This window comes from Corynebacterium sp. CCUG 65737 (genome assembly GCF_024454115.1).
Lineage (GTDB): Bacteria > Actinomycetota > Actinomycetes > Mycobacteriales > Mycobacteriaceae > Corynebacterium > Corynebacterium genitalium.
Window position 1 is genome coordinate 114,819 of sequence record NZ_JAGPZB010000004.1, and the last position, 56,067, is coordinate 170,885.

Here is a 56,067-nt window from a genome sequence, read left to right on the forward strand (position 1 = left end):
GCGCGCCCACCGGATGAGGTCGCGGTAAAGCCCTAGCTCGTAGCGGCCCGCCCGCACCGCGGGGTGCTTTGCGGCGAGTGTCCGGAGCTTATGCGCCGTAGTCATCGGCCAGCTCCTTCAAGGTAGCGCGTTGCCGTGCGTCGAGGCCGGTGTCGCCCAGATCGATAGGCAGGTCCCCGGGGATGAGGGTTTCGGCGATCCCGCGCATGACGGTGCGCGGGAGAAGAGCTTTGAGCTTATCGACGTCGCCGTCGCCCCACGCCGCCGCAAACTTCAGCGTCGCGCTTCTGCACTGGTCGTCGGCGAGATTCGCGCGTAGCTGCTTCCACGTGTCAGGGGTCGCCACACCTGTCATCGCCATGAGGTCGAAAGTCTCGATCTCTCCGCGCGCGTAATCGGTGTCGCCCAACAAAGTAATGATCCCGCGCCGCAGGTCAGCCGGCAGCCCGAGCGGGGCCTCCTGCAGCGCGGCTAGGCGCTGGCGCTGCAGGGTCAGCCGTTCTATACGTGCGTCGATGAGCTCAATTGACCGGTCGACGGCGTCGGGGTGGTTGATGTGGGAGGTAGGGACGCCAGCGTCGATAAGCGCGCGGGCGCGGATGACCGCCGCGAGATCGCGCAGTGAGTAGTCGCGGTAGTTGCCTGCGGTGCGCGGTGGCTCGGGCACCGCTCCAGTTTCGTGCAGGTGGCGCACCGCCCGCACAGAGCAGCCGGCGGCGCGGGCGACATCAGAGATCCTCATGGCACCAGTCTGAACTATGACGCCGCGTGAGGGTCAAGCGTTAGTTTCGGAAACCGTGGACCGGTGCGGGAATGAAACCGCCCCGTTCCACAAACGGCGCGCAACTGACCTGGTTGACGGGGATGACTGGAGCGTAGCCCAACAGCCCGCCGAAGTTGACCTCGTCGCCAGGCTGAGTGCCGGGGACGGGGATGAGGCGTGCTGCGGTCGTCTTGTGGTTCATCACGCCAATGGCCGCTTCGTCGGCGATCATGCCGGCAATGCTGGCGGCTGAGGTGTCGCCCGGAATCGCGACCATGTCGAAACCGACCGAGCAGATCGACGTCATCGCCTCCAGCTTGTCCATCGTGATCGAACCCGCGCGCACAGCGTCGATCATCCCTTGATCTTCGGAAACGGGGATGAAGGAACCGGAAAGCCCACCGACGCGCGAGCACGCCATCATGCCGCCCTTCTTCACCGCATCGTTGAGCAGCGCCAGAGCGGCGGTCGTGCCGTGCGTGCCCACTTGGGACAACCCCATGTGCTCGAGGATGTGCGCGACGGAATCGCCGACCTCCGCGGTGGGGGCGAGCGACAGGTCGACGATGCCGAACGGCACCCCGAGCCGTTCTGCGGCGAGCGAGCCCACGAGCTGGCCCGCGCGGGTGATCTTGAAGGCTGCCTTCTTGATCTCTTCGGCGACCTCGTTCAGGCTTGCACCCGCGAGCGGGGTAATGGCGTAGTCGACCACACCCGGGCCAGACACGCCGACGGAGACGACTGTGTCCGGCTCCTCGATGCCGTGGAAGGCACCGGCCATAAACGGGTTGTCACCGACGGCGTTAGCAAAGACGACGAGCTTCGCGCACGCGATGGAGGATTCCTCCGCAGTACGGGCGGCAGCGTCTTTGACCACCTCACCCATGGTCTTCACGGCATCCATGTTGATGCCGGCGCGCGAGGAGGCGACGTTGACAGATCCGCACACGAAGCTGGTCTCCGACAATGCCTCCGGGATAGAGCGGATGAGGCGCTCGTCGGCCTCGGTCGCACCTTTCTCCACGAGAGCGGAGTAGCCGCCGATGAAGTTCACCCCGAGTTCGTTCGCGGCGCGGTCGAGAGCGCGGGCGATGTCAGCGGGGTTGCCGTCGACACCCGCGGCAACGAGCGCAATAGGGGAGACGGACACGCGCTTGTTCACGATCGGGATGCCCAACTCGCGTTCGATGCCCTCGCAGACCTCGACGAGACGGGAGGCGCGTTGAGTGACGCGGTCATAGACTGCGTCTGCAGTGGCTTCCATCGTGCCGCGCGTGCAGCCGATGAGCGAGATGCCCATGGTCACGGTGCGGATGTCGAGGCGGTAATCCTCGATCATCGAGATCACGTCGACGATGCTCGAAGCCTTGAAATTGAGCTGGTTTGCCATGCCCGCTTAGACCTCGTTCATGACGGTGAACAGTGCCTCGGACTGGACGCGGATGTCCACGCCGAGACTCTTGCCCAGTTCACCCATCGTGTCTTGGAGTCCGGCGAGGTCGAACCCCTCGCCGGGTAGTTCCGCGCGCATGATCATAGTGAAAAAGTCGTCCATGATGGTCTGGGAGACGTCGACGATGTTGAGGTCGTGCTCCGCGGCTACCTGCGCAACGCCGGCAATGATGCCGACGCGGTCTGGTCCAGTGGTGGTGATGATTGCGTACATGCGCCCCATCCTACGACTCGCGGGTAAATCGGCAGGAGCCAGCATTCACGGTTACGGTGGGGTGCATGAGCACTGAAGAAAGCGCAGACAAAGCAAGCAAGTTCGTCCTCGTTCTCGGCGCGGGCGGCAACGTGTCCAAGCACACCGTTCCGCTGCTGACCGAGTCGGGGCACAAGGTCGCAGCACTCGTGCGCAATCCGGAGCACGCACCGTCGCTTATCGACGCTGGCGCCACCGTCATCATTCAAGATCTCACCACGCTGGACGAGGAAGGATGGGCGCGCCTGATCACTCCATTCGACACCGTTGTGTGGTCCGCAGGTGCCGGCGGCGGTAGCGCTGAGCGCACGTACGCGGTGGACCGCGATGCAGCGATGAAAGCAATTGACGCCCTGGAGGAACTGGGCGAATACACACCGCACTTCATCATGGTGTCCTACGCCGGTGCCGCCGAGGCCACGACTGAGGACGACGGCGGCTCGTGGTACGCGTACGTGGAATCGAAGAAGGCCGTGGATCAGCGCCTGCTCGCGTCCAACCTCACCCACACGATTTTGGGGCCGACGCTTCTCACGGATGAGCCGTCGAAGGGCGTGACGGTGTTGACCGATGCACGCAACGCGGATTCCAAGACGTCGCGTGAGCTCGTCGCCCAGGTCATCGTGGAGGCCGTCGACCGTGGTGAGATGTCGCCGAACCCCTTCGAATTCGAAGACGGCACCGAGCCGGTCAGTTCCGTCTAATCCGTCTAGCTCGCTGCCTGCCCGGCGAGGCAGAACTGCGCGAAGCGCTTCACGATCTCGTTCGCCGTTTCCGTATCCACGCTGGGTAGTGCCGCGATGATGTCGTCGTAGGCCTCTTGCGGGAAGTAGCCGTAGTCGTAGTAGAAGTCCATGCGGGTCTTCATCGCCGCAGCGTCCATTTCAGCGTGGAACTGGGTGGCCCATACGCGGTCTCGGTAGCGGACGATTTGAACGGGGCACGAGGGGCCGTCGGCAAGCAGAGTCAGCTCTGGGTGTGTGCTGTGCGGCTCGGCGTTCTCGGTGTGGCCAGTCAGAGCAGTGAACAACTTTGGTAGGTCGCGCAGCAGAGGGTCTTCGTCGGCGGCGGGAAGCAGGTTCACGATCGTCGGGCCCGAGGCCTCTGGGTGCGAGTGCGTCACGTTCCCGCCGAGGTGGTGGGTGAGCCAGCTCAGGCCGTAGCAGACGAAGAAGACGGGAATGTCTCCTTCGACGACCTCTCCGAGCAGGGTGTGCACGTGTTGCTGCCAGGCATCGTACGTGTCGTTGGTGATGTTGAGCGAACTGCCACCCACAAAAATCCCCTGAATGCCGTCCAAGCTGCCCAGCTCGGCGTGCTCGTCGCTAATTGTGCGCAGCTCTACGTCGTCGGTGGTGAGTCCAGTGGCACGGAGCGTGTCGTGGTATTCCGCGTGGGACACCGCCGGGCCGACAGGGCCGTTGCGCAGGGAAAGGAAGAGAAGCATAGCGGGTAAGTCTAAACCGCATGCGTGAAGGCCCGCACATCCGGGGGAAGGAATCCCAAGGCGCCGATAAGCAGAAATGCGAAAGGGGCCGGGAAACCCCGGCCCCAATCAGCTACAGACGGTTAGCTCTTGACCATCTGGCGCAGCACGTACTGCAGAATGCCGCCGTGGCGGTAGTACTCAGCCTCACCCGGGGTGTCAACACGGACCTTCGCGTCGAACTCGACGGTCTCGCCGCCGTCCTTGGTGGCGGTGACGTGGACAGTCTCCGGGATGGTGTCGCCCTCGTTGAAGGCGGTGATACCGGTGATGTCGAAGGTCTCCGTGCCGTCCAGGCCGAGGGACTCGTGGGACTCGCCCTCCGGGAACTGCAGCGGCAGCACGCCCATACCGATCAGGTTGGAGCGGTGGATGCGCTCGAAGGACTCGGTGATGACAGCCTTCACGCCCAGCAGGTTGGTGCCCTTGGCAGCCCAGTCACGGGAGGAACCGGTGCCGTACTCCTTACCGGCCAGAACAACCAGCGGGATGTCCTGCTCGGCGTAGTTCTGAGCGGCGTCGTAGATGAACGCCTGCGGGTTGCCTTCCTGGGTGAAGTCCAGGGTGTAGCCGCCGGCATCCTCAACGAGCTGGTTGCGCAGGCGGATGTTGGCGAAGGTGCCGCGAACCATGACCTCGTGGTTACCACGGCGGGAACCGAAGGAGTTGTAGTCGTGGCGCTCCACACCGTTGTCGTCCAGGTAGTTCGCAGCCGGAGTGCCCGGCTTGATCGACGAGGCGGGGGAGATGTGGTCGGTGGTCACGGAGTCGCCCAGCTTGGCCAGGACGCGTGCGCCGCTGATGTCGCCAACATCGTTGGGCTCCTCCGGCATGCCGTCAAAGTACGGTGCCTTGCGAATGTAGGTGGAGTCCTCGTCCCATGCGAAGGTCTTGCCCTCCGGAACGTCGAGGTTCTGCCACTGCTCGTCGCCCTTGAAGACGTCGGCGTAGTCAGCCTCGTACATTTCGCGGGAGATGGTCTCGGCGATGACGCCCTCGATCTCCTCCGGGGACGGCCAGACGTCCTTGAGGAAGATGTCGTTGCCGTCGGCGTCCTGGCCGAGCGGCTGGGACTCGAAGTCGAAGTCCATGGTGCCGGCGATGGCGTAGGCGATGACCAGCAGCGGGGACGCGAGGTAGTTCATCTTCACGTCCGGGGAGATGCGGCCTTCGAAGTTACGGTTACCGGACAGCACAGCGGTGGCGGTCAGGTCGTACTCGTTGATGGCCTCGGAGATCTCGTTCGGCAGTGGGCCGGAGTTACCGATGCAGGATGCGCAGCCGAAGCCGGAGAGGTAGAAACCGACAGCCTCGAGGTCCTTCCACAGGTCGGCGCGCTCGTAGTAACCGTTGACCACCTGGGAGCCCGGAGCCATGATGGTCTTGACCCACGGCTTAGCCTTCAGGCCCTTCTCGGCGGCCTTGCGGGCGAGCATGGCAGCACCGACCATGACGGACGGGTTGGAGGTGTTGGTGCAGGAGGTGATCGCGGCAATCGCGACCATGCCGTGGTCGAGGGTGTACTCGCCGCCCTGCGGGGACTCCACGATGACCGGCTTGGAAGCGCGGCCCTCTGCACCGTCAGCAGCGGACTCGCCGTTAGCCGGCCAGGACTGGTTGTACTCGACGGTGTCGACCTTCTCTGCGCGGACCGGCTCTGCCTGGCCCTCGCCTGCGGTGTTGTAGTCCGGCAGCTGGGTGCGGAAGGTGGTCTTGGACTCTTCCAGGAGGATGCGGTCCTGCGGGCGCTTCGGGCCAGCGATGGACGGCTTGACGGTGGATAGGTCCAGCTCGAGGTACTCGGAGTACTCTGCTTCCGGAGCGTCCTGCTCGAGCCACATGCCCTGTGCCTTGGCGTACGCCTCGACGCGGTCGATGGTCTCCTTGTCGCGGCCGGTGAGCTCGAGGTAGTTGATGGTCTCCTCGTCGATCGGGAAGATCGCGCAGGTGGAGCCGAACTCCGGCGACATGTTACCGATGGTCGCGCGGTTAGCCAGCGGGATCTCCTTGACACCGTTGCCGTAGAACTCGACGAACTTCTGGACCACGCCGTGCTCGCGGAGCATCTCGGTAACGGTCAGAACGACGTCGGTTGCGGTCACGCCAACCGGGATCTCACCGGTGAGCTTGAAGCCGACAACGCGCGGGATGAGCATGGACACCGGCTGGCCCAGCATGGCTGCCTCAGCCTCGATGCCGCCAACGCCCCAGCCGAGGATGCCCAGGCCGTTTTCCATGGTGGTGTGGGAGTCGGTACCGATGCAGGTGTCCGGGTAGGCAACGCCGTCGTTATCGAAGACGACGCGGGAGAGGTACTCGATGTTGACCTGGTGGACAATACCGGTTCCCGGGGGAACGACGCGGAAGTTGGAGAAGTTCTCTGCACCCCAGCGCAGGAACTGGTAGCGCTCTTCGTTGCGCTCGTACTCGATCTCGACGTTTTTGTCGATGGCGCTCTCGGAACCGAAGGCCTCGATGATCACGGAGTGGTCGATGACCATTTCCGCCGGGTTGAGCGGGTTGACCTGGTCCGGGTTGCCGCCGAGAGAAGAAACGGCCTCGCGCATGGTGGCGAGGTCGACGACACAAGGGACACCGGTGAAGTCCTGCATGAGGACGCGGGCCGGGGTGAACTGGATCTCGATGGACGGCTCTGCCGACGGGTCCCAGTTAGCAATGGCGTTGATGTGCTCCTCGGTGACGTTCTTGCCGTCTTCGGTGCGCAGCAGGTTCTCTCCCAGCACCTTCAGGGAGTAGGGGAGTTTCTCCATGCCTTCGACTGCGTCGAGGGCGTAGTAGTCATAGGACTTGCCGCCTACCTCGAGAGTCTTCTTGGCGTTGAAAGAGTTCTTGCTTTCAGACACGTGAGCTCCGTTTCTCGTTGTCGAACTGTGAAATTCTGGGTGTTGTGACCCATTCGGGTCCCTACCGGACAATGTTAGGGCACACACCAGATATAAGGGGTAATTCTAGGCACACTTGAAAGTTCTGTAAGCCTTTTAGTTACCCCGTTTGGGTATTTGCGCGTCGTCACGCTTATCGACGCTTCCCACCGCTACCCTTGACAACCATGCCGCACCCCGAAGCTGACCTCGATGCGCTGTCCGCCCAACTGCGCGACGGACGGGTCGCTTTCGGCACGGACAATCCGGCGAACGAGTCCCTGGCCGCGGATCTCACCCGAGCAATGGGCAATATCGACGCGGCGGGTGCGGCGGATGTGGGCGACATCGGCGTCGTGGTGTTGGAGACGACACCAGAGCGACCGGGGGACCTGCGGGACATCGCGCAGGATCTCCAGAATGTCACTGGATTGGACACGGTCGTGGTGCGCACGCCCAATTCGGCGGCTGCAGTGAGTAATTCTCTTTCACGCGCCGAGATTGAAAGCGGGCAATTGGCCATGGTGGGCGAGCCCGACTACGCCGTTGGTCTGGAGGCATTCGCCGCTGAAGCCGACGGGTTCGCGCCTCCGTGGGTTGTTGTCTTTCTCGTTCTGGCGGCCATCGTGGCGGTAGTTGTGCTCATGACGTTCTTCTCGGTGGTGCGACAGCGACGATAGTGGGCACCGTTAGTCAAGTTATCTGGCTTGTCTAGCAAAGCGTCCCGGCGTGTCTAATTCTTTCTTTTGAGGCGTGTGTTAACGGTTGTGGCGCGAACGTGACCGACGTCACATAAATAGTTTCCGCGGCTAAAACCGCAGGGTGTGCAGAAGTAACAGTCATGAGATTCGCCTTGACCAGTGTGAAAATTGGTAAAGGTTGTGCAACAGACTAATTAAGTGACTTATGGTTTCCATGTCAGCTCGTGGGCTGATCGCAGTTACATCAAACGCATACGTAACAGATCCGGAAACGGAAACTCGATTCGGGCATGTGGGGAAGCACGCCAAGGATTGGAGTTGACGGAAGCGCCAGGAAGAAGTCCCGGCGCTCCCGTGAGCTCTCTCTTGTTACGCCATGCAGCGCCGATGGGCCGCGTTCATTCCCGCGGGTTCGCATCCGTGACCATTCAATCGTCCGCACGTCAGACTTGACTGTCTGGCCCAGTGTGCCGCGCGTGGCTATCCGACTAAGTTCGGCGCGACCGCCCGCTGCACGGTGGGTTGTGCGGTGAGAGGAATACCTCCGTGGGATTCACCGTTCGTTCCGCGCAGGCGTCGTGGACTCGTTTCCGTTTCCGGAGCGTCGTCCCGGCCGCAGCATGCGCAGTTACCCTGTCCATCGCCAGCTCGTCGACGACCGCTGTCGCTCAGGACACGCCCGTGCCCTCGATTATCTCTGAGATCTCTCAAGGCGAGGCCGAGATCGATCGACTCAATCTGGAGATCGGCGGTCTCGCTGAGTCAGTCAACCAAGCGCTGGTTGATCTCCACGATGCTCAATCGCTTGCTGAGCAGGCCCGCCGCGGTGCTTCTGCGGCACGCGACCGTCTCAACGAGACCCAGGTCGATGTTGAGCGCGCACAGTCGGAGCTGGACGAAATCTCCCGTTCCGCCTACCGGTCTAGTAATGGCGGCGGCGCACGTGTTCAGGCCAACGGTGATGCACGTAAGGACTCCCTTGACCGTCAGACGTATCTGCGGAAGGAATCTGAGGGCAAGCGAGCGACGCTCGAGGAGCTGCAGCGGACGCGTACCCAAGCGGCGAACGAGGAATCGACGCTGCGTCAAGCCAGCAAGCTTGCCGAAGAGCGTGAGCGCGCAGCAACCACTGCGGAGTCCGAGGCTCGACAAACTTTGCAGAACTCGCTGTCTTCTCTGAACGAGCAGCTTGGGCTTCGCGATGACGCGCACGAGAATCTCTCGACTGCGCGGGAAGCGTTGGGCGAGCTGCGTCCGGAAGCTGCGTCTGAGACCGCGGCCCCTCAGGGAGCGAACGAGAGTGAAATTCCGTCCGGCTCTGCTACACCCGTTGAGGAAACGGAACAAGCCGCGGAGACTCTCGAGTCGGCAGAGGCGTCCGAGACCGCTGACGGCGAAACTTCAGTGACCCCGGATGCGGAGAGTACAGAAACGCCGGAGCCGGCTGCTGCGGAAACCCCGGTGGAGGAAACCCCGGTGGAGGAAACCCCGGTGGAGGAGAGCTCCGAAACTGGGGAGAGTGACGCTAACGTATCCGAGACTGCTGAAATTGAAGTGCCTGCTGAGGCTTCCGTGACTGTGGAGGAAGCGCCTGCCGGCCCGAGTCGCCCGGTCCTGGGTGACTTGTCCAACCCGGATTCGGTAGCAGCGGCTGTCGACGCTTTCGCTCAGGCTGTTGGGGAAGCACAGCCTGACCACGGTGTGTTCGACGATCCTTACTCGGAGGGTGACCGCGAGATCGCGTCGACGTCGTCAAGCGAAGAGGCGGACAACGCTGTCGCTGCAGCAGATGAAGAGAACGGAACCTCGGTCGCCGAGGTGCTGCCTGAGGTCATGGACGCTGCGCAGGCGACTGAGGAGATCCGTGGCGCAGAGCAGCCGGCGGCTGCGACGGCCCGTGAGGACCAGATCGAGGCTGTGATTGCGCGCGGTGAATCGCAGATTGGCACTCCGTATGTGTGGGGCGGCGGCGACGCCAACGGCCCGACCACCGGTATCCCCGACGGTGTGAGCGCGCACACGGGGCAGGCGGGTTATGACTGCTCCGGTCTGGTGCTCTACGCCTACTCGGGTGCTGGGGTCGATCTGCCGCACTACACCGGCTACCAGTACCAGCGCGGCGAGAAGATCCCTGCCGCCGAAGCTGAGCGCGGTGACCTGCTGTTCTGGGGCGACGGCGGCAACCAGCACGTGGCCATCTACCTCGGTGACGGCATGATGCTCGAGGCACCGCAGAACGGCTCGAACGTGCAGAAGTCCCCGGTTCGCCACAGCGGTATGGCTCCTTACGCGGTCCGTCTGATCTAGCCCGGGCCCACCCCCACGTGATCTAGACTGGGGTCTATGTCCCTGAGTGATTTTGATGCCCTCCTCGTCCTTTCCTTCGGTGGCCCCGAAGGGGAGGACGAGGTTATTCCTTTTCTCGAGAATGTCACCAAAGGCCGCGGCATTCCCCGCGAGCGCCTCGCTGAGGTCGGTGAGCACTACTTCAACTTCGGTGGTGTGAGCCCGATCAACGAGCAGAACCGCACGATCATCTCCAATATTGAGGCGGAGATTGAGCGGCGAGGCGAAACCCTTCCTGTCTACTTCGGCAACCGCAACTGGCGCCCGTTCGCATTGGAAGCGGCCGATGAGATCAAGGCGGACGGCCACCGTAATGTCGCTGTCTTCGCCACCTCGGCCTGGGGTGGGTACTCGGCGTGCCGCCAGTATGACGAAGACATCGTGAAGCTGCGCGAGTCCCACGGCGACATTGAGTTCACGAAGTTGTGGCAGTTCTACGGTCACCCGACCTTCGTCTCGCTCATGGCCGACCATGTCCGCCAGGCGTGGGAGGCCGCAGACCAGGCCACCACGCGCGTGCTGTTCACTGCGCACTCTGTTCCCAACGCGGCTGATGACGCTTCCGGTGGCCCGACCGACGCCAACCTGTACTCGCGCCAGGTCGAGGAGGCGTCCCGGCTGATCGCTGAGGCTGCCGGCCTGCCGTCTTACGAGGTCGTGTGGCAGTCCCGCTCCGGTAACCCGGCTACGCCGTGGCTGGAGCCGGACGTGGTCGACCGCACCGAAGAGCTGCATGATGAAGACAGCTCGATCAAGCACATCATTTGCGTGCCGGTGGGCTTCATCACTGACCACATGGAGGTCATCTGGGATCTCGACACTGAGCTCAAAGAAGCTTGCGATGAGCGCGGCATCACCTTGACTCGTACGCCGACGGTCGGACTCGAGCCGGAATTCGCCAACCTCGTCCTCAATCTCGTGGAAAACACCGCCGCCGGGACTGAACCGAAGACGCTGTCCACGATCACGGTTCAGGGCTGCACGCTCAATGGCGCGCCGTGTAAGGAAGGCTGCTGCACCCCGCAGCGTCCCCAGCCGCAGAGCTAAGCCCGCGTTAGTCGCCGCGCTGGTAGTCGAGCACAGCGTCGGCGACACCGGCCATGCGCGCCGTGCGGATGTGGCGCCACAGGGCGAACAGGTGCGGGTCAAATGAATGGTCGCCTAGCGTATCGACGACCGTCTCCACCACCGCCGCAACCGCATCCGCCCGGGCGAACAGTTTGGCCGCACGCGGCGGGGTTCGCATGGGCAACCCCGGGGTGTCGTAGAAGTCTGCCAGTGTCCCCACCGTCAAACGCGGGTTGGGCAGATCTGACCAGATACCCCCGGCCGCCTCGATGAGGACCGCAGCTTCGTTCGTGGCGCGGGAGAGAAGCGCATCCGCCTCGCCGGGGGAGAGCCAGGCCGGTTCAGGCAGGCGCTCGTGCTCCTCGAACCAGCGCCACTGCGTGCCGTTATCGCCATATTCGGGAATCAGGATGTGGTTCGCCCCTGCGTGGCCGCGGATGACCACCGCACCGGCTTCACCAAGGGCCGCTGCCGCTGGCGAACCGGCGGGCAACTCCGGCGGTTGGCCAGGTCCGGATAGGATGAGGCGGACTGCTGGCCCTTCTGTATCCAGGTCGGCTTCGGAACGGATCTCCCGCAACAGGTGGGCCAGCGGTTGGCCGGCATAGTGGTGGTCCCCACCGAGGTCCGTCAGCGCCGACACGAGCGCGTCAGTGGACTCGTGCCCATAGAGCCACGCAGCCAACCAGACAGCTGCGTTCTGGAGTGGAGAATAGACTTCGGTGCGGGCATTCACGCCGGAGAAGTATAGCGTGGGGCCCCGATCAGACAGAATGGATCGGCTACACTCTTGGCCACTATGAGCCCATCCCATGATCCTTATGGCGGCGATATTTTCGCTGGCCACGACCGTAAAAACCCGCGGACGTTCCGCACCGTGGAGGCAACTCCGGACGTTATCGCGGAGGTCTTCGGCGACCCGGACGAGTTCGTCGGGGCCGTCGTTGGACTCGAGCGGACCTACGACGGGGATTTCGTCCGCCTCGAAGACCGCCGGGGCACCCAGCGGTTGTTCAAAATGCTGCCCGGAGCGTTTCTGGTGGAGGGGGAGAGGGTGACGTTGGGCAGGCCCGTCGTCAAGCAGGAGCCGCGCAAGTCGAATTCTGGCTCACGCCGCGTGGACAACGTGCAAGCGAAGGTGGCTATGCCGTCGCGCATTTGGGTTGAGGGCGTGCACGATGCCGCGATTGTGGAAAAGGTGTGGGGGCACGACCTGCGGGTTGAAGGTGTCGTGGTCGAGTTCCTGGAGGGACTGGATAATCTCCCGCAGCGGCTCGAGGAATTCCAGCCCGGCCCCGGCCGGCGCATCGGTGTGTTGGCGGATCACCTCATCGAGGGGTCGAAGGAGTCCCGGCTCGTCGCGAATGTCGGGCCGCACGTGCTGGTCACCGGTCATCCCTACGTGGATATCTGGGCTGCGGTGAAACCGGAGAAGCTCGGCATGCGCGCATGGCCGGACGTGCCTAAAAGCGAAGACTGGAAGACCGGCATTTGCCGGCGGTTGGGATGGTCCGACCCGCGCGAAGGGTGGAATCGCGTGTACAACGCGGTGGAGACCTTCCGCGACATTGACCACACCTTGATCGGTGCGGTGGAGAGACTCGTCGACTTTGTAACTAACCCGGAGCTGAGCAAAGAAGACCTGTAGTCTTTTGAGCGTGGGAACAGTTATTTGGCTTATCGGCACACTTGTTCTCGCCGGTCTTGAACTTGCGGCCGGTGAGTTCACTTTCCTCATGCTCGCCGGAGGTGCTGCGGTTACCGCGGGGGCGTCGCTGTTTGGATTGCCGGTGTGGGCTGAGATTGTCATTTTCGGGCTGTCATCGGCAGCGTTGATTCTGTTCCTCAGGCCCTGGCTGCACCGTCGGTATTCGAAGCCGCGCGCGCTCGACACGTCTCCGAAAGCGCTGGTCGGATCGAAAGCGCACGTGCTGGAAGACATCACTCCGTCGAGCGGCCAAGTGCGTCTCGACGGTTCCATCTGGTCTGCCCGGGCCATTGACCCCGCCCATGTCATCGCGGCGGGTGAACACGTCATTGTTGCTGATATCGACGGGCCAACGGCCGTCGTCTGGAAGGAATAGCCATGCCGTTGACGATCTTTCTCATCGTCCTTTTCCTTTTCATCATCTTCGTCATCTTCCGCTCTATCGCGTTGATCCCGCAGGGCGAAGCTGCCGTCATCGAAAGGTTGGGAACCTACACCCGCACCGTGTCGGGCGGAATCACGCTCTTGGTCCCGTTTGTGGACCGGGTGCGTGAGCGCGTCGATACGCGTGAGCGCGTTGTGTCCTTCCCTCCGCAGGCCGTGATCACCCAGGACAACCTGACCGTGGCGATTGACACGGTAGTGACGTTCCAGATCAACGACCCCGCCCGCGCGATCTACGGCGTGGACAACTACATCGTCGGTGTGGAGCAGATTTCCACCGCAACCCTGCGCGACGTTGTCGGCGGTATGACGCTGGAAGAGACCCTGACCTCGCGCGAGACGATTAACCGCCGCCTGCGTGGTGAGCTCGACGCAGCGACTGCGAAGTGGGGCCTGCGCATTAGCCGAGTGGAGCTCAAGGCGATTGATCCGCCGCCGTCCATCCAGCAGTCCATGGAGATGCAGATGAAGGCGGACCGTGAAAAGCGCGCGATGATCCTCACCTCCGAGGGTCGCCGCGAGTCCGACATTAAGACTGCAGAAGGTGAGAAGCAGGCACGCATCCTCGCCGCGGAGGGTGAGAAGCACGCCGCGATTCTCGCAGCCGAGGCCGAGCGCCAGGCCACCATCCTGCGTGCTGAGGGTGAGCGCGCCGCGAAGTACCTCAATGCGCAGGGTGAGGCCCGCGCAATTCAGAAGGTCAACGCCGCGATCAAGACCTCTGGCGTTACTCCCGAGCTGCTCGCGTTCCAGTACCTGGACAAGCTGCCGCAGATTGCCGAGGGCAAGGGCTCGTCGATGTGGATGATTCCGTCGCAGTTCGGCGACGCGCTGGAGCAGTTTGCGAAGGCCTATGCGAAGAAGGACGACGACGGGGTCTTCCGCTACGAGGCGGCGCTTGTCGACGAAGAGACCAAGGACCTCGCCGGCCGCGAAAACACCGACCAATGGTTCGAGACCGCCCAGGACCCGGAGATCGCCCGTGCCGTGGCAGAAGCCCGCGCTGTGGCCAATAAGCCGGTGGACTCTCCGCTCGACGAGCAGGAAGAGCGCGAAAAGCCGGCGATCAGCTCGCGAGTGAAGCGTAACGACGACCCGGCTGGCCCGTCTGGTGACGGTGCTTCCCGCCCGGTGGCGATGCCAGGGGAGCCCCAACAGCAAGAGTTCCCGCAGGTAGCCTACGAGCAGCCGCTGACCGGTCAGCCCGGTCAACCCGGTTTTCCGGGCCACCAATAGTTAGCTGCAACTAGCTGGCAGCGCGGCTGATCAGGTTCACGGCGAGCTGCCACCCAGCCTGCTCGGCCTGCCAGCCGGCGGCCTGGAGCCGCTGGCTCATCGCCTGTTTAGAGATGCCGAGCTCCTCGGCTGCCTCGTTCTGATTCAGTCCTGAGCGCACTAGGGAGGTTGCTTCGCGGCCCTCAAGGGTGCGCTTCGCAAGGACGTGGCTCAAGAGCGCAAAAGCGGCTGCGATGTCGTCAGCACCGGTTGCGTCGGCGGATCCGGCTTCCACTACTACGCTGACAGTTCCCGGACGGTTGCCCACCGCGTCCGTTGCGGCATAGACAGCAGGGCTTACTGCGGATGATTCCGCGGTGATCCCCAGTCCGATCGCCCAGTCGCCGTCGGATAGAAGTGCCATAATCAGCATGCAAGCGGCTTCGGCGCCATCCACGTGTGCGCGGATGTCCTCCACACCGACGACATCGAAGCTGCCGACACCATCGAGGGTGGACAGTGCCTCGGCGGAGCGCTTGACCAATTGGGCGCGGCGGGTGTCGCGGCCACGGTAGCGGGCGTGGACAGCAATCATGCGGTCTATTCTACCCGCTAAAGCTAGTGGTCTAGGGTAGGGGATTGACGGGTGGGGAGTCGGGCGTCGATAAGCAAACCGGCGAAGCCGGCAACCGCAAGCACCGCCATGATCGCGATGAAAACAGGGTTCGCCTCACCGGTAAGTGTGTCACCGAAGATGGTGACCAGGATCGTGCCCGGTGCGGAGCCGATGAGCGTGGCCACTGTGAACGGAACCACGCGCACACGGGTGAGTGCGGCGGTGTAGTTGAGGATGGAGAACGGGATTCCTGCGATCATCCGGAGGCTGAGGATAGCTAGCCATCCTCGTTCCTCTAACCGTTGATTGATGGCCAGAACCGACGGGTGCGTCAGCCGGGCTTCAATCCAGTCGCGGAGCAGAAAGCGCACAATGAGCAGCGAGATCGTGCCGGCCACTGTGGTCGCTGTGAGCGCGAGAAGGATGCCCTGCACGGTTCCGAAGAGGATGCCAGCTGAAATCGTCATCACGGTGCGGGGGATTGGAAATTGCGTGATCAGGATGTACGAGAGCCAGAAAACGACGGGGAACCAGGGGCCGGTTTGATCGGCCCAGGCGCGAAGAGTGGCCAGGTCCGGGACGTCAAGAAGCATCCACAGCGTAACGAAGGCAATAGCCGCCACGAGGAGAGCTGCGATGCGGCGAGGGTCGCGCATGTAAAGCCTCCTGAAACGTGAAAACCGGCTCCTCGGGGGAGCCGGTCAAGGGTGCCCGAGGGGGGACTTGAACCCCCACGTCCGTTAATAGGACACTAGCACCTCAAGCTAGCGCGTCTGCCATTCCGCCACCCGGGCTTTGGGTGTTATCGGCCACCAGGATAACCGGGTGGCCGGGCACTCGTAAGACTATAAGGCGTGCGTCGCACGGGGAGCAAATCGCATGGTAGATGCACGTTTGCATAGAGCGGTGCCGAGCTAGCCGCGGACGAGATCGTGTGCAGGATAGGAAGTTACCGGTACAAAGGAGCTATGACTGCTTCTTATGACCAAGACCGTTTCCCCGGCCCCGATCCGTACGCACCGCTGGCTGACGTGCCGGCCTTCGAGCTCACGTCGACCGACATCGTCGATGGTGAGCGCCTGGACGACAAGCTGGCTGGCGATGACGCGACCAGCCCGCAGCTGGCGTGGTCCGGTTTCCCGGAAGGCACGAAGACGTTCGCGGTGACCTGCTTTGACCCGGATGCCCCGACCGCATCGGGCTTCTGGCACTGGTCGGCATTCAACATCCCGGCTGACGTCGCAGAACTGCCGTCGGGCGCTGGCTCCAAGGAGGACCTCGGTGTCGGTGCGACGACCCTGACCGGCTCGTCCGGCATCAAGGGCTACTACGGCGCCAACCCGCCGGAGGGCCACGGCCCGCACCGCTACCTCTACGCTGTCCACGCTGTGGACACTGAGCTGCCTGTCGACGAGATCGCCAACCCAACGCAACTCGGCTTCAACCTGAACTTCCATGCGCTTGGCCGCGCCATCGTGTGGGGCTGGTACGAGAACTAAGCATTGCGCGCGAAGGTTCTTCCAGCGCTGTGTCTGCTTCCGGCGCCTCTTGCCGGGTGCAGCATGAGCGAGGTGCTGGTGCCATCTCTGTCTGCGCCTTCTGAGTCGTCTACGGCTCTTTCGCCGGCTGAAACTCCGACTATTCAGGAGGCCAAGGAGAATTCGGTGGCCATCCAGCGTGAGTTGCAAGCGCTTATTCCGCAAGAACACTGGGCGCCGGAGCGGCCATCATTTCGTCTCTTGACCGCCCGGACGATTTGCCGATGCTCACAATTACACTGTGGAGTCCCTGTGCAACGCTTCCAGAGGGCGTGAACCCATACTCGTTCAAGATCTAGCCAACACACCGCACGCGGCTGGGCAGCATACCCCCGTGAGGTAAGGTCGCCGGCATGGTCCCCGTTCAGCTCCGTGTCGGCGGTGCCTTCATGGCTCTGGCCGTTGTCCTGATCATCCTCGCCATTATGGCGTTCATCTCCGGAGACAGCGTTTTCACGTTCACTCCGTCTGACTTAATGCTGTGTGTTGCCGCTTTGCTCTTCGGCAGTTTCGGCGCATTCACACGCGAAGAACGGGGCTCCCTCACACGCGTCATCGCACTGGCTCTGACTTCAGTGCTCATCCTTGCGTCGGTGGTCACGCCGAAGACGACCACCGTTTTCACCACCGAGACCTACTGGCTTCTCCTGTGGGCCGGCATGGCTATCATCTGCGCGCTCATTCTGCGCCGTTCAGCCGCCGCTTAGGCCTTCCACTCGAGACCGCTGCCGACGGCTTCGCTGATGTTGCTTAGCCCGTGCGCTCTCACCTGCGCGGCAAGTCCTTTGTGAATGTCGCGGATCCATCCCAGCCCGCCATAGATGAACGGGGTGTAGCCCTGCAGCAGGTGAGCACCAGCCGCGATGCGCTCCCACGCCTGTTCAGGGGTAGAGATGCCGCCCGCGCTCACGAGCACGAGCTTCCCGCCGACACGCGCGTGCAGCCGCTTGAGCACTTCGAGCGAGCGCTTTGCGACGGGCGCACCAGAAACCCCGCCAGCCCCCATCGCAGCGACCTCGTCCGCGTCGGTTTTCAACCCCTCGCGGCTGATCGTGGTGTTGGTGGCCACAATGCCTGCCAGACCCAGATCATGGGCGAGGTCGGCGACGGCATCGACATCCTGGTCGGAAAGATCCGGGGCGATCTTCACCAGGACCGGGGTGTCGGTCGATTCCTGCACTGCGGCGAGAATGGGGCGCAGTTCCTCAATGGCCTGCAGGTCACGCAGGCCGGGTGTGTTGGGGGAGGAGACGTTGACTACTAGGTAGTCAGCAAGTGGACCGAGCAGGGAGGCACCAGTGCGGTAGTCGGCGACAGCATCCGTGGAGGTCTTGTTTTTGCCGATATTGATTCCAACAACGTCGTTGGAGTGCTTGCGCTCCAACCTGCGGGCCACATCGAGCGCGCCCTCATTATTGAAGCCCATGCGGTTCAAAATCGCTTTGTCGGCGGGCAAACGGAACAGGCGCGGGGCCGGGTTGCCTGGCTGCGGGCGCGGGGTAACGGTGCCGAGCTCGGCGTATCCAAAGCCGATTGCCCCCCACGAGTCGATGGCCGTGGCGTTCTTATCAAAGCCCGCGGCGAGGCCGAGTGGGGCGGGGAAGGAGACGTCGAAAAGCGTCTGCTTGAGCACGGGGTCATGAACGCGGACGAGTTTTTCCATGCCGCGGTTGGCTGGGGTGACCGCATTCAACAGCGTGAGCGAGCCACCGATGATGCCGTGGATACGCTCCGGGGGGAGTAGGAACATGACCTTGAGAAGACGGTCGTAGGCGCTCACAGCGGTCTCCTTTTAGTTGGTGGCACTATCGACAGTAGCCGGATCGATGACTTGCAGCCCGTCGCCTGAGGCGGAGCCGAGCACGAGTGAGCCGTCTTCCAGCACTATGAGGCTTTGAGCATCAGCAACAGTGTTCAGCTTCCCCTTTTCCAGGGGTACACCCTGGGAAAGGTCATAGGCGGTGACCGTGTTGGTCTCGGTGGAGCTCACCCAGGCAAGACGGCGCTTCGAGTCCCACGCGACATCCCAGGGGCTGCCGTCGGTAGGCACCATTTGGTGCAGTCGGACGACTTCATCCGTGGTGTAGACCAGCATGCGGTTGCCGGTGGCATCGGCAGCCAGCACCATGCCGTTTTCGCCGAAGGCGACTTTGCCCACGCCCAATCCAACACGCAGTGTTCCGCCCTGGCGCCCTTCGACGTGAAGGTCTTGGATGGTGGTGTCAAAGCGGTTGATGCGCACGACTCGGTCATCGTCGTCCGTCTGCTCCTGCGCAAGGAGGTAGTCGGACGGGCGGGCCACTGTGAAGGTATCTAGCTCGGTGCCGTCCTCGGCGTAGATCCAGACGCGTTCTTCCGTGTCGGAACCAGCGATGATGCCGCCGCTGAAGAGGGGAGCAGCAACAGTCACCTCGTCGCCGACGGGAACGATTGTGTTCGGGTTATTCGGGGCAGCAGGGTCGACCAGTTCGACCTCGTTGTGGTCCGCGCGCGCAACCGCGAACTTGCCGGCGTTCGCCGAGATGTCCGCGGCGTCGGGATCGATTGCGGTTTCCCGCGCATTGCCGGAGGTGAGCATGTCGATGTCGCCGACGAGCAGTTTGTCGCCAGCCCGCACACCAAGGCCGCCGTCTTTGATCTCGGTATCGGTGCGCGTTGCCGGCACGAGATCGATGTCTTGGATCGGGTCGAAGTCGATGACCTCACCCGCTGGGTCAGTTGCGTCTGGTGAGGCCACGGGCTCGGCGTTGCCCATGGTGTCCATCTGCTCCTCGCCCTGCTCGATCATGCCTTGGGTGCAGCCGGTCAAAACCAGGCTGGCAGAGACAACAACAGGCAAGAACACACGCTTTTTCACGGTTGTCAGCCTATCAACTGGCCAACCGCCACCAATCTGCTGGCCATTCGCCATGATTGCCGGTATTCAGCCGCGGAGGGTATATCGTTGTGCCCCGTGATTGAAGCAGCCGAAAACATGTCGTGGATCCAGGTCATCGTTCTGTCGATCGTCCAGGGGTTGACCGAGTTCTTGCCCGTGTCCTCCTCTGGGCACCTGAGGATTGTCTCCGAACTGTTCTGGGGCCAAGACGCTGGCGCCAGCTTCACCGCCGTCATCCAGCTGGGCACAGAGCTGGCCGTTCTCGTGTTCTTCGCAAGGGACATTTGGCGGATTCTCACGGCGTGGTTCGCTGGGCTCGTCGACAAGAGCAAGCGCGGTTTCGACTACCGGATGGGTTGGATGGTCATTGCCGGCACTATTCCCGTCGGCTTAGCAGGCGTGCTGCTCAAAGACCTGATCCGTGAGAACTTCCGCAACCTGTGGATCACCGCGACGGTACTGATCGTCTTTTCCTTCGTGTTCATTCTCGCCGAGCGCAAGGGCCGCAAAACGCGCGGCTTCGACGAGCTAACCATGAAAGACGCCATCATCATGGGCCTGTGGCAGTGCCTCGCGCTCATCCCGGGCGTGTCGCGCTCCGGCGGCACGATCTCCGGTGGTCTGTTCTTGAACCTCGACCGCGAGGTGGCCACGCGTTTCAGCTTCCTGCTCGCGATTCCGGCAGTGCTCGCCTCCGGGCTCTTTTCGCTTCCCGACGCCTTCGACCCCCAGGCCGGTCAAGCCGCCTCCGGTATTCAGCTCTTCGTCGGGGCGGGTATCGGCTTTGTGCTCGGCTACATCTCGATTGCGTGGCTGCTGCGGTTTGTCTCGCACCACTCGTTCGCGTGGTTCGCGGCCTATCGCATCCCGCTCGGCGTGATCGTGATGATCCTGCTGGCCACCGGCGTGATGCAGCCGGTGTAGCGGGCTTGCGATTCGTTGTCGCACCCTAGGGGCCGGCCTGCGAACAAGTTCGAGTTTCGTAATATCTCAGATCGAAGCCACGTTGTATCGGTGACATCTCGCAACTAGCGTTGGGCTCGATAGGAAGAGGAAACTTGGCACATGACTTTGCGTAACTTGAGATTCTTCGCGATGTTGTCTTTGCTTTCAATCTTCGGATTGTTTGTGGCCCGGCAGTATTTCGGGCTCAGTGAGCCCTTAGCTTCTCGCCTAATGCTGGTTGCGGTGGTGGCGGCAATTTGTTCCTTCACCGCCTTGGGGATTGAAGGCTACAAAAGCATGAGAAGGGACTCCAGGTAGAACGCAAAAGTGTTCGACCGCCGGTATCGGTGCATATCCGGGATATCGTGCGATGCCAGGTGCGGTGAGCGTTCACCCGGCTGAGCTGGATAAATGTGCTTGGCTGCTGCGCTTCGTGTCGCACCACTCGTTCGCGTGGTTCGCGGCGTATCGCATCCCGCTCGGCGTGATCGTGATGGTCCTGCTGGCCACCGGCGTGATGGAGCCGGTGTAGCGCTGGTAGCCACGGCTGTCTTGTAGGCTGACCCCATGCACTCTTGGCCCGCGCCCTCCGTCCCCGCCGTCGCCGGAACTCCTGTCCCGTTGACCCTTTTTGACACCGCTGACCAGCAGGTCAAGGAGGTTGACACCACGGCCACGACCAGTGGCGGTGAAATCGGGATGTACGTCTGCGGCATCACGCCGTATGACTCCACTCACCTGGGGCATGCGGCAACGTACCTCACGTTTGATCTGGTCCACCGCCAGCTCAACGCCAACGGCCACAGTGTCCATTACGTCCAGAACATCACTGATGTCGACGACCCGCTGTTCGAGCGCGCCGAGCGCGACGGGGTGGACTGGCGCGAACTTGGTCAGAGCCAGACCGACCTGTTCCGCACCGACATGGAAATCCTCTCCGTCATCCCCCCGCGCGACTACATCGGCGCGATGGAATCCGTCGATGAGGTCATTGCAATGGTGCAGACGCTGCTGGACAACGGCAGTGCGTATGAGCTTGTCGACGACTCCGGTGACCACCCCGTCACCGACATCTACGCGCCCATCACAGCAACCGAGCAGTTCGGCTACGAGTCCAACCTCGACCGCGCCACGATGGAGGAGTACTTCGCCGAGCGCGGCGGCGACCCGGAGCGTACAGGCAAGCGCGACCCGCTGGACGCGCTGCTGTGGCGCGGCCACCGTGAGGGCGAACCGGCGTGGGAGGCCCCCTTCGGTGCGGGCCGGCCGGGCTGGCACATAGAGTGCTCCGCTATTGCGACGAATCGTTTGGGAACGCAGTTCGCCATTCAAGGCGGCGGCTCTGACCTCGCATTTCCGCACCATGAGTTCTCGGCCGCCCACGCAGAGGCCGCGTACGCGGTCCCGCGCATGGCCGGCCACTACGTCCACGCCGGCATGATCGCGCTCGACGGGGTGAAGATGTCTAAGTCTCTGGGCAACCTCGTCTTCGTGCACAAGCTGCGCGAAGAAGGTCACGACCCATCAGCGATCCGACTTGCCGTGTTCGGGGGCCACTACCGCGACGACCGCGACTTCTCTTACGCAGTCTTGGACCAGGCGGAGCAGCGTTTGGCCAATTGGCGCGAAGCTCTCACGAATGAGGTCAGCGAAGACGAGGCGGTAGGTACCGTCGATAAGCTGCGTGCTGCTCTCGCGGACGACCTGAACACTCCAGAGGCGCTGCGCATCGTCGACGCAGCACACGGTGACCACAACGGGATCGTTGCAGCTGCACTGGACGGCTTGCTTGGCGTGCGGGTGTAGCGAAACTGCGCCACAATAGCGGGTATGACAATCCGCGATCAGTTCCAGAGCGATGTCGACGAATTCATCGACGACCTGACCACGTTTGCAACCGGTTCGTACCTACAGGACAGCGATAGGGAACTGTGGGAGGAGCCGTTTGACCCGGCAGTCCTGCCGGACCTGAAAGAGCTCATCGAGAAGTACCTCGACGCCCTGGAGATCATCGGCGACGACCCGGACGGGGAGAAGCTGAACTCGGTCGTGGAACCGTTCTTTGCCAAGCTCGACGAGTTCAACGCCAAGCACGCTGAAGCTGTCCTGGAGCCGGAGGAGAAGTCGGACCTGCAGGACCTTGCGTACCGCGCGGCTGCGGCCACCGGCGCTGACGACGAAGCACTCAACTCCCTTCCCGAGCTTGACTAGCCGCACACCAAGCACGGCGCCGAAGGCCGTGTTCTGGGACATGGACGGCACGATGGTTGACACTGAGCCGCTGTGGGGCATTGCCACCTACGAGCTCTCAGAGCTGCTTGGCCGCAGGCTGAGCGCAGAAAAGCGCGAAGAGACAGTCGGCGGTGCCTTTGCGAACACGTTGCGCGTGTGCGCGGAGTGGGCGGGAGTCGAGCTTGTCGACGGTGATTATGACCGTTACCGGTCCTGGATGTACCAGCGGATGGGCGAATTGCTCGCCGGCGATGTGGAGCCGAATCCCGGCGTGCGCGACTTTCTCGCCTCTCTCAAGGGCGAGGGGATGCGGATGCTGGTGACCACGAACACGGAACGTGAACTGGCGGACTACTGCATTGACATCGTCGGCCGTGAGTTCTTCGTCGACTCTGTCACCGGTGATGAGGTGGCCCAGGCGAAACCGGCGCCGGACATGTACCTGCGTGCTGCCGAGATCGTGGGGGAGGATCCTGTCGATTGCCTCGTTTTCGAGGATTCTTGGGCCGGTATGTCCGCAGCCGCCACGGCCGGGTGCGTTGTGCTTGGGCTTGCCGACGACGTCCCGGAAGGTGTGGTGCGGTTTGATCCAGCCGAGTTCGTCGGTGCCGATGCACACGATGTGTCCGCATGGTTCAGCGCTGCCCGGGATCGGATAAAGTAACTCGCGTGAAAAACTTCGAGGATCTTTTCGCGGAACTGACTACCAAAGCAGCCGAGCGTCCGGCCGGTTCGGGCACGGTGGAGGCTCTGGACAAGGGTGCGCATTTCATCGGCAAGAAGATCCTCGAAGAAGCCGGCGAGGTATGGACCGCCTCCGAGTACCAGTCCGACGAGGAACTCGCCGAGGAGATGAGCCAGCTGATCTACTGGACGCAGGTGATGATGGTTCACCGCGGCCTGACCCCGGACGACATCTACAAATACCTCTAATAGGAGTCCTGACACCCCCATGATCAAGATTGCCGTGCCCAACAAGGGCTCCCTGTCCGAGGCTGCGACCGGCATCCTCAGAGAAGCTGGCTACAAGGGCCGCGGATACACCAAGGCTCTCAACATTGTCGATGAAGCCAACGGAGTCGAGTTCTTCTTCCTGCGCCCGAAAGACATTGCCATTTATGTCGCCGGAGGCCATCTTGATCTGGGCATCACCGGTCGCGACCTGATGCTCGATTCGCGTGCGGATGTCGAAGAGATCCTCGACCTCGGTTTCGGCGGCTCCACCTTCCGCTTTGCCGCCCCAGCCGATGCGGCTGAGAGCATGACCATTGCAGATCTTGAGGGCAAGCGCCTGGCGACCTCCTACCCGCACTTGGCGGCCGACTACCTCGCCGACCGCGGCATTAACGCTGAAGTGATCCGCCTCGACGGCGCAGTAGAGATCGCCATCAAGCTCGGCGTGGCCGATGCTATTGCCGACGTGGTCTCCACCGGTGCCACGCTGCGCCAACAGGGGCTTGCTCCGTTCGGGGAGCCGATTGTGGCAAGCGAGGCAGTCGTGGTCAAGCGCACCGGGCGCGAGCTGACCGTAGAAGATGAGATCGTGCTCTCGCGCATCCGCGGTATTCTCACGGCGCACAACTTCGTCATGCTCGACTACAACGTCTCGCGCGACAATCTGCAGTCCGCTGTGGACATCACCCCGGGGCTGACCGGGCCGACGGTCTCCCCGCTGCAGCGTGAGAACTGGGTCGCCGTGCGCGCGATGGTTCCGCGCAAGGAAGCGAACCTACTCATGGACCGTCTCGCCGCAGCTGGTGCTGAAGCAATCCTCGCCTCGGAGCTCAAGATCGCGCGAATCTAAATCTGGCTACACTGGGCACGTATGGGCTACAGAACAGAAGAAGATTTGCTCGGTACCGTCGACGTTCCCGACGACAAGTACTACGGCGTGCACACGATGCGCGCGATCGACAACTTCCAGATTTCGTCCGCCAAGATCCAGGACTACCCGGATTTTGTCCGCGGCATGGTCATGGTGAAGAAGGCCGCCGCGATGGCCAACCGCCGTCTGCACACCCTGCCGAAGGACAAGGCTGACGCGATCATCGCCGCATGCGACCAGATTCTTCACGACGGCCGGTGCATGGACCAGTTCCCCATCGACGCCTACCAGGGCGGCGCGGGCACATCGGTGAACATGAACACCAACGAGGTCGTGGCCAACCTTGCGCTCGAGCTCCTGGGTCACCCGAAGGGTTCCTACGACGTCATCAACCCGAACGACGACGTCAACATGTCGCAGTCCACGAACGACGCGTACCCGACTGGTTTCCGCCTTGGTCTGCACCAGTCGTTCCAGGGCCTCATCGAGGAACTGGATGAACTGCAGAAGGCGTTCCGTTCCAAGGGCGATGAGTTTCACGACATCCTCAAGATGGGCCGCACCCAGCTGCAGGACGCTGTCCCCATGACTCTGGGCCAAGAGTTCACCGCCTTCGGTGCCAATCTCGCGGAGGAGCAGGACCGACTGCGCCAGGCAGCTGACTCGCTTTTGGAGATCAACCTGGGCGCCACCGCAATCGGCACCGGCGTGAACACTCCGGGCGGGTACCGTGACCAAGTCACCGCCGCTCTGCGCGAGGTCACTGGCCTGCCGATCTCCACCTCCCCGGACCTCATCGAGGCAACGAGTGACACCGGCGGCTACGTCATGGCTCACTCCGCCCTGAAGCGCGCAGCCATGAAGCTGTCAAAGATCTGCAACGACCTGCGCCTTTTGTCCTCTGGCCCGCGCGCCGGCCTGAACGAGATCAACCTGCCGGAGCGCCAGGCTGGTTCCTCGATCATGCCTGCGAAGGTCAACCCGGTCATCCCCGAAGTGGTCAACCAGGTGTGCTTCAAGGTGTTCGGCAACGACGTCACCGTCTCTATGGCCGCCGAGGCCGGCCAGCTCCAGCTCAACGTGATGGAGCCGGTCATCGCTCGCAGCTTGTTCGGGTCCATCTCACTGCTGCGCAACGCCGCGAAGACGCTGCGTGAGAAGTGCGTCACTGGCATCACTGCCAACAAGGACGTCTGCCAGGGTTATGTGGAGAACTCCATCGGCATCATCACCTACCTCAACCCGTTCATCGGCCACCACAATGGTGACCTGATCGGTAAGGAGGCCGCTGAGACGGGCCGCGGTGTGCGCGAGCTCGTGCTGGAGAAGGAGCTTCTTGACGAAGAAACCCTCGACAAGATTCTCTCCAAGGAAAACCTCATGCACCCGGAGTTCCGCGGCAAGCTCTACCTGGAGTGAGACGCAAACGGGGGTTAGCCTCGCCACAATCCGCCTCTGACCGCTCTACCAGCCTGGTAGGGCGGTCTTTTGCGTCGCATACTGGGGGTATCGCAACTCAACAGAGCTCTCACTGTGCTCGAGAAAGGACCCCGTTGTGCTGTTAGTGCTTCAGCTCATCATCCTCTTCGGCGCCATCATTTTGGGCGCCCGCCTGGGTTCCATCGCTATCGGTTTCGCCGGAGGTTTGGGCGTTATCGCGCTCGGCCTGACCGGCATGCAGGTCACTGCCGAAGACATTCCCTTCGATGTCATCGGCATCATCATGTGCGTCATCGCTGCGATTTCAGCGATGCAGCTCGCCGGCGGAATGGACTACCTGGTGTATCTGGCGGAGAAGTTCCTCCGCCGCGACCCGAAGCGCGTGACGTTGTACGCGCCGATTGTTACCTGGCTCATGACCGTCCTAGCCGGAACCGGCCACACCGCGTTCTCCACGCTGCCCGTCATTGTGGAGGTGGCGAAGGAGGGCAAGGTCCGGCCGTCGCGCCCCCTGACGGTGGCGGTCATCGCTTCCCAGATGGCCATTGTCGCTTCACCGATCTCGGCCGCTGTGGTCTTCATGGCAGACCTGCTTGAGCCTCACGGCGTGGGTTACCTGCAGCTGCTCGGTGTGATGATTCCTGCAACATTCCTGGCCATCTTTCCCACGGCATGGTTGGCCAACCGAATGGGCAAGGACCTTGTAGACGATCCTGTTTACCGCCAGCGACTCGAGGAAGGCTTGGTCAAGCCTCCCGCCTCGCAGACCGGTTTCGCACCGACAAAGGGCGCGAAAACATCTGTGATCATTTTCCTCGTCGCCATTGTCGTAGTGATGGTGTACGCGACGATCATTTCCGATCAAGTCGGTCTCATCGCAGAACCCACGATCCCGCGCAATGAGGCGATCATGACCATCATGCTGGCGGCCGCGGCCATCATTCTCATGGTGACAAAGCAGCAAGCCGCGCAGGTTTTGAACACCCAGGTGTTCCGCTCCGGAATGTCGGCCGCGGTCTGTGTGCTCGGTGTCGCGTGGCTGGGCACCACCTTCATTAACCACTACATCGACGAGATTCAGGACATCTCCGGTAACGTGCTGCAATCGCAGCCGTGGCTGTTGGCGGTCGTGCTCTTCTTTGCGGCATCTCTGCTGTACTCCCAGGCAGCCACCGCGAAGGCGCTCATGCCAGCGGCTATTGCCATTGGAGTCAGCCCGCTGACTGCAGTCGCCGCGTTCCCGGCAGTGTCCGCGCTGTTCGTCTTGCCTACATACCCGACTCTGCTCGCGGCAGTGGAGATGGACGACACCGGTTCCACGCGGATCGGAAAATACGTCTTTGACCACCCGTTCATCATTCCGGGCACAGTGTGCATCATTCTCTCCGTCCTGCTGGGTTACGGTTTCGGTGCGGTGCTGATATAGCGCGCCTACGCTGGGAGGTATGAACGCTCCTACCTCTGACGTCGCTATTGCCCAAGCCCACACACTCGAACCGATCGGGGACATCGCCGCGAAGGCCGGTGTGCCCGACGGTGCACTCATCCCGTACGGCAGAAACATGGCGAAGGTAGATGTCAGTGCGCTTCAATCGGCGGACCGCGACCACAAGAATGGAAAGCTCATCCTCGTCACCGGTGTGTCGCCGACCCCGGCCGGCGAAGGCAAGTCGACCGTCCTGATTGGTCTGACCGACGCATTGGCGCAGCAGGGCCACAACGCCATGGTCGCTCTGCGTGAACCGTCGCTGGGCCCAGTCATGGGTATCAAGGGCGGCGCCGCCGGTGGTGGTTACTCGCAGGTGGTGCCGATGGAAAACATCAACCTTCACTTCACCGGTGACTTCCATGCGATCACGTCTGCCAACAACACGCTGGCCGCGATGATCGACAACCACATCCAGCAGGGCAACGAGCTGGGAATCGATGCCCGGCGCGTGACATGGCAGCGCTGCTTGGACGTCAACGACCGATCCCTGCGCAACGTGGTCACCGGGCTCGGTGGCCCAGCCTCTGGTGTCCCGGCCCAGACCGGCTTCACCATTACCGCGGCCAGCGAGATCATGGCTGTACTCGGCCTCGCCACCGACCTCGAAGACCTGAAAGCGCGCCTGGCGCGGATCACCATTGGCCTGACTTTCGACGGGAAGCCTGTCACCGCCGGTGATCTCCACGCCGAAGGTGCCATGGCAGCGCTGCTCAAGGAGGCTCTCAACCCGAACCTTGTGCAGACTCTCGGGGGTACGCCAGCGTTCATTCACGGCGGACCGTTTGCGAACATTGCGCACGGCTGCAACACCCTCATTGCCACCCGCACCGCGCAGCAGTGCGCCGACATCGTACTCACCGAGGCGGGCTTCGGGTCTGACCTGGGTGCCGAGAAGTTCTTTGATATCAAGGCCGCATACGGGAACTTGGATGTCGCCGGCGCAATGATTGTGGCGACGATTCGTTCGCTGAAGTACAACGGCGGCGTCGACAAGCAGAAGCTCACGGACGAGAACCTTGAGGCGCTCAAGGCGGGCGTGGCCAATCTCGAGCGCCACGTGGAGAACGTGCGGAAGTTCGGTGTTACCCCGGTTGTCGCGCTCAACCTGTTCGCGTCCGATACACAGGCAGAACGCGACTTCATGCGTGAATGGGCCGAGTCGTTCGGCGTCGCCCTGGAGGAAGCCGAGGTGTGGGCGAAAGGCGGCGAAGGAGCCCAGAAACTGGCCACAACGCTGTTGGACAACCTCACCGAAGGCACGTCGAAGACGCTGTATGACCCTGCCGATGGGATTGAGAATGCTATCGAGACTCTCGCCCGAGAGATCTACCGCGCTGACAAGGTGCAGTACTCGGTCAATGCACAGCGCGACTTGAAGACGATCAAGGACAACGGCTGGGACACCCTTCCGGTGTGCGTCTCAAAGACCCAGTACAGCTTCTCGGATGACCCAGCTGCGCTTGGTGCACCGGAGGGACACACATTGCACGTGCGCAAGCTCATCCCGCGCACCGGTGCTGGCTTCGTCGTCGCTCTGACCGGCGACGTGATGACCATGCCGGGGTTGCCCAAGGTGCCCGCCGCCAACAATATCGACGTCGACGCCACCGGCACGATCAGCGGGCTGTTCTAAATCTCCGGAACAGTCTCAGCCGCGGACCCCGGCCATCCGGGGTACTCCGGCGGTGTCCCACCGTAGATCGGGCACAGGGCTTGGAACGAGCACCAGTTGCACAGCTTCGACGGCTTTGGGCGGAAGTTGCCGGACTGCCCGTCGGATTGAATCTTGTGCCACAGGTCGCCTAAGTCCCGTTCGAAGAATTCGAGTTCTTCCCGCGATGGGGCAAGGAAGAGTGAATCAATCACTTTGAGGTACATCAGCCTCAGCTGGTGCGGAATCGTGCCGAACATGCGCCAGTACACCAGTGCGTAGAACCGCATCTGGAATTTTGCTTCGTCAGAGAAGCGGGGCGAGGGCTTCTTGCCCGTCTTGTAGTCGACAACACGGATTTCACCCGTGGGCGCAATGTCCACGCGGTCGATGAACCCGCGCACGGGAACACCATTCGGCAGCACGGCATCGACGTACATTTCTTGGGCGTGTGAGTCGAAACCGTGCGGGTTCTCCATCTCGAAGTACCCGCGCAGCAGGGAACGCGCCGCGACGAACAGGGCGTACTCGTCAGCAATAGGGTCGGCGCAGGAAGAATCGTCGATAAGCATCTTCTGCCATGCCGGCTTGATGCGCTTCACCGCGGCGGGGTAAGTCCGCTCCTCGCGGGGCCAGGCGTGCATCTCCTCGAGAACAGCATGCACAAGCGTTCCGGTGACCTGGGCTTCCGTCTTCGGTTCCGGGATCCGGTCGATCGCACGGAGGCGATACTTCAGCGGGCATTGCAGGTAGTCGTTGGCGCGCGAGGGGGAGAGGGCAAGCGGTTTCATCGTGCCCACCATTCTAAGGTGGAGCCATGAACCTCTCCGAATTCATCGCAGCAAGCCCAAGCGCGTTCCATGCCGCCGCGAACGTCCGCGACGAGCTGGTGGCCGCAGGCTTTCCCGACGACCAGATCCTCGTCCACGGCGGCGCCGTGATCGCATGGTGGATCCCGGAGAACCCGAACCCGCGTTTCCGCATCATCGGCTCGCACACCGACTCGCCGGGGCTGATGCTCAAGCCCGACCCCGATTTCGTGCGCGAGGGCTTCCGCCAGCTCGCCGTTGAAGTCTACGGCGGGCCAATTCTGCAGTCGTGGTTCGACCGCGAGCTCACTTTCGCCGGGCGTGTGTCGCTTATCGACGGCTCCACCCGCCTCGTCTCCACCGGCCCCATCGCGCGAGTACCCAACCTAGCGATCCACCTCTACCGCGGTGACGCGCCGGAAATGGACAGGCAAGTGCACATGAAGCCGGTGATGGCTGTGGACCGGCCGTTCATGGACGTCGTGGCTGAGCAGCTCGGTGTGAAGCCGGAGGAGATCATCGCGCACGAACTCAGCTCCGCTGATGCTCAGCCCCCGGCGGTGATGGGGGATGTCATGGCGGCCGGGCGTTTGGACAATCTGTCGAGCGTGCACGCGTCGCTGCAGGCCATGGTGCGCGCGAAGGATGAGGCGAAGGACGTGCTCGTCCTCGCCGCATTCAACCACGAGGAGGTCGGCTCAGCCTCGGCCACCGGGGCGGGCGGGCCGTTGCTCGAGCGGGTGCTCACACGCGTTGCCCGCGATCTGGGTGACCCGCTGGATATCTTCGCCGAGTCGACGATGATCTCGGCTGATGCCGCCCACGCTGTGCACCCGAACTATCCGGGCAAGCATGACCCGACCCACCGTCCGTTGATGAACCGCGGGCCGGTGCTGAAGATCAACGCGAACCAGCGCTACTCCTCGGACGCGGAAACGGAAGCGACCTGGATCCGTGCCTGCCGCAACGCGAACGTGCCGGTGCAGACGTTCGTCGGGCACAACGGGGTGCCATGCGGGTCGACGATCGGCCCGATTGCCTCGACGCGCCTAGGCATCCCCACTGTTGACGTAGGCGTGCCGCTGCTATCGATGCACTCTGCCCGCGAGTTGGTCGGCGTGCAGGACCAGGCCTGGTTCGAGGATGCGCTGTCCGCCTTCCTGCGTGGCGACTGCTAGAAAGGACTCCCATGTATTCAGGCCCATTCCGCCCCGGCGACAAGGTGCAGCTGACCGACGCGAAGCGCCGCCACTTCACCATTGAGCTCGTCCCCGGCGCGACGTACCACACGCACAAGGGCGGCATCTCCCACGACGACATCATCGGCGCCGACGAAGGCTCTGTGGTGAAGTCCTCCAACGGTGCCGACTATCTGTGCTTCCGCCACCTGCTCGTGGACCATGTCCTGTCGATGCCCCGCGGCGCGGCGGTTATCTACCCGAAGGACGCCGGCCAGATCCTCGTCGAGGGCGACATTTTCATGGGTGCCCGCGTGCTGGAGGCTGGTGCTGGCTCCGGTGCGCTGACGATGTCCCTGCTGCGCGCTGTCGGCCCGGAAGGTCACGTGTTCTCTTACGAGATTCGTGATGATCACTTGGCTTTTGCCGAGGACAACGTCGACGATTACTTCGGGCAGCGCCCGTCCTGGTGGACCCCGCGCCTGGGCGATTTCGGCGAGGTGACCCAAGAAGACCTCGGTGGTCCCGTCGACCGCGTCATTTTGGACATGGTGGAGCCGTGGCACTTCATCGATACGGTGAAGGACATTCTCATCCCGGGCGGGGTGTTCATGACGTACGTGGCCACAGTGCCGCAGCTGATGAACATCGTTGAGGGGATCCGCGAAGCGAAGTGCTTCACCGAACCGCGCTCCTGGGAGACCCTCCTGCGCGAATGGAAAGTCGAGGGCCTGGCCACCCGCCCGGAGCACCGCATGAACGCGCACACAGCGTTTTTGGTGTGGACCCGCAAGCTCGCCGACGGTGTCACGCCCCCGCGTCCGCAGCGTCGGGCCCGCAGATAAGCTGGAGCCATGAACGGTGCCGACCTCCGCGAGCTGAAACAGCAGAACCAAGCTCTCTCCGCGCGCAATAAGCAGCTCGCGGAGATGTTGAAGGTCTCCCGCGACAAGCTCAAGGACCTTTCCGCGCAGGTCGAGGCGCTGTCCGAACCGGCGTCGACGTACGGCATCTACCTCGCCCCAGCGCGCCGCGGACAAGAAGCTGAAGTGTTCACATCCGGCCGACGGATGCGTTTGAAGGTCTCGCCGAATATTGAGCCGGGCACGCTCACTCCGGGTGGACTTGTGCGCCTCGGCGAAGGGTCGATTGTCGTGGAGGCGGCCGGTTTCCCTAAGGCCGGTCAGCTGGCAACCCTGTCGGAGAAAATCGGGTTTGACCGCGCCATCGTCGCTGACATGCAGGGCGCGGAGCAGGTCGTCCACCTTGCCGAGAATGTTCGCGCCAAGGCCCGCGCAGGCGACACCGTGCTTATCGACGCAAAAGCGGGCTACGCCTTCGAACGCATCCCCAAAACTGAGGTCAACCAGCTATCCCTCGAAGAGATTCCCGACGTCACCTACGCCGACATCGGCGGCCTGCGGAACCAGATCGAGACGATCCGGGATTCTGTCGAGCTGCCGTTCACGCACCCGGAGCTGTACAAGGCCTATAACTTGAAACCGCCGAAGGGGCTGCTGCTCTACGGCCCGCCCGGTTGTGGAAAGACACTGATCGCCAAAGCGGTCGCGAACTCGCTGTCCACTCGCATCGGTGACGGGGGAGCGGCGCACTTCCTCAACGTCAAGGGCCCCGAGCTGCTGAATAAGTACGTCGGCGAAACAGAGCGCCGCATCCGCCTCATCTTCGAGCGCGCCCGCGAACTCGCCGGCGAAGGACGGCCCGTCATCGTCTTCTTCGACGAGATGGAGTCGATCTTCCGGACCCGCGGCTCCGGTGTGTCCTCCGACATGGAAACGACCGTCGTCCCCCAGTTGCTTACGGAGATCGACGGTGTGGAAGACATCGCCAACGTCATCGTCATCGGCGCCACCAACCGGGAAGAACTCATCGACCCGGCGATTCTGCGGCCCGGCCGCCTAGACATCAAAATCCGTGTCGACCGTCCCTCACGCGAGGAGGCCCGCGAGATCTTCGCCCGCTACATCACCGACGATGTTCCGCACGCGGAGGAGGTGGAAGATCTGGTGAACGCGGGCGTCGATAAGCTCTTTGCCCCGCGTCCTTTCGTCCAGCTCACGCTTGTCGACGGCACCACCGAAACCCTCCACTACTCCGACTTCGTCTCCGGCGCGATGATCGCCAACGTCGTCGACCGTGCGAAGAAGCTGGCTATTAAGGATGAAATTTCGGGCGCGGGTTCGGGAGTTTCCGTCGAGCACGTGCGCACCGCAGTTCGTGCAGAGCAGGACGAGAGCGAGGACATGCCAAACGTGTCCAACCCGGACGAATGGGCGCGCATTTCGGGCCGCACCGGCAAACGAGTCGTGGCTGCTGAGGTGCTGTAGGCGTTCGGGGTCGTGCTTCAAAGAGCCGAACTGCTAGCAAGGGTCCGTAGGACAATGTCGAAGTCGTGGTCACTGAGGTGCGCGAAGCTCATGATCAATCCTTCCGTGTGCCCATCTCGGCTCGACCACAGCGACTCGAGGCGGCCGCACTCAATGCCATGTGACTGAAGCTTTCTATTGAACTGGTCCCGGCGGGCAGGTGAGTCGAAGCTCAGTGTGAGATCCACTCCGTTCGACTCGGCCATTTCGTTGACGTGTGCACCGTTGGCCTCGAGCGCCGGAACGAGATCAGTGTGGATGATTGCCCGCCGGCGTGCCAAACGGTTACGGACGGCTTTCGTGTTCCGGCGAACATGCCCGTTCTGAAGCAGATGCGCGACGGCCAGCTGCGTGACCGCGGATACTGGCATACCGAGGACCTTCCGCGTCTGCTGCACTTCTTCGGAGAATGCTGGGGGAGTGACCACGTACCCGGCAGAAAGGTTGCGGCTCAGCAACGTCGAGAAGGTACCCAGCGTGAACACATCGGCCTGGTGATTGAGGGCGGCCAGCGGAGGTTGCGGGGCAAGGCGGTAGCGCAGCTCAGCATTGAAGTCATCCTCGATGAGAGCTGTACCCTTCTCATGCGCCCACGCGAGCAGTTCGGACCGGCGGGCAGCAGGCATCGATGCGCCGAGTGGGTACTGGAAAGCGGGAGTGACCAGAAGAGCATCCAATTTGTCGGGCAAGAGTTGGACGTTCACGCCGTACTCGTCGACAGCGCATGGGACCGCGTCGTGCCCGGTGGTCGGAATGACGCGGCGGAGGCCTGGGTGGCCAGGGTCCTCGACCCCCACCCGGAGATGATGCTGCCGCCTGGCGAGAGTGAGCAGAATCAGCATGAGGCCTTCGCGTGACCCGCCGGTGACTACGATTCGGTCCTCGGTCACCGCCAGTCCGCGGGCCAGACGGAGGTGCTCTGCGATCGCCCTGCGGAGCTCGGGTTGTCCTGCAGAATCGACCACGATGGACGGTTCAGCTGCTGCCTCCCGCCACGCTTGGCGCCATGCGGCGGGGCGAACTGCTCCGGCGTGCCCGGACGACGGCTTCAAAGAAATGAGCTTTCGCGGTTGCTCAACTTTTGGCCGAAAAGGTGGTGCATCGATGCCACTAGGTGCACCCGCCGGCAGATCGGGATGCACGCGCGTCGGTGAACCCTGCGAGGCCAGCAAGTACCCTTCGCTGATGAGCTGGTCGTACGCCGTGACGACGCTACCGCGTGAGATCCCGGCCAGTCGCGCAAGCTCGCGTGTCGACGGCACCTCATCCCCGGGCTGCAGTTCTCCTTCAGTGATAGCCGTCCTGATGGCGGTTGCGACTTGCGCGGGGAGTGGAGTGGGGAGGTCGCGGGAGACGTCGATAAGCATTGCTCGAAGGTGACTGGTCCAAAGAATCTAAATCAAACTGGCACTAGGAATCTACCAGTGGGAGGGCAAGACTAGTGCTATGACGTTTTCCACGAACCTCTCTAAAGCTGAGTTGACCGAGTCCTTCAAGGGCGGAGTGATCATGGATGTGGTCACGCCCGAGCAGGCGAAGATCGCCGAGAACGCCGGTGCTATCGCCGTGATGGCGCTCGAGCGCGTGCCCGCCGACATTCGCGCTCAGGGCGGTGTTGCCCGCATGTCCGACCCGGACCTTATCGAAGGCATTCTCGGTGCCGTCGACATTCCCGTGATGGCCAAAGCTCGTATTGGCCACTCGGTGGAGGCGAAGATTCTCGAGCACCTCGGTGTTCACTACGTCGACGAGTCTGAGGTGCTCAGCCCGGCCGACTACGTCAACCACATCGATAAGCGCGGTTTCGACGTGCCGTTTGTCTGCGGTGCGACCAACCTGGGCGAGGCACTGCGCCGCGTGAACGAGGGTGCAGCAATGATTCGTTCGAAGGGCGAGGCCGGCACCGGTGATGTATCCGAGGCCACCAAGCACCTGCGCACTATCAAGAGTGAGATCGCTGGCCTGCAAGCACTGTGGAACGGCAACCGCGATGAGCTCTACGTTGCCGCCAAGGAACTGCAGGCGCCCTACGAACTGGTTGCCTACGTGGCCGAGCACGGCGCACTGCCGGTACCACTCTTCGTCGCCGGTGGCGTATCCACGCCGGCCGATGCGGCCCTGATGATGGAACTGGGTGCCGACGGTGTCTTCGTCGGCTCCGGCATCTTCAAGTCCGGCAACCCGGAGGCCCGTGCAGCTGCTGTGGTGAAAGCTACCCAGAACTGGAACGACATCGCCGCTGTCACCGAGGCCTCCCGGGGTCTCGGCGAGGCCATGGTCGGCATTAATGTGTCTGACCTGCCGGCTCCGCACCGTCTTGCCGAGCGCGGTTGGTAGCCAGCAATAGATCTTTAGTATCGCCTTTCAGGCGTTTAGCCAACTGGCGAACTGCGGAAACGCAGCTGCGGGGCCGCGAAAGGCGATACTGAAAATGTAGGACCGGGGCTCTCACCCGCTACGTACGCCCCTTTAGACTGGTGCACCATGACGCGTTTCATGGGAACCGAAACTGAGTACGGCATTCTCACGCCGGATAGCCCGAGCTTGAGCCCGATTGTGAGCTCGACGCACGCGGTGGTGGCGTATGCGGCGATGCACACCGCCGCCCGTGCGCGCTGGGATTATCAGGACGAGCACCCGCTGAAGGATTCCCGCGGGTTCGATCTGAAGCGCTACCAAACAGTTCCCATCGTCGACCCTAACGCGATCGGTGTGGCCAATGTGGTCACGGAGAACGGTGCGCGCTTCTACGTCGACCACGCGCACCCCGAGTACTCATCGCCCGAGGTGCCGGACGCCTTCAGCGCCATGCTTTACGACGCTGCCGGTGACCACGTTCTCAACGACGCCGCCGCCCGGATCGCAGAGCTGTGGGAAGATGGCGTCTCAGTGCTGGGCGGCCACGACCCCTGCCCGCCGCTGAAGCTGTACAAGAACAATGTCGACGGCAAAGGCGCATCGTTCGGTGCCCACGAAAACTACCAATACTCGCGGCAGACCCCATTCGAGGCGATCACTGAGGGTTTGATCCCGTTCTTTGTGACCCGCCAAGTCTTCGCGGGCGCGGGCCGAATGGGACTGGGGGAAGCGGGGGAGCAGGACGGATTCCAGATCTCCCAGCGGGCCGACTACTTCTTCCAAGAGGTCTCGCTGGAGACGACACTCAACCGCGGCATCATCAACACCCGCGACGAGCCGCATGCGGACGCAACCCAGTTCGGCCGGCTCCATGTCATCATCGGCGATGCCAACATGTCGCAGTACGCCAACCTGCTCAAATTGGGCACGACGAAGCTCGTCCTCGACGCCATCGAAGAAGGCGTCGACTTCTCGGACCTCCAGCTCAAGGAACCGGTTGAGGAACTCAAGCGGGTGTCCCGTGATCTGAGCCTGACGCACCAGCTCGGGCTCAAGGATGGCCGTGCGCTCACAGCATTGGCGATTCAGCGCGACTACCTTGCACGCGTCACGCCCGCGACGGATGTGGATAAACAGGTCGTGGCTCTATGGGGAGAGATCCTGGACGATCTTGATCGCGATCCACTGTCTACCGCGGACCGTCTCGACTGGACAGCGAAGTGGGCGTTGATCAAGGGCTACCTGGACCGCGGAATCGACATCGGCAACGCCAAGCTCAAGGCCGTGGACCTTCAATACGCCGACATCGATCCGGACAAGTCGCTCTACCACGCGCTGGTTCGAGCTGGACGGATGAAGACGTTGGTCAACAACGAGGACATCGCCCGGGCCGCTACTACACCACCGGAGAGTTCCCGGGCGTACTTCCGCGGCAGGATCGCGAAGGAATTCGGCGAAGACGTCCTCTCCTCGAGTTGGCAGACCATCCAGTTCAACACCAACGCTGGCCCGCGGACTGTCTCCATCCACGCAGTGGACGGATTCACGCGCGATGATGTCGGTGAGTTGCTGGACCGTGCGGCATCCGTGGAGGAGATTGTCGCCGCTTTCAACGAGAACCCATAAGCGCTAAGTAGGGTAGAGCTATGGCTCAAGAACAGATGAACACCTACTCCGGCGGCGGGTCCGACGAGGAGGGTACCGGCCAGGAGGCCGGCCAGGTCAATGTCAACACCGCAGGCACCGACGACCTGCTCGACGAAATCGACTCTCTGCTGGATAACAACGCCGAGGAGTTCGTCCGTTCCTACGTGCAAAAGGGCGGCCAGTAATGACGGTGTATCCGCGCCGCATCATGGGCGTGGAGACTGAATTCGGCCTGACCGCCATCCGTGACGGCAAGGCGGTTTTAGGGCCGGAGGAGATCGCGCGGTACTTGTTCAAGCCAGTCGTGGCCCAGTACAAGAGCACGAACATCTTCACCGCCAACGCGGCCCGTCTGTATCTCGATGTCGGTGCGCACCCGGAGTACGCGACAGCGGAGTGCGATTCGCTCACCCAGTTGCTCAACCACGACAAAGCGGGTGAAGTACTGTTCAACGATCTCGCCGCTCAGACGGAAAAGACCCTCGCGGCTGAAGGCATCGGCGGCGACGTGTACCTGTTCAAGAACAACGTTGACTCTGCAGGTAACTCCTACGGTACGCACGAGAACTACCTGATCAGCCGCGAGCTGTCGCTGAAGAACTTCGGGAAACGTCTCCTGCCGTTTCTGATCACCCGGCAACTGCTGTGCGGTGCGGGCATGATCAAGAACGGCCGTTTCGTCATCTCGCAGCGCGCCGATCAGGTGTGGGAGGGAGTCTCGTCAGCCACTACGAGGACACGCCCGATCATCAACACCCGCGACGAACCCCATGGGGATTCGAGCCGGTTCCGCCGCATGCATGTCATCGTTGGTGACTCCAACATGGCGGAGCCCTCGTTTGCTCTCAAGATCGGCTCGACGCAGTTGGTCATCGAGATGCTCGAAGCGGATTGGGACATTCCGGCTTTCGACGTGGCCGAGCCGATCAAGCACATCAAACAGATCGCGCTCGACCCGACCGGCCAGACAGAACTCGCGCTCAAAGGCGACACCACAGTGACCGCGCTCGAGGTCCAGCAGGCCGTCCTCGAGGCCGCGAAGGGCTGGCTCGCCCAGCGCCAGGACGAGGGCACGCCGAATGCTGAGTTGGAGAAGGTCGTGGAGCTGTGGGGCAGGACACTCACGGCCATCGAGACGCAGAACTTCGAGCCAGTCTCTGGCGAGATCGATTGGGTGATCAAACGCAACTTGCTTGAGCGCTATCGCGACCGCTTGGGCGGGGACTGGAATCACCCGAAGCTCGCTCAGATCGACTTGGCGTACCACGACATTAGCCCGCGCCGCGGGCTGTTCTACCACCTGCAAAATAAAGGATTAGTCCAGCGGTGGACCACCGACGAGGCAATCGCCGCGGCTGCGGCTACCGCGCCGGAAACAACGCGCGCCGCTCTGCGCGCACAGTTCCTCGATACGGCCCGTGAGCTGGGCGCCCACTACACCGTCGACTGGGTGCACATGAAGGTTGACCGCCCAGAGCCGCAGACGGTGGATGTGCAGGATCCGTTCGCGACGGAGGACGTAGGCGTCGATAAGCTCGTGGCGTACATGCACGACAACCGCGAGGTGCTTGGCAACGCACAAGGGGGAATCCGTGGCTAACGATGCGCGAGTGATCCAACGGCTGACCAACCTCACGTTCGCATTGCTGGGGTCGAATAAGCCGCGTGATATCGAGTGGATCCGCACGCATGTTGACGGCTACGAAGACAAGACCGATACCGCCATGGCGCGCATCCTCAAGCGCGATGTCCAATCACTGCGCCGGGCTGGCGTTCCCGCGCGCAGTGAGAACGGGCTGGTATGGGTGAACAAAGACTCCTACGAACTTCCGCCGATCAGCTTCACCGAGGAAGAAGCCTACGTGCTGGGGCTGGCGGGGGACTTGGGGACGTCGGGAAGCTTGGGCGCGTTCGCGCGCTCCGGGTGGACCAAGATCGCAGCGGGCGGTGCAACGCGGGCATTTGACGATGCTCCGATTAGCGCGCTGGACAACGACATTTCCCGGCTCGACACTGATGTCGTCGCGGCCGTGACCGCGTGCGTGCGTTCCCGCACCCGGATGCGCTTCACCTACCAGCCCTCTCCGACAGCGCCGCCGCAAACGCGCACGATGGACCCGTGGGGGCTCATCGCGCTGAACAACCGCGCCTACGTCGTCGGCTACGACGTGGAACGCGAAGCTGAACGCAGTTTCCGGGCGGTGCGCGTCAGCGATGTCCGAAAAGTGCGTGACGTGCCCGCAGGGGATTTCCACCTGCCAGACCGCCCGGTCCAGCAGATCGTTGAGGATTCCCTACGCGGCCCCACGGTGAAAGAAGCGGTGGTGCGCGTTGACCCCGGAACGGCGGGGGAGCTCGTCGCGAAAGCTACAGATCTCGGTGATAGCCGTTTCCGTCTCGTCGACGTGGAGCGTGACTGGCTGGTGCGCACTACCGCCAGCTTCGCTCCGCATGCGGTGGTGAAGTTGCCGGGGGATGTGCGCGAGGACGTCATCAAGCTATTGAGCGCGACTCAGGAGGCGCAGAATGAAAGATAGCCCGGAAAAGCTCGGCCAACTCGTCCGCGCGCTGAACTTGATCCCGTACCTGCACCAACACCCGGATGCGACGCCGATGGAGATCGCGCGGAACCTGGGGTACCCGCACACCGAGGTCATGGAGGACCTGAAGCGGCTGCAGATGTCGGGCGTGGGTAAAGGACCGGGCGAGATGATCGACCTTTCCGCAGATTGGACTGGCATCACGCTCATCGAAGATCAAGGGTTGAACGCGCCGCTGCGTCTCACGCCTACGGAAGCGAATGCCCTCTTGCTCACCCTGGAATCGTTGGAAACCATGCCGGGTCTCGTGGATCAAACCGCGGTGGCGTCCGCCGCGCAGAAACTCCGGGACGTCATGCACGATGCCGGTGTTCCCGACTCCGACCATGCGGAGACTCCCGGACCGGCACGCGTAGTGTCCCAGGCACTGACGCAGCGCTGCATGCTGGAGATCACCTACTACTCGGCCACTTCCGACACGACGCGCACGCGCACGGTGTCCCCGGTGGGCATGTTCCACCGCGACGGTGCGACCTACCTGTCGGCGTTCGAGGACGGCTCACCGAAGACCTTCCGCTTGGACCGTATCCAGGACGCATCGCTTCTCGACGCCCCCGCCGCCCCGTCTGCCCACCGCGACTACGACGCGGCAAACCCCTTCGGGTTCGAGCAGGAGAACGTCGCCACACTGCGCATCCGCAGTGACGCGACGTGGCTGGCAGACTACTGGCAGATCGAGTTGCACGAGACTGAGCCCACGGCGCTCACCGAAGGTGAGTGGGTCGAGGCCTCCATGCCCTACGGCAGCGACGACTGGATGGTTCGTTTCTGCCTCAGCCAGGCCGACCGAGTGAGCGTTGTGGAGCCGACTCATATTGCCGAAGAGGTCGCCGGTCGCAGTTCTGCGGCCCTTGAGCGTTATGCTTAGAGCCACACGCGCTTTAAGCCCTTGAATGAAAGGAACTCCCATGCCAAACCTTGGCCTGATGGAAATCCTCCTGATCGTCTTCATCATCCTCCTGCTTTTCGGAGCTGGAAAGCTTCCGGACTTGGCTCGCTCTGTGGGCCGTTCTGCGCGCATCTTCAAGTCCGAGGTCAACGAGATGAACAACGACAAGGCTGCAAAGGAGTCTGTCGCGAACCCTCAGCGTGAGCTGACCTCGGGCGCCGAGTCGACTCAGCCCCCCAACTCGCAGCAGGGCTTCTGGGACCAGCCGGAGAACCAGCAGCGCCCCGCTAACTAGCCGTGTCCCGCAAGAACTCCGAGGGCACGATGACCCTCACGGAGCACCTGCAGGAACTGCGCCGACGCGTAGTCGTGTCGCTCATCGCCATCGTTGTTGGAACCATCATCGGTTTCATTTGGTACCAGTGGGCTCCGGGGCCGACGATGCCGCTGGGCGAGATCATTCGCCGTCCCTATTGCTCTCTGCCGGAGCACTTGCGGGCGGATCTGACCTCTGACGGTTCGTGCCGTCTCATCGCTACTTCGCCGTTCGAGATGTTCATGTTGCGTCTCAAGGTGGGTTTCCTCGCGGGTCTGGTGCTGTCGTCTCCGGTGTGGCTGCAGCAGATCTGGGCGTTCATCACTCCGGGCCTGCACAAGAATGAGCGGCGCTGGACGATGTCGTTTGTCACCTTCGCTGTGACGCTCTTTGTCGCCGGCGCAGTTCTCGCGTACTTCATCGTCGACCAGGGCCTCTACGTGCTCATGTCGATCGGTAGTGAGTACCAGGTCAGCGCCCTGTCCGGTGGCGAGTACTACAACTTCGTCCTCGCACTGATCATCATCTTCGGCGTGAGCTTCGAGGTGCCCCTGATCATCATCATGCTCAACCTTGCCGGGCTGCTCGAGTACGAGCAGGTGAAAGACAAGCGCAGGATCATCATCGTGGCCCTGTTCATTTTCGCGGCGTTCATGACGCCCGGCCAGGATCCGTTCTCCATGATCGTGCTCGCCCTGTCGCTGTGCTTCCTCGTGGAAATGGCGTTCCAGTTCTGCCGCATCAACGACAAGCGCCGCAAGAAGAAGACCGGGGACTGGGGCGATATGCGTGACGACGAAGCTTCCGGCCCCATCGCTCCTGCCGAGCCCATTAGCGCTGCCGCTCCCGTAAGTACTCCGACTCCGGTGGCATCACCTGCCCCTCGACCCGTAGACGACTTCAACAAACCGGGCTATTTCGACGACGTGCTCTAGGGTGGTAGCCATGTCTTCGACGCTCCACACGCACCTGGATGAATTCCGCGCCACTAAGTCGTTTCCCCTCGATGACTTTCAGGTGGAGGCGTGCCAGGCGGTGGAGGAGGATCGCGGGGTGCTGGTGTGCGCCCCAACGGGCTCCGGAAAGACCGTGGTGGGGGAGTTCGCGGTCTCGCTGGCGTTGTCGCGCGGGACGAAGTGCTTTTACACCACTCCGATCAAGGCTCTGAGCAACCAGAAGTACCACGACCTTGTCGATGAGCATGGGGAGGATGCCGTCGGCCTGCTCACGGGTGATGTGAGCATCAACGGCAACGCGGAGATCGTCGTCATGACTACCGAGGTCTTGCGCAACATGATCTACGCCGGGTCGAGCGCGCTCGACCGCCTGTCGCACGTGGTCATGGACGAGATCCACTACCTCGCTGACCGCGACCGTGGTGCGGTGTGGGAAGAGATCATCCTCAACCTCGACGAGTCTGCTCGCATCATTGGTCTGTCTGCCACGGTCTCAAACTCGGAAGAGTTCGGCGAGTGGCTACACGAGGTCCGCGGCGACACGGCCGTGATCGTTTCGGAGAAACGCCCAGTCCCGCTTAACCAGTACATGATGGTGCAGGGCAAGATCATGCCGCTGTTCGAGCCCGGTACGGTCGAAGCGCCCGGCAACGTGAACAAGGATCTGGAGCGCGCCATCGAGCGGCTCGAATCCGGGGCCGCCAACGAAGGCCGCGACGACTTCCGCCAGGGCAAAGGCTTCCGTTCGCGTGCCGGCGGCAACCGCAGTGGCGCACCGCGGGGCCAGGACCGGATCCGACCTGTTGGCCGCCCCGAGGTCGTGGAGGCCCTGCGGGGGCGAGACATGCTGCCCGCCATCGTGTTCATCTTCTCCCGCGCGGGGTGTGACGGCGCGCTGTTTCAATGCCTGCGCTCCCGCAAGGAACTGACCACGCAGGAGGAAGCCGAGCGGATCAAGCAGATCGCCGACGAAGGTGTGGAGGGCATTCCCGAAGAAGACCTCGAGGTACTGAACTATCGCCAACTGCGCACGGCCTGGTCGCGCGGATTCGCTGCCCACCACGCGGGCCTGCTGCCAGCGTTCAAGCACATCGTGGAGCAGCTCTTCGTCGAAGGGCTCGTCCGCGTCGTTTTTGCCACGGAGACGCTCGCGCTGGGCATCAACATGCCGGCCCGCACCGTGGTCTTAGAGAAACTGGTCAAGTTCAACGGCGATGCCCACGTGGATCTCACCCCGGGGCAGTACACCCAGTTGACGGGACGTGCAGGCCGCCGCGGGATCGACACGATCGGTAACGCCGTCGTGCAATGGGCGCCAGCGATGGATCCCCGGGAAGTCGCCGGTCTCGCCTCCACCCGCACCTACCCGCTCATCTCGCTGTTCACACCCGGCTACAACATGGCCATCAACATGCTGCAGATGAACGGCTTCGAAGATTCAATCCGGCTTATCGAGAAGTCCTTCGCTCAGTTCCAAACCGACCGCTCCGTCGTCGGCGAGGTGCGCACCATCGAGCGCCAGCGCGCCAAGGTAGACACGCTGCGCGCTGAGCTTATCGACGCCGCAGGCGCCGACGTCAGCGACGACCTCATGGAGTACATGAACCTGCGCCGGGACCTCACAGAGGAAGAGAAGCGCAACAAGAAGGAGTCCATTACTGAGCGCCGTCAAGAAGTTCAGGCCGTGTTAGGCCGGCTGCAGATCGGTGATGTCATCGCTTTGCCGTCGAAACGCCGTCCGGAACTCGCCGCTGTCGTTGCGCCCGCAGGGAAGAAGGATGACCCGCGGCCGTGGATCACCACCGAGCGCGGCTGGTCGGGACGCGTCGACGCCTCCGCCTTCGCCAACGCCCCTGTCGTGGTCGGCAGCATCAAGGTGCCGCGAGACATCGCGCACAAACCGCGCAAGCACACCCGGAAGGTGGTCAGCGAGCTCTCCCGCAGCCGCTTCAACGCGCCGAAGAAGTTGAAGCAGGAGGCGCGCAACCGGCCGTCGAAACGCATGCTCGAACTGCGCGATGCGATCCGGTCCCACCCGGTGCATTCCTGGCCGGCTGCGCAGCGGGAGCAGCTCGCTCGGCTCGGAGATGAGTTGGTGCGTGAGGAAAGGTCGCTGGAGCGGGCGCAGAAAAGCGTCGATAAGCAAACGGACACGTTGGGGCGCATGTTTGAACGCATCATCGGCCTGCTCACGGAGATGGACTACGTGGAGCTTGTCGACGGCGAACCGACTGTCACCGACGAAGGCGAGCGTCTCGCGCGCATCCATAATCCTTCCGACCTGCTGGTCGCCCAGTGTCTGAAGCGGGGGATCTGGGATGACCTTGATCCTGCCGAGTTGGCTGGCGTTGTTTCAATGTGCGTGTTCGAGAACCGCAAGTCGACCGGCGGGTATCCGGAGGCCGCGACAGACCGGATGGCAGATGCGATGAACGACACCATGCGCATTCACGGCGAGCTCGCTAGCGACGAGCAGCGCCACCGCCTGCCGCCGACGGGCATCCCGGACCCTGGCTTTGCTTTGTCGATGCACCAGTGGACTGCCGGCGCACCGTTGGGTTACGCGCTTGCCGCGGCCGCCGAGTCTGGTGCGGAGCTGACACCGGGCGACTTCGTACGCTGGTCGCGCCAGGTCATCGACCTGCTGGAACAAATTGTGCAGACCGGGTACTCCGACGACATTAAGCACAGCGCCCGCAGGGCAGTCGACGCGATCCGGCGCGGTGTGGTGGCGATCGGCAACTAGCGCACCGTGCCTTCTGGGAGCAGGTTCACCGTGGCCACGCGGAGATTCTTCCCGAACGGGTCGAGGATCAGCGACTGCACTCCAACGATCCTCCCGCCGACCATGACCGGGCCGCCGGAATCGCCCTTGACTGCGGGCTTCGTGTTGAAGACCAGCCCAGCCGGCCGCACGCGCGTGGCCCGAGACCGCGACATCGCCATAGGAATCGTGCCCAACCACAGGCCTGGACGCGCCTGCATCCTCCGCGCGCGTCCGCCAAACCCGAACGTGACGGCTGGGGTGCCGATCCGTGGCGCAGCGCCCTCAACGATCCGCGGGAAGGTCTCAGCCGACAACTTCCGAAAAGGACGAACGGTCACGATGGCAATATCTGTGCCCGGCACGGCTCTGACCTGCCTAATGGTTCGGATAGCGCCGTGGGCCTTCACCGTGGCTCCTGTGGGATGCTCCCGGAAGAAGTGCGCACACGTCAGCACCGTCTCAGGATCGAGCAGCGTGCCCGAGCAATAAGCAGCCCCAGATGAGATGCGGACAAGCGAAGCAGGAAACATTGCCGCCCATCCTATCCACCTACAATGGCGGGCATGAATGCTATTCCCACGCATTTCCCACCGGCCGTCTACGCGCACCGCATTAAGCGGGCCGAAACCCTGTGCACGCAGCGGGGACTCGGTGGGGCAGTGGTGGGAACTGGCCCGGAACTCGCGTTCCTGACCGGCGCGTGGACACAGTCGCATGAGCGTCTCACCGCGCTTGTCATCTCGCCGCTGGGCGACCCCACGCTCATCGCCCCGGCCACCGATGCTGCCGACCTGGCCTTCGTGGAGCAGCTGGGCATCACCCTGCACACGTGGCGTGACGGAAACGATCCCTACCGTATCGTTGCGGCGCACCTCGGTGGCGGCACGGTGGCGCTGGGCAAATCGTTGACTGCCGACCACGTGCTTCGCCTCATGGAGGTCGTCGAAGACACCGTGCTTATCGACGATGCGGTGCCGGACCTGTTCATGGTGAAAGACACCGATGAGATCGCGCAGCTGGAGTTCGCAGCTGCCGCCATTGACCGCGTTCACGAGCAGGTCCCGGACCTGCTCCGTCCCAGCCGCACCGAGAACGAGGTAGCAGCGGACCTCGCCGAATTGATCAAGCGTGAACACGCATCGGTGGACTTCGTCATTGTCGGCTCGGGCCCGAATGGCGCCAACCCTCACCGCGACCACTCAGACCGCGTACTGGAGGACGGCGACCCAGTCGTGGTGGATATCGGCGGCTCCGTCGGCGCCGGCTACCACTCCGACTGCACCCGCACCTACGTGGCGGGAACCGTTCAAGACCCCTCGTTCCAGCGTGCCTATGACGTGCTCCGCACCGCGCAGGACACAGCCGTTCATACTGCACGACCCGGTATGACGGCGGGGGAGCTCGATGCCGTGGCACGCTCCATCATCAACCACGCTGGGTACGGAGTGAACTTCTCCCACCGGCTCGGTCACGGGATTGGATTGGCCCTGCACGAGGCACCGTTCATCGTCGAGGGCAGCGACACGGTTCTCGAAGAAGGCATGGTGTTCTCGATCGAGCCGGGGATCTACCTGCCCGGGCAGTGGGGGATGAGGATCGAAGACATTGTCGTGCTCGAACCCGCTGGCGCACGCCGCCTCAACAACGCTGCCCGCCAAGTCCGCTATGGTTTGCAGTCATGACACAGGCCACACCGGGCGCCGGCCATGATCGACTACACCGCGCAGGTGAACATGCTCACTGTGCTGGCAGATGCCATGCACCGCGGGGAAATCTTCGCGTTCTCGTCGATTGCAGGATGGCGGCCGCGGCGCGCGAACTACGTGTATGGGTCAACCAAGGCCGGGCTCGACGCGTTCTGCCAGGGCTTAGCGGACAAACTGCACGGTGGGCCGCTGAAGCTGATCACGGCACGCCCGGGCTTTGTCATCGGTTCCATGACCGAGGGCATGAAGCCTGCACCACTGTCTGTGAAACCGGAGGATGTCGCCGAGGCGGTCATTGCCGCAGCGCAAAAGAAGGGCAGCCGCACTGTCTGGATTCCTCGTCAGCTGCAGGTGTTGGCCTGGATCATGCGCTTTGTTCCGCGCCCGATCTGGAGGCATATGCCACGGTAGAATTCGGAAAAACTGGTGCGACAAGGGAGGAAACGTGGGCAAGACGAGCAACATTGTCGGTGTGGTAGCCGGTCTCGGGGCCGCTGCTGCCGCTGGTCATCTGTGGAAGAACTCTCGGGAATCAGGCACCCGAGGACTGGTCACGCGGGCATGGCTGCCGCTGTTTGTGGATCTAGCAAAAGACATCATCAACCGCCCCGTCACCGATCCCGAGTTCGAGCCGCCGCAGTGGTTGTCCGGTGCCACCGGTGGAGAGTTGTTGCGGACTCAGAAGGTTCGCGCACTCGGGCTGAACTCGTCTATGAACAAGGGCACGATGTGGCGGATCGAGTACGCGACGACGGACGCGCACGGGCGCCCACTGTCCGCCACGGCCGCCGTGATCCGCTCGGAGAATCCGTGGGAGGGAACAGGCCCGCGTCCCGTTATCGGGTTCGCGCCCGGAACGCAGGGCACGGCGCGCCACTGTGATCCGTCGTACTCCTTCAGCATGTTCCTCGACGCGCGGTGGCCCTTCGACATCGTTTCCGCGTACGAGCAGCCCGCAGTGAACATGTACGTCGCCGCCGGCTGCCATGTGGTGGTCACCGACTACCCGCGGGATCCGGAAACAGGCAAGCAGCTCTACTGCGACCACGTAGCAGGGGCGCATTCGCTTTACGACGCCCTCCGTGCCGCCAAGCACCTCGACGTCACCAGCGACCGCGTAGGCCTGTCCGGGTTCTCCCAGGGTGGCGGGTGCGTCGCTGCAGCGCTCGAGGAGCCCGAGTACGCCCCCGACATTCCGGTTGTCGCGGCGGTGTGCGGCGCGCCGCCGTCAGACCTCGAGGACATTCTCAACCACGTCGACGGCGCAACCGCGACGTTCGTGCTGCCGTACGCGCTCGACGGAATGATGGCCTCGTACCCCGAGATTGCAGGGGAGCTTCTTCCACACCTCACGGAGAGCGCTGGCGAACTGCTGGGGCTGGCACGTACCCGGTGCGTGCTCGGCGCGATGCCCCATAGCGCCCGCCAAGACACCACGACGTGGACCACCGATGGCCGCAAGCTCGTCGACGTGATCAAGGAGCTGCCGATCACCAACTCGCTCATCGGCGACAAACTCCTTGGCCACCCCTCTCCGCAGGTTCCGACGCGCCTGTGGGCAAGCGTTCACGACGACATCATTCCGTACCACTCAACCGAGAAACTGGCACGCGATTGGGGCATCGAGCTGACCACGCGGCGCCTGTTCCCGCTGCTGCGTTTCGACGTAGCCAAGCACCTCGTGCCGTTCTTCATCTGGATGCACGACGATGCAACATGGTTGATCCGGCAGATTGAGAGTTCTGGGGCCTCAGGCAGGTAGTCTGGCCGCATGCCCTATGCCGCTTATTTCCTGATCTACCTGATCCTCGAGGCGCTCGCGTTCTGGGGTGTGAGCCAGCTCATCGGAGTCGGATGGGCCTTAGCCGGCATCTTCATTCTCATGATTGTCGGTGCCGTGGGTGCTTCCGGAGCCATGCGCGCTGAGGTCGCCCGCGCCTCCCACGGGCGCGCCAGCATTGGCCAGTTTGCGGGAGGCACCGCCCTTGCCATGGCTGGGGGAGCGTTGACCGTCCTTCCGGGGTACATCACCTCAGCGGTCGGTGTCCTGCTGCTGTTCCGCCCTACCCGTGACCTCATCCGTCAGTCCATGGCGGCGTCCCTGCGCATGCGTGTAGAGACGTTTGGTGCCCAGGTATACGACGTGTCCAATATGCAGCGGCACGCAACCTCCTACGGCACGTTCGGTGACGGCTCGGCTTCGGAAGAAGTGATTGATTCTGAGGAGATCGAAAAGTGGTCGCGTGATGCTCGACCGGAAGACTTCGGAGGTCCGAGTGAGCGCTAACTCGAATGCGGTGGTCACTGGCGGCCGCCTGCTGCTGGCAGGCGCAGGGGGAGTGCTGGTGTACTTCTCCCACGAACCGCACGGGCACTTCTGGGCGGCGATTTTCGGCGTGGCGCTGTTTTACTTTGCTCTGATGCCGTGGCCGTTCGTTACCGCCACCGATAAAGCCGCTGCGCCGACCGCCGGCCGTGGCGCGTTGCTCGGGTACGTTCACGCAGTCTGCCTCTACCTGCCGTTGTTGCCGTGGGTGGGTGAGTTTGTGGGCGCATTGCCGTGGATCGCGCTGTCTTTGGCGTGCGCTCTCTACTCGCTCATCACAGGCGCGTTCGGCGCTCTTGTTGCCCGGTGGCGTTTCGGTTTTCTCGCGTTCCCTCTGGTCTACGTCGCCGTCGAGTACGCGCTGTCCTCGTTCCCCTTCGGCGGATTCTCCTGGGTCCGTCTGGCCTGGGGGCAAATCAATGGCCCGCTGGCCAACGTGGCGCCGTGGGGTGGCCCCGCACTGATCACGTTCGCGACTGTGCTGCTCAGTGCGTCTATAGCCGCTTGCGTGCATGGGCTTCTCTCTCGCGTCGAGTGGTCGCCGAAGGGGAGTGTGGTCGCCTGGTCGATGGTTGTGGCGGGGTTGATGATCTCCACGAGCATGATCGCGGGCCTGACCGTCAACCGCGACGCCCCGACAACAGGGGAGGTCACTGTCGCCGCAATTCAGGGCAATGTTCCCCGCATGGGCCTGGACTTCAACGCGCAGCGCCGCGCGGTGTTGGCCAACCACGTGAACGTGACCAAAGAGATGGCCACCGACGTGCACGGGAAAGGGGAGAGCGTCGACATGGTCTTCTGGCCCGAGAACGCCTCTGATGTGAACCCCTTCGCGGACGAAGACGCGTTCGAGCTCATCTCCGGCGCCGTGGCAGAGGCGGATGCGCCCACCCTGGTGGGCACCTTGACAAAGGACGAGGTCGGCGATCGCAACACTGCCGTCATCTTCGACCCAGACAACGGGCCGGGGGACTACCACCACAAGAAGTATCTGCAGCCGTTCGGCGAATGGATGCCCTACCGAGATTTTTTCCGGAACTTCTCCGAGTATGTCGACATGGCCGGCAACTTCAAGCCCGGTGACGGCAACGGCACCGTGCGGATGGGCGACCACGTTGTCGGCGTGGCCACCTGCTACGAGGTCGCATTCGACATGGCCTACCGCGACGCGGTGAAGGCTGGTGCACAGATCCTGACTACCCCGACGAACAACGCTACGTTCGGGTTCACGGACATGACTTACCAGCAGCTAGCCATGAGCCGCATCCGCGCGATGGAGACTGACCGAGCCGTCGTCGTCTCTGCCACGTCCGGCGCCTCTGCGATTGTCCACCCGGATGGTTCGGTGTCGCAACATACGGAGATCTTCCAGCCGGGGTATCTCGTCGAAAAGCTTCCGCTGCGTGATTCCGTGACATTTGCCGTGCGCTATGGGCAGTGGGTGCAGTGGCTGCTCGTTGCAGGGGGAGTCGCGGTGATGGCCGCATCCATGATCGGCGCGCGACGCGGGTACACTGCCTAGAGAAACACGAGAGAAACGACATCCCTGGTAATAAGGAGAAACCGTGCCTGTGGCTGACAAACCCAGTGACTCCACGTTGGTGATCATCCCGACGTACAACGAGCTGGAGAACCTTCCGCGCATCGTGGCGCGTGTCCGTGCCGCCACGCCGGAGGTGGACATCCTCGTTGTCGACGACAACTCCCCGGACGGAACCGGTGACAAGGCGGACTCCCTCGCTGCTGCGGACGAGCACGTTCACGTTGTCCACCGCGAGGAAAAGTCGGGCCTGCTGGGTGCATACCGTGAAGGCTTCGAGTGGGCGCTTGAGCGCGAGTACAAAGTCATCTGCCAGATGGACGCGGATGGTTCCCACGCGCCGGAGCAGCTGCAGGATCTGCTGGATGCGGTGGATAAGGGTGCAGATCTGGTCATTGGTTCGCGCTACGTCCCTGGTGGGGAAGCGGTGAACTGGCCGAAGGAGCGTTTCTACCTGTCGAAGCTGGGCAATCTTTATATTTCCATCGCTCTCGGCGACGAGATTGCGGACATGACTGCTGGCTACCGCGCGTTCCGTCGCGAGGTGCTCGAAGCCATTGACTTCGATGACCTGTCCCGCAAGGGCTATATCTTCCAGGTGCAGATCGCCGATGTCGTCGTCCAGGAAGGCTTCGATGTGCGCGAGGTGCCCATCACCTTCGTCGACCGCGAGCTCGGCGAATCCAAGCTGGACGCCAGCTTTGCCAAAGACTCCCTGACCGAAGTGACCAAGTGGGGTTGGACGCGCCGCTCAAGTCAGGCGAAGGAGATGGCTTATGAGCTGAAACGCCTGGGTAAATACGAGCTTGAACAACTGGGAGTGCAGCGGATCCCGGGCAAGATCACCGGTGCGTTTTCTGTCGCCGGCGACATGGTCGAAGAAGGCTCGAAGCTGCTGGCATACGAGCTCAAGCGGAACTCTGACGAAGTAGACACGCGCCCCCTGGCTTCCTTGGGCCGCAGTCTTGTCGGCTTCGTGGAAGAGGGGGCGCGTCTGGCGAAGTATGAGGTGCAGCGGCTGGTGAATAACCGCCACTAAGCCTGGTTCTCTTGAGCTTCTTTCTGCTCCTTAGCAATGCGTGCCGCGTTGCGGCGGCGCTTGCGCAGCTGCTCTAGGCGTTCTTCAAGCAGCTCATCGAGCTCATCGATGGTGCGGCGCTCCAGCAGCATGTCCCAGTGGGTGCGCGGTGGCTTGACCGGTTTGGACTCTACACCTTCGCCCTCAATGAGGGTGCCGGTCTGGCCGTTTTTGCACGGCCACTCCTCGGGGATCTCGGCGTCGTCTGCGAACGGGATCTCGAAGACTTCACCGGAAGGGGTGCGGTACTTCGCCATCCTGCGGGGGGCGAGATCGTGGTCACGATCCGTCTCGTAGCTCACTGCACCCATCCGGCTACCACGCAGTACCCGATCAGCCATGCTGCATCTGTCCCTTCATCTATTGGTCTGTAGAAGCTTGCGGGGCGGTCGTGCAGCCCCATGCAATCTTCAAAGTATAACGGCCACCCATAGCAACGGCTCACCCACACCGTTTGTTCCAGCAGTTACGATCACAAGTGATCCGATCATGAACCAGCCACTTCACACTAAGGACGAACCGGGCGCCTGCCTGTGGTGCGGTGCTCCCGTTGAACAACTGCAGGGGCGCGGCCGCCGCCGCAAGTACTGCAGCGATTCGTGCAAGCAGCGCGCCTACGAGCGGCGGCACAATGTCCCAGGCAACCTTGGGCGTTCGGGCCGCGCGCGTCCGCACAACGACGACACTCTGCGCGATCGGTTATTCGCGCTGCGCTGCGCGGCAGAGGACATCGCCACGGCTGTCTCTGAGGGTGCAGACATCAACGAGATTGAGTCCTTGTGCGATGAGCTGGTTACCATGGCTAAGAGAATCGAAAAGCTTCACTAGAAGTTTTGAGAAGTTTTGCAAGCAGAAAGAGGGGAAGTCATGCAGACACGCACCCAGAAGATCGTGTTCTTTGGTGGTCTGGCGGTGATCATTCCTCTCACTCTGGTAGCGATCGTTCCGCTCGTCTTTGCGCTGTTCAACTCGCCTGGCATCAAGACCGAGCCCATTGACGACAGTGGTGCCAAAGCCGCGACAACCGATGTGGACGGGCACTGGGTGGTCAGCAACCAGATGGGAAAGAATGCGACGTCCGCTGGGTTCACATTTAGTGAGCTGTTACCGGGCGATGAGCGCGTCACATCCGGCTCTACGCCAGCTGTCACGGGTGAAATGACCATCGAGGCCGGCACGCTGACCGCCGGTGAGGTGACTGTGGATATGACTAATATCGTCACGGATCGCGAGGTCCGTGACGTTAATGTGCGGAGGAGCATCCTCCACACGGAGGAGTACCCGGAAGCGACATTTGTCCTGACGGAGCCCGTTGATGTTTCGCAGCTTCCGGACGATGGCAGTATCGGCACCGTCACGCTCACGGGTGACATGACCATTCACGGGGAGACAAACACGATCACGCAGGAGTTCAACGCGCTGCGCACGGAAGACAACGTGATCGTGCACGCCGACATTCCGTTCAACCGTCTCGACTATGGCGTGGAAACGCCGGAGTTCGTGGCTGCGAAGATTGCGGAAGAAGGCGAGATCAATATCCGCCTCAAGATGGATAAGCAGTAAAACATCCCCTTTTGTCCGATAATGTACATTATGTCAAGTAGGACGCGCGCCTAGCTCCGCTCGCTTTTCGACGTTGCCCCTACCGCACTCCCCGGCGATGCTTGTGCGCAAGCGTGTACTGAACCGCATCGAGCATCCCCAATCGCGCAAGCGCTTCACGGAGGGCAAGCTGCCACGTCCACAGGCGCCGGTACACCGCATCGAATCCGTCGGCCGCCGCCTCGCGTAGCTGCCCTTGAAATGTCGTGCGTTGGTGTCCCAAGGACAATGCGAGGTGCTCCGGCGCGTGCGTCTCACCGATGACGCGCAAGCCGCTGTGCTTATCGACGAGCCTGCGCAGCGACTCCTTCGTGCCGTACTCCAACGCGGGCCAGACATAGGCGCGGAGCGATTCCAGAGATGACGCAGCGACCGGGGTGAGCTTCTCTGTCGCCACGACAGTTTGGATGACGGCACGGCCTCCCCGTGTGAGCAACTCGTCCATGACTGCGGTGTATGTGGGGCGCAGACGCATCGGGAGGGTTTCGAGAGTCTCGACGGAAACAACTGCGTCATAACGCCCCTCTCGTCGTGCGAGTGCTTGCTGGACGCTCTGTACGACGTTGATATGCACGCTGTCGTCGACTCCCGCCAGAGTCAGGCGCTCGCGCAGCCCCGGTACGGTACCGGGATCTGTTACGAGCGAATCCACTGTAGCTTGCCTTCCGGCCGCCGCTATAGCCACTGCCCCGCCGGAACTGGGAAGTTCCGCTATGTGGGAGCCGGCGTGGACACCGGCGGCGTCGAGAAGCATGCCGACGCTTCTGCGCTGTGCGTCGGCAAGATCCAGCTTTTCCGTGCTCAACGGTTCGCTGAAATTCGTCACAGAGACGAAATAGTTGGCCGGCTCCCCGCGCTTGCCCGCGCTCGGCGAGAACGACTTGACGCTGCGGCGCTCCGTCGTGGGCACCCCTGTTGAGAAATGGCCGGCGAAAGAGCTCATTCCGTCCCCGGCGTAACGGGCGACGAGCTCTGGTGGCACATCCCCACCGATAAAACGTGTATCCGCTTTCGCGCTCGAGGTTCGGGGGTTGTACCCCGATTCAATCAGGCCGGAGAGCACCTTGACGAGCGCTACCGGGGTCTGCGTGCGCCACTCTCCTGCCATGTAGGCCTCCGCCAGCCCAATCCAACCGTGAGCGGCGATGCGGGCAAACATGGCCTCGTGATCGACAACAAGGTCTGGCTGACCGTTCGGATCAAGATCGAGGCCGGCCTGCATGCACGCTTTCGCGAACTTCGCCTCCGCCCGCCGCGACCGAAGTCCCATCGCACGCCCAGACGGGACGTGCGCGATGCTCGGCCATTGCGCGGGATCCACAGTTGCCAAGTGGTCTAACTGGGGACGATAGGAAGCATTGTCGGGCACGCCGTTTAGAATAGACCGCCGTGGCAGCGGTGTAGCGGTGCCACGGCGCGCACTTGCTGCAAACCCGCGTATGATTTCATGGCGGATCCGCACAACGTTGTTCTAGAAGGCTAAAAGGAGTTCATACATGTCCGACAAACCGTACCGCCCCGCAGGTAACCGCCACCATGTCGTGATCATTGGTTCCGGCTTCGGTGGCCTTTTTGCCGCACGCGAACTCGACGGCGCTGACGTTGACGTCACGCTGATTAGCCGCACCAACTTCCACCTCTTCCCGCCGCTGCTCTACCAGGTGGCCACGGGCATTCTCGGCTCGGGCGAGATTGCTACCTCCACCCGCCAGATCCTGGGCAAGCAGAAGAACACCGACATCATGCGCGGCGATGTCACCGACATCGACCTCGACGCTAAGACGGTCACCTGCAAAGAGGGTCCGTACACCTACACCTACGAATACGACTCTCTCATCGTCGCCGCCGGTGCCGGCCAGTCCTACTTTGGCAACGACCACTTCGCCGAGTTCGCCCCCGGACTCAAGACGCTCGACCACGCGCTGGAGATCCGCTCCCGCCTCGTCACCGCGTTCGAGCGCGCCGAAGTCACCGAGGACCCGGCCGAGCGCGAGCGCCTGCTCACCTTCGTCATCGTCGGTGCGGGCCCGACCGGTGTCGAGCTCGCCGGCCAGATCGCCGAGATGGCGCACCGCAGCTTCCGCAACGAGTACTCGCACTTCCGCCCCTCCTCCGCCAAGATCATTCTTCTCGACGGCGCACCCCAGGTCCTCCCGCCCTTCGGCAAGCGCCTCGGCCGCAAGGCGCAGCGCGAGCTCGAACGCATCGGCGTGACGGTCCACCTCAACTCGATGGTGACCAACATCGACGAGACCTCGGTGACCTACAAGGACATGAACACCGAGGAAGAGACGACGATCGAGTCCTACACCAAGATCTGGTCAGCGGGTGTGGCCGCTTCCCCGCTGGGCAAGATGGTCGCCGAACAGGCTGGTGTGGAGGTTGACCGCGCAGGCAAGGTGGCCGTGAACAAGGACCTTTCCGTCGGCGATCACCGCAATGTCTTCGTCGTCGGCGACATGATGAATCTGGACAAGCTGCCGGGTCTCGCCCAGGTGGCGATCCAGACCGGTGAGTACGCGGCTAAGGCGATCAAGGCGGGCGTTGAGAAGGACCAGGAGCCGGACCAGCGCGAGCCGTTCGAGTACTTCGACAAGGGCTCCATGGCCATCGTTTCGCGCTTCCACGCCGTGGTGAAGATGGGCAAGGTCGAGATCGCCGGCTTCCTGGGCTGGATCATGTGGCTGCTGGTCCACGTGTCCTTCCTCGTGTCCAAGCGCAACCGCATCGTGTCCATGTTCACCTGGACGCTCAACGCCCTGTCCCCCAAGCGCTACAACCTCGCCGCGACCCAGCAGCAAATGCACGGCCGCACCGCCCTGCTGAACCTGGAGAAGTACGCCGCGGAGGAGGCTGAGCACCTCGTCGAGGTGCGTGACACCAACGGCGAGAACTAAGTTCGCCCTTCTTCTCCCCTACGCCCGCCCCAGGTTCCCCCGAACCCGGTGGCGGGCGTATGATTCTGTCCGTTCATCC

54 protein-coding genes, 1 tRNA gene and 2 pseudogenes (1 of these 57 cut by a window edge) are annotated in these 56,067 nt (G+C 62.7%); 40 read left to right on the forward strand and 17 right to left on the reverse strand.

All coding sequences use genetic code 11. From position 1 onward, the window contains the following. The 4 genes in view from KBX17_RS04820 to KBX17_RS04835 are tightly spaced (at most 40 nt apart) and all read right to left on the reverse strand, a layout consistent with a single transcriptional unit that may run on beyond the window. Positions 1 to 105: the beginning of a hypothetical protein gene (locus tag KBX17_RS04820; protein WP_255994946.1), read on the reverse strand. The gene continues 489 nt to the left of window position 1, outside the view; 105 of the gene's 594 nt are visible here — the first part of the coding sequence; its start codon is at positions 103 to 105; the stop codon falls past the left edge of the window. Further along, a complete protein-coding gene (locus KBX17_RS04825; RefSeq protein ID WP_255994945.1) occupies positions 89 to 742 on the reverse strand; it encodes a MerR family transcriptional regulator in 654 nt (217 codons plus the stop codon). Before KBX17_RS04825 ends, KBX17_RS04820 begins: the two co-directional genes overlap by 17 nt. A 40-nt stretch (positions 743 to 782) precedes the next feature. After that, positions 783 to 2,153, reverse strand: a complete 1,371-nt coding sequence (locus KBX17_RS04830) for a PFL family protein (protein ID WP_255994944.1) — start codon at positions 2,151 to 2,153, stop codon at positions 783 to 785. Between the two features lie 6 nt (positions 2,154 to 2,159). Continuing rightward, the gene (locus KBX17_RS04835) at positions 2,160 to 2,429 is read right to left on the reverse strand and encodes an ACT domain-containing protein (protein ID WP_040423699.1); all 270 of its coding nucleotides are present in this window, start codon (positions 2,427 to 2,429) and stop codon (positions 2,160 to 2,162) included. 65 nt (positions 2,430 to 2,494) lie between these two features. On the opposite strand from KBX17_RS04835, the gene KBX17_RS04840 reads away from it, so the two are divergent. Then, entirely contained in the window at positions 2,495 to 3,172 is a 678-nt protein-coding gene (locus KBX17_RS04840; protein ID WP_256018709.1) for an NAD(P)H-binding protein, read from the forward strand. Between the two features lie 5 nt (positions 3,173 to 3,177). Here KBX17_RS04840 and KBX17_RS04845 read toward each other — a convergent pair whose 3' ends face one another. Together KBX17_RS04845 and acnA are read right to left on the reverse strand one after the other, a co-directional pair. Continuing rightward, positions 3,178 to 3,915, reverse strand: coding sequence for a glutamine amidotransferase (locus tag KBX17_RS04845; protein ID WP_256018710.1), 738 nt, complete (start codon positions 3,913 to 3,915; stop codon positions 3,178 to 3,180). A 122-nt stretch (positions 3,916 to 4,037) separates the two neighbouring features. Beyond that, complete coding sequence (gene acnA / locus KBX17_RS04850) at positions 4,038 to 6,818, reverse strand: aconitate hydratase AcnA (RefSeq protein WP_256018712.1); 2,781 nt, start codon at positions 6,816 to 6,818, stop codon at positions 4,038 to 4,040. Positions 6,819 to 7,024: 206 nt separating this feature from the next. On the opposite strand from acnA, the gene KBX17_RS04855 reads away from it, so the two are divergent. The 3 genes from KBX17_RS04855 (at position 7,025) to KBX17_RS04865 (ending at position 10,930) form a co-directional block, all read left to right on the forward strand. Next, positions 7,025 to 7,516, forward strand: a complete 492-nt coding sequence (locus tag KBX17_RS04855; protein ID WP_256018714.1) for a DUF6676 family protein — start codon at positions 7,025 to 7,027, stop codon at positions 7,514 to 7,516. A gap of 567 nt (positions 7,517 to 8,083) precedes the next feature. Continuing rightward, complete coding sequence (locus tag KBX17_RS11535) at positions 8,084 to 9,844, forward strand: DIP1281 family NlpC/P60 protein (RefSeq protein ID WP_256018715.1); 1,761 nt, start codon at positions 8,084 to 8,086, stop codon at positions 9,842 to 9,844. Between the two features lie 36 nt (positions 9,845 to 9,880). Then, the gene (locus tag KBX17_RS04865) at positions 9,881 to 10,930 is read left to right on the forward strand and encodes a ferrochelatase (RefSeq protein WP_256003675.1); all 1,050 of its coding nucleotides are present in this window, start codon (positions 9,881 to 9,883) and stop codon (positions 10,928 to 10,930) included. A 7-nt stretch (positions 10,931 to 10,937) separates the two neighbouring features. On the opposite strand, the gene KBX17_RS04870 is transcribed toward KBX17_RS04865, so the two are convergent. Then, positions 10,938 to 11,687: a hypothetical protein gene (locus KBX17_RS04870; protein ID WP_256018717.1), complete on the reverse strand. Its 750-nt coding sequence runs from the start codon at positions 11,685 to 11,687 to the stop codon at positions 10,938 to 10,940. Between the two features lie 63 nt (positions 11,688 to 11,750). Between KBX17_RS04870 and KBX17_RS04875 the strand changes: the two genes are divergently transcribed. From KBX17_RS04875 to KBX17_RS04885, 3 genes are read left to right on the forward strand one after another with little or no spacing between them, the layout of a single operon-like run. Beyond that, positions 11,751 to 12,599 carry a DUF3097 domain-containing protein gene (locus tag KBX17_RS04875; RefSeq protein ID WP_256018718.1) on the forward strand — a complete coding sequence of 283 codons (849 nt, stop codon included), beginning with the start codon at positions 11,751 to 11,753 and terminating at the stop codon, positions 12,597 to 12,599. 10 nt (positions 12,600 to 12,609) lie between these two features. Then, the gene (locus KBX17_RS04880; protein ID WP_040423705.1) at positions 12,610 to 13,035 is read left to right on the forward strand and encodes an NfeD family protein; all 426 of its coding nucleotides are present in this window, start codon (positions 12,610 to 12,612) and stop codon (positions 13,033 to 13,035) included. A 2-nt stretch (positions 13,036 to 13,037) separates the two neighbouring features. Beyond that, complete coding sequence (locus KBX17_RS04885) at positions 13,038 to 14,339, forward strand: SPFH domain-containing protein (RefSeq protein ID WP_256018720.1); 1,302 nt, start codon at positions 13,038 to 13,040, stop codon at positions 14,337 to 14,339. Between the two features lie 10 nt (positions 14,340 to 14,349). Here KBX17_RS04885 and KBX17_RS04890 read toward each other — a convergent pair whose 3' ends face one another. The 3 genes from KBX17_RS04890 to KBX17_RS04900 all read right to left on the reverse strand — a co-directional run bounded on the left by KBX17_RS04890 (position 14,350) and on the right by KBX17_RS04900 (position 15,728). Next, positions 14,350 to 14,913, reverse strand: coding sequence for a MarR family transcriptional regulator (locus KBX17_RS04890; protein ID WP_255994934.1), 564 nt, complete (start codon positions 14,911 to 14,913; stop codon positions 14,350 to 14,352). A 23-nt stretch (positions 14,914 to 14,936) separates the two neighbouring features. Then, the gene (locus tag KBX17_RS04895) at positions 14,937 to 15,590 is read right to left on the reverse strand and encodes a TVP38/TMEM64 family protein (protein ID WP_256018722.1); all 654 of its coding nucleotides are present in this window, start codon (positions 15,588 to 15,590) and stop codon (positions 14,937 to 14,939) included. Positions 15,591 to 15,642: 52 nt separating this feature from the next. After that, a tRNA-Leu gene (locus KBX17_RS04900) sits at positions 15,643 to 15,728 on the reverse strand. 174 nt (positions 15,729 to 15,902) lie between these two features. Here KBX17_RS04900 and KBX17_RS04905 point away from each other — a divergent pair. Together KBX17_RS04905 and KBX17_RS04910 are read left to right on the forward strand one after the other, a co-directional pair. Next, the gene (locus tag KBX17_RS04905; protein WP_256018723.1) at positions 15,903 to 16,433 is read left to right on the forward strand and encodes a YbhB/YbcL family Raf kinase inhibitor-like protein; all 531 of its coding nucleotides are present in this window, start codon (positions 15,903 to 15,905) and stop codon (positions 16,431 to 16,433) included. A 392-nt stretch (positions 16,434 to 16,825) separates the two neighbouring features. After that, positions 16,826 to 17,179 (forward strand): hypothetical protein, encoded by a 354-nt coding sequence (locus KBX17_RS04910; RefSeq protein WP_255994931.1) that lies wholly within the window; start codon positions 16,826 to 16,828, stop codon positions 17,177 to 17,179. On the opposite strand, the gene KBX17_RS04915 is transcribed toward KBX17_RS04910, so the two are convergent. Together KBX17_RS04915 and KBX17_RS04920 are read right to left on the reverse strand one after the other, a co-directional pair. Continuing rightward, positions 17,176 to 18,252: a quinone-dependent dihydroorotate dehydrogenase gene (locus tag KBX17_RS04915; RefSeq protein WP_256018725.1), complete on the reverse strand. Its 1,077-nt coding sequence runs from the start codon at positions 18,250 to 18,252 to the stop codon at positions 17,176 to 17,178. The genes KBX17_RS04910 and KBX17_RS04915 overlap by 4 nt on opposite strands. Positions 18,253 to 18,264: 12 nt before the next feature. Continuing rightward, complete coding sequence (locus KBX17_RS04920) at positions 18,265 to 19,329, reverse strand: WD40 repeat domain-containing protein (RefSeq protein ID WP_256018727.1); 1,065 nt, start codon at positions 19,327 to 19,329, stop codon at positions 18,265 to 18,267. Between the two features lie 117 nt (positions 19,330 to 19,446). On the opposite strand from KBX17_RS04920, the gene KBX17_RS04925 reads away from it, so the two are divergent. The 10 genes and pseudogenes from KBX17_RS04925 (at position 19,447) to KBX17_RS04970 (ending at position 28,914) form a co-directional block, all read left to right on the forward strand. Next, positions 19,447 to 20,274, forward strand: a complete 828-nt coding sequence (locus tag KBX17_RS04925) for an undecaprenyl-diphosphate phosphatase (RefSeq protein ID WP_256018778.1) — start codon at positions 19,447 to 19,449, stop codon at positions 20,272 to 20,274. Between the two features lie 436 nt (positions 20,275 to 20,710). Beyond that, positions 20,711 to 20,827: pseudogene (locus tag KBX17_RS04930) on the forward strand (undecaprenyl-diphosphatase); the annotation flags it as partial. A 35-nt stretch (positions 20,828 to 20,862) separates the two neighbouring features. After that, complete coding sequence (mshC, locus tag KBX17_RS04935; protein WP_256018728.1) at positions 20,863 to 22,101, forward strand: cysteine--1-D-myo-inosityl 2-amino-2-deoxy-alpha-D-glucopyranoside ligase; 1,239 nt, start codon at positions 20,863 to 20,865, stop codon at positions 22,099 to 22,101. A gap of 24 nt (positions 22,102 to 22,125) precedes the next feature. After that, entirely contained in the window at positions 22,126 to 22,506 is a 381-nt protein-coding gene (locus KBX17_RS04940; RefSeq protein WP_256018730.1) for a hypothetical protein, read from the forward strand. Next, positions 22,499 to 23,191 carry an HAD family phosphatase gene (locus KBX17_RS04945; RefSeq protein ID WP_256018731.1) on the forward strand — a complete coding sequence of 231 codons (693 nt, stop codon included), beginning with the start codon at positions 22,499 to 22,501 and terminating at the stop codon, positions 23,189 to 23,191. The genes KBX17_RS04940 and KBX17_RS04945 overlap by 8 nt, the downstream gene beginning before the upstream one ends. A 5-nt stretch (positions 23,192 to 23,196) precedes the next feature. After that, positions 23,197 to 23,460, forward strand: coding sequence for a phosphoribosyl-ATP diphosphatase (locus tag KBX17_RS04950; RefSeq protein ID WP_256018733.1), 264 nt, complete (start codon positions 23,197 to 23,199; stop codon positions 23,458 to 23,460). Between the two features lie 19 nt (positions 23,461 to 23,479). Further along, positions 23,480 to 24,331, forward strand: coding sequence for an ATP phosphoribosyltransferase (gene hisG / locus KBX17_RS04955; protein ID WP_256018734.1), 852 nt, complete (start codon positions 23,480 to 23,482; stop codon positions 24,329 to 24,331). A 21-nt stretch (positions 24,332 to 24,352) separates the two neighbouring features. Beyond that, entirely contained in the window at positions 24,353 to 25,771 is a 1,419-nt protein-coding gene (gene aspA / locus KBX17_RS04960; protein ID WP_005290137.1) for an aspartate ammonia-lyase, read from the forward strand. Positions 25,772 to 25,907: 136 nt separating this feature from the next. Further along, positions 25,908 to 27,218: an anaerobic C4-dicarboxylate transporter gene (locus tag KBX17_RS04965; protein ID WP_370687582.1), complete on the forward strand. Its 1,311-nt coding sequence runs from the start codon at positions 25,908 to 25,910 to the stop codon at positions 27,216 to 27,218. 19 nt (positions 27,219 to 27,237) lie between these two features. Next, entirely contained in the window at positions 27,238 to 28,914 is a 1,677-nt protein-coding gene (locus tag KBX17_RS04970) for a formate--tetrahydrofolate ligase (RefSeq protein ID WP_256018736.1), read from the forward strand. Here KBX17_RS04970 and KBX17_RS04975 read toward each other — a convergent pair. Further along, a complete protein-coding gene (locus tag KBX17_RS04975; RefSeq protein ID WP_256018738.1) occupies positions 28,911 to 29,723 on the reverse strand; it encodes a RecB family exonuclease in 813 nt (270 codons plus the stop codon). The genes KBX17_RS04970 and KBX17_RS04975 overlap by 4 nt on opposite strands. A gap of 26 nt (positions 29,724 to 29,749) precedes the next feature. Between KBX17_RS04975 and KBX17_RS04980 the strand changes: the two genes are divergently transcribed. From KBX17_RS04980 to arc, 3 genes are read left to right on the forward strand one after another with little or no spacing between them, the layout of a single operon-like run. After that, entirely contained in the window at positions 29,750 to 30,919 is a 1,170-nt protein-coding gene (locus tag KBX17_RS04980) for a M18 family aminopeptidase (RefSeq protein ID WP_256018739.1), read from the forward strand. Between the two features lie 11 nt (positions 30,920 to 30,930). Next, positions 30,931 to 31,764 carry a tRNA (adenine-N1)-methyltransferase gene (locus KBX17_RS04985; RefSeq protein WP_256018741.1) on the forward strand — a complete coding sequence of 278 codons (834 nt, stop codon included), beginning with the start codon at positions 30,931 to 30,933 and terminating at the stop codon, positions 31,762 to 31,764. Between the two features lie 9 nt (positions 31,765 to 31,773). Next, positions 31,774 to 33,267 carry a proteasome ATPase gene (gene arc / locus KBX17_RS04990; RefSeq protein WP_256018742.1) on the forward strand — a complete coding sequence of 498 codons (1,494 nt, stop codon included), beginning with the start codon at positions 31,774 to 31,776 and terminating at the stop codon, positions 33,265 to 33,267. Between the two features lie 17 nt (positions 33,268 to 33,284). Here arc and KBX17_RS04995 read toward each other — a convergent pair whose 3' ends face one another. Beyond that, entirely contained in the window at positions 33,285 to 34,673 is a 1,389-nt protein-coding gene (locus KBX17_RS04995; protein WP_256018744.1) for a PLP-dependent aminotransferase family protein, read from the reverse strand. A gap of 79 nt (positions 34,674 to 34,752) precedes the next feature. Here KBX17_RS04995 and pdxS point away from each other — a divergent pair, with 79 nt between their 5' ends. From pdxS to KBX17_RS05040, 9 genes are all read left to right on the forward strand, one after another. Beyond that, a complete protein-coding gene (gene pdxS / locus KBX17_RS05000; protein ID WP_005290152.1) occupies positions 34,753 to 35,643 on the forward strand; it encodes a pyridoxal 5'-phosphate synthase lyase subunit PdxS in 891 nt (296 codons plus the stop codon). 147 nt (positions 35,644 to 35,790) lie between these two features. Continuing rightward, positions 35,791 to 37,290, forward strand: coding sequence for a depupylase/deamidase Dop (dop, locus tag KBX17_RS05005; RefSeq protein WP_256018746.1), 1,500 nt, complete (start codon positions 35,791 to 35,793; stop codon positions 37,288 to 37,290). Between the two features lie 20 nt (positions 37,291 to 37,310). After that, complete coding sequence (locus KBX17_RS05010; RefSeq protein WP_370687257.1) at positions 37,311 to 37,496, forward strand: ubiquitin-like protein Pup; 186 nt, start codon at positions 37,311 to 37,313, stop codon at positions 37,494 to 37,496. Next, the gene (gene pafA, locus KBX17_RS05015) at positions 37,496 to 38,911 is read left to right on the forward strand and encodes a Pup--protein ligase (RefSeq protein WP_256018747.1); all 1,416 of its coding nucleotides are present in this window, start codon (positions 37,496 to 37,498) and stop codon (positions 38,909 to 38,911) included. Before KBX17_RS05010 ends, pafA begins: the two co-directional genes overlap by 1 nt. Further along, positions 38,904 to 39,848 (forward strand): WYL domain-containing protein, encoded by a 945-nt coding sequence (locus KBX17_RS05020; RefSeq protein WP_256018749.1) that lies wholly within the window; start codon positions 38,904 to 38,906, stop codon positions 39,846 to 39,848. Before pafA ends, KBX17_RS05020 begins: the two co-directional genes overlap by 8 nt. Continuing rightward, positions 39,838 to 40,779, forward strand: coding sequence for a YafY family protein (locus KBX17_RS05025; protein WP_256018750.1), 942 nt, complete (start codon positions 39,838 to 39,840; stop codon positions 40,777 to 40,779). The genes KBX17_RS05020 and KBX17_RS05025 overlap by 11 nt, the downstream gene beginning before the upstream one ends. 40 nt (positions 40,780 to 40,819) lie before the next feature. Further along, on the forward strand, positions 40,820 to 41,095 hold the full coding sequence (tatA, locus tag KBX17_RS05030) for a Sec-independent protein translocase subunit TatA (RefSeq protein WP_005290161.1): 276 nt from the start codon (positions 40,820 to 40,822) through the stop codon (positions 41,093 to 41,095). 29 nt (positions 41,096 to 41,124) lie between these two features. Continuing rightward, on the forward strand, positions 41,125 to 42,051 hold the full coding sequence (gene tatC, locus KBX17_RS05035) for a twin-arginine translocase subunit TatC (protein WP_040424446.1): 927 nt from the start codon (positions 41,125 to 41,127) through the stop codon (positions 42,049 to 42,051). 10 nt (positions 42,052 to 42,061) lie between these two features. Next, positions 42,062 to 44,818 carry an RNA helicase gene (locus KBX17_RS05040; protein ID WP_256018752.1) on the forward strand — a complete coding sequence of 919 codons (2,757 nt, stop codon included), beginning with the start codon at positions 42,062 to 42,064 and terminating at the stop codon, positions 44,816 to 44,818. On the opposite strand, the gene KBX17_RS05045 is transcribed toward KBX17_RS05040, so the two are convergent. Continuing rightward, positions 44,815 to 45,369, reverse strand: coding sequence for a serine protease (locus KBX17_RS05045; RefSeq protein ID WP_255994914.1), 555 nt, complete (start codon positions 45,367 to 45,369; stop codon positions 44,815 to 44,817). The two genes, KBX17_RS05040 and KBX17_RS05045, sit on opposite strands and share 4 nt — an antisense overlap. A 24-nt stretch (positions 45,370 to 45,393) precedes the next feature. On the opposite strand from KBX17_RS05045, the gene KBX17_RS05050 reads away from it, so the two are divergent. The 6 genes and pseudogenes from KBX17_RS05050 (at position 45,394) to KBX17_RS05075 (ending at position 51,450) form a co-directional block, all read left to right on the forward strand. Continuing rightward, positions 45,394 to 46,521: a Xaa-Pro peptidase family protein gene (locus KBX17_RS05050; RefSeq protein WP_256018753.1), complete on the forward strand. Its 1,128-nt coding sequence runs from the start codon at positions 45,394 to 45,396 to the stop codon at positions 46,519 to 46,521. A gap of 21 nt (positions 46,522 to 46,542) precedes the next feature. Continuing rightward, a pseudogene (locus tag KBX17_RS05055) lies at positions 46,543 to 46,956 on the forward strand (SDR family NAD(P)-dependent oxidoreductase); the annotation flags it as partial. A 34-nt stretch (positions 46,957 to 46,990) separates the two neighbouring features. Beyond that, complete coding sequence (locus tag KBX17_RS05060) at positions 46,991 to 48,307, forward strand: lipase family protein (protein ID WP_255994911.1); 1,317 nt, start codon at positions 46,991 to 46,993, stop codon at positions 48,305 to 48,307. A gap of 9 nt (positions 48,308 to 48,316) precedes the next feature. Further along, on the forward strand, positions 48,317 to 48,832 hold the full coding sequence (locus KBX17_RS05065; RefSeq protein WP_255994910.1) for an FxsA family protein: 516 nt from the start codon (positions 48,317 to 48,319) through the stop codon (positions 48,830 to 48,832). Beyond that, positions 48,792 to 50,393: an apolipoprotein N-acyltransferase gene (gene lnt / locus KBX17_RS05070; protein WP_256018754.1), complete on the forward strand. Its 1,602-nt coding sequence runs from the start codon at positions 48,792 to 48,794 to the stop codon at positions 50,391 to 50,393. Before KBX17_RS05065 ends, lnt begins: the two co-directional genes overlap by 41 nt. Before the next feature lie 49 nt (positions 50,394 to 50,442). Continuing rightward, complete coding sequence (locus tag KBX17_RS05075; protein WP_256018756.1) at positions 50,443 to 51,450, forward strand: polyprenol monophosphomannose synthase; 1,008 nt, start codon at positions 50,443 to 50,445, stop codon at positions 51,448 to 51,450. Here KBX17_RS05075 and KBX17_RS05080 read toward each other — a convergent pair. Further along, entirely contained in the window at positions 51,447 to 51,830 is a 384-nt protein-coding gene (locus tag KBX17_RS05080; RefSeq protein WP_083770293.1) for an RNA polymerase-binding protein RbpA, read from the reverse strand. The genes KBX17_RS05075 and KBX17_RS05080 overlap by 4 nt on opposite strands. Before the next feature lie 148 nt (positions 51,831 to 51,978). Between KBX17_RS05080 and KBX17_RS05085 the strand changes: the two genes are divergently transcribed. Both KBX17_RS05085 and KBX17_RS05090 read left to right on the forward strand, forming a co-directional pair. After that, on the forward strand, positions 51,979 to 52,317 hold the full coding sequence (locus KBX17_RS05085) for a hypothetical protein (protein ID WP_005290182.1): 339 nt from the start codon (positions 51,979 to 51,981) through the stop codon (positions 52,315 to 52,317). Between the two features lie 39 nt (positions 52,318 to 52,356). Beyond that, positions 52,357 to 53,052: a YceI family protein gene (locus KBX17_RS05090; RefSeq protein WP_255997686.1), complete on the forward strand. Its 696-nt coding sequence runs from the start codon at positions 52,357 to 52,359 to the stop codon at positions 53,050 to 53,052. Positions 53,053 to 53,131: 79 nt separating this feature from the next. Here KBX17_RS05090 and KBX17_RS05095 read toward each other — a convergent pair whose 3' ends face one another. Next, positions 53,132 to 54,460 (reverse strand): class I SAM-dependent methyltransferase, encoded by a 1,329-nt coding sequence (locus KBX17_RS05095; RefSeq protein ID WP_040423714.1) that lies wholly within the window; start codon positions 54,458 to 54,460, stop codon positions 53,132 to 53,134. A 127-nt stretch (positions 54,461 to 54,587) separates the two neighbouring features. Between KBX17_RS05095 and KBX17_RS05100 the strand changes: the two genes are divergently transcribed. Next, positions 54,588 to 55,988 carry an NAD(P)/FAD-dependent oxidoreductase gene (locus tag KBX17_RS05100; RefSeq protein WP_256018758.1) on the forward strand — a complete coding sequence of 467 codons (1,401 nt, stop codon included), beginning with the start codon at positions 54,588 to 54,590 and terminating at the stop codon, positions 55,986 to 55,988. Positions 55,989 to 56,067 lie beyond the last annotated feature (79 nt).

Excerpts from the sequence above, each read along its gene's own strand:
- KBX17_RS04825 (WP_255994945.1), bottom strand. The coding sequence starts at position 742 with ATGAGGATCTCTGATGTCGCCCGCGCCGCCGGCTGCTCTGTGCGGGCG.
- KBX17_RS04830 (WP_255994944.1), bottom strand. The coding sequence starts at position 2,153 with ATGGCAAACCAGCTCAATTTCAAGGCTTCGAGCATCGTCGACGTGATC.
- KBX17_RS04835 (WP_040423699.1), bottom strand. The coding sequence starts at position 2,429 with ATGTACGCAATCATCACCACCACTGGACCAGACCGCGTCGGCATCATT.
- KBX17_RS04840 (WP_256018709.1), top strand. The coding sequence starts at position 2,495 with ATGAGCACTGAAGAAAGCGCAGACAAAGCAAGCAAGTTCGTCCTCGTT.
- KBX17_RS04845 (WP_256018710.1), bottom strand. The coding sequence starts at position 3,915 with ATGCTTCTCTTCCTTTCCCTGCGCAACGGCCCTGTCGGCCCGGCGGTG.
- KBX17_RS04855 (WP_256018714.1), top strand. The coding sequence starts at position 7,025 with ATGCCGCACCCCGAAGCTGACCTCGATGCGCTGTCCGCCCAACTGCGC.
- KBX17_RS04865 (WP_256003675.1), top strand. The coding sequence starts at position 9,881 with ATGTCCCTGAGTGATTTTGATGCCCTCCTCGTCCTTTCCTTCGGTGGC.
- KBX17_RS04875 (WP_256018718.1), top strand. The coding sequence starts at position 11,751 with ATGAGCCCATCCCATGATCCTTATGGCGGCGATATTTTCGCTGGCCAC.
- KBX17_RS04885 (WP_256018720.1), top strand. The coding sequence starts at position 13,038 with ATGCCGTTGACGATCTTTCTCATCGTCCTTTTCCTTTTCATCATCTTC.
- KBX17_RS04890 (WP_255994934.1), bottom strand. The coding sequence starts at position 14,913 with ATGATTGCTGTCCACGCCCGCTACCGTGGCCGCGACACCCGCCGCGCC.
- KBX17_RS04895 (WP_256018722.1), bottom strand. The coding sequence starts at position 15,590 with ATGCGCGACCCTCGCCGCATCGCAGCTCTCCTCGTGGCGGCTATTGCC.
- KBX17_RS04905 (WP_256018723.1), top strand. The coding sequence starts at position 15,903 with ATGACTGCTTCTTATGACCAAGACCGTTTCCCCGGCCCCGATCCGTAC.
- KBX17_RS04910 (WP_255994931.1), top strand. The coding sequence starts at position 16,826 with ATGGTCCCCGTTCAGCTCCGTGTCGGCGGTGCCTTCATGGCTCTGGCC.
- KBX17_RS04925 (WP_256018778.1), top strand. The coding sequence starts at position 19,447 with ATGTCGTGGATCCAGGTCATCGTTCTGTCGATCGTCCAGGGGTTGACC.
- mshC (WP_256018728.1), top strand. The coding sequence starts at position 20,863 with ATGCACTCTTGGCCCGCGCCCTCCGTCCCCGCCGTCGCCGGAACTCCT.
- KBX17_RS04940 (WP_256018730.1), top strand. The coding sequence starts at position 22,126 with ATGACAATCCGCGATCAGTTCCAGAGCGATGTCGACGAATTCATCGAC.
- hisG (WP_256018734.1), top strand. The coding sequence starts at position 23,480 with ATGATCAAGATTGCCGTGCCCAACAAGGGCTCCCTGTCCGAGGCTGCG.
- aspA (WP_005290137.1), top strand. The coding sequence starts at position 24,353 with ATGGGCTACAGAACAGAAGAAGATTTGCTCGGTACCGTCGACGTTCCC.
- KBX17_RS04970 (WP_256018736.1), top strand. The coding sequence starts at position 27,238 with ATGAACGCTCCTACCTCTGACGTCGCTATTGCCCAAGCCCACACACTC.
- KBX17_RS04975 (WP_256018738.1), bottom strand. The coding sequence starts at position 29,723 with ATGAAACCGCTTGCCCTCTCCCCCTCGCGCGCCAACGACTACCTGCAA.
- KBX17_RS04980 (WP_256018739.1), top strand. The coding sequence starts at position 29,750 with ATGAACCTCTCCGAATTCATCGCAGCAAGCCCAAGCGCGTTCCATGCC.
- KBX17_RS04985 (WP_256018741.1), top strand. The coding sequence starts at position 30,931 with ATGTATTCAGGCCCATTCCGCCCCGGCGACAAGGTGCAGCTGACCGAC.
- arc (WP_256018742.1), top strand. The coding sequence starts at position 31,774 with ATGAACGGTGCCGACCTCCGCGAGCTGAAACAGCAGAACCAAGCTCTC.
- KBX17_RS04995 (WP_256018744.1), bottom strand. The coding sequence starts at position 34,673 with ATGCTTATCGACGTCTCCCGCGACCTCCCCACTCCACTCCCCGCGCAA.
- pdxS (WP_005290152.1), top strand. The coding sequence starts at position 34,753 with ATGACGTTTTCCACGAACCTCTCTAAAGCTGAGTTGACCGAGTCCTTC.
- dop (WP_256018746.1), top strand. The coding sequence starts at position 35,791 with ATGACGCGTTTCATGGGAACCGAAACTGAGTACGGCATTCTCACGCCG.
- KBX17_RS05010 (WP_370687257.1), top strand. The coding sequence starts at position 37,311 with ATGGCTCAAGAACAGATGAACACCTACTCCGGCGGCGGGTCCGACGAG.
- pafA (WP_256018747.1), top strand. The coding sequence starts at position 37,496 with ATGACGGTGTATCCGCGCCGCATCATGGGCGTGGAGACTGAATTCGGC.
- KBX17_RS05025 (WP_256018750.1), top strand. The coding sequence starts at position 39,838 with ATGAAAGATAGCCCGGAAAAGCTCGGCCAACTCGTCCGCGCGCTGAAC.
- tatA (WP_005290161.1), top strand. The coding sequence starts at position 40,820 with ATGCCAAACCTTGGCCTGATGGAAATCCTCCTGATCGTCTTCATCATC.
- tatC (WP_040424446.1), top strand. The coding sequence starts at position 41,125 with ATGACCCTCACGGAGCACCTGCAGGAACTGCGCCGACGCGTAGTCGTG.
- KBX17_RS05040 (WP_256018752.1), top strand. The coding sequence starts at position 42,062 with ATGTCTTCGACGCTCCACACGCACCTGGATGAATTCCGCGCCACTAAG.
- KBX17_RS05045 (WP_255994914.1), bottom strand. The coding sequence starts at position 45,369 with ATGTTTCCTGCTTCGCTTGTCCGCATCTCATCTGGGGCTGCTTATTGC.
- KBX17_RS05050 (WP_256018753.1), top strand. The coding sequence starts at position 45,394 with ATGGCGGGCATGAATGCTATTCCCACGCATTTCCCACCGGCCGTCTAC.
- KBX17_RS05065 (WP_255994910.1), top strand. The coding sequence starts at position 48,317 with ATGCCCTATGCCGCTTATTTCCTGATCTACCTGATCCTCGAGGCGCTC.
- lnt (WP_256018754.1), top strand. The coding sequence starts at position 48,792 with ATGCTCGACCGGAAGACTTCGGAGGTCCGAGTGAGCGCTAACTCGAAT.
- KBX17_RS05080 (WP_083770293.1), bottom strand. The coding sequence starts at position 51,830 with ATGGCTGATCGGGTACTGCGTGGTAGCCGGATGGGTGCAGTGAGCTAC.
- KBX17_RS05085 (WP_005290182.1), top strand. The coding sequence starts at position 51,979 with ATGAACCAGCCACTTCACACTAAGGACGAACCGGGCGCCTGCCTGTGG.
- KBX17_RS05090 (WP_255997686.1), top strand. The coding sequence starts at position 52,357 with ATGCAGACACGCACCCAGAAGATCGTGTTCTTTGGTGGTCTGGCGGTG.
- KBX17_RS05100 (WP_256018758.1), top strand. The coding sequence starts at position 54,588 with ATGTCCGACAAACCGTACCGCCCCGCAGGTAACCGCCACCATGTCGTG.